We start from the raw sequence: 43598 nt of genomic DNA on the forward strand, positions 1-43598 counted from the left end.
ACGAGCGGGCCCGGGGGCACAAGGAGCTGGAACTCATCCCGGGAGCCGGGCACGTGCTCAACGAGGCCGCCGAGCCCGTCTTCACGCGCGTGAGGGACTGGCTGGTGCACGAGCTCCGGGGGTGAGTTCGCCTCGCCGGGGAAGGGCCGGGAGGCAGGCCTGGGTGAAGAGAGCCCCGGCGAACCGGGGGCCTCGCAACAGGCCCCCTGTCTGGCGGGCAGGCATCGCGTCTCCTATCGTGTGCCCCTACCTTCCCTCCTGGATGCACCCCGCGGGTGAACCCCACCTGATATGCGCCTGCTCGGTTTCCTGCTCGTGTGGCTGATGGCGACACCTCTCGCGGCCGCCGAGCGGGAGAAACGGGTGCTGCTCTTCGTCCCCGAGGACGCCACGGTGCCGGCCATCGCGGACTTCACCCGGACCTTCCGGCAGACGGTGCTGGCCAACTGGCGGGGACCCGTCACCGTCGACATCGAATACCTGGACATGGCCTGGTTCGGCGGCGCCGAGTACGAGCGCGCGCTGCGCGACTTCTATCTCGTCAAGTACCGCGAGCAACAACCCGACGCCATCGTCTCCTTCGTGGATGCCACCCCCCTGCTGGTCTACCTGCAGCAGGAACTATGGCCCCAGGTGCCATTGCTCTCCATCTTCAACGACGACGTCCTGGTGTCCATGCTGAACCAAGGCCCGTATCTGCGAGCCAATTGGGCGGATCTCGACGTGTCGGGCACCGTCCAGGTCGCCCTGCGGCTGCTGCCAGACACGCGGCATGTCGCCCTCGTCCTCGGTTCCAGCCCACGCGAGGTGGGCGCCTGGCCCCATGTCTCGCGCGAGGTCCGCGCCGCCGCGCCGGATCGCGAGTTCATCGGGCTCATGGACCTGACGTTGGAGGAACTGCGGCAGCGGGTGCGGACCCTGCCCGAGGACAGCGTGGTCATCCTGGTGGGCTTCATGCAGGACGCGACAGGTCGCAGTTGCATCACGCGCGACGTGTCGCGGCAGCTGCATGCCGAGGGCAGCCCTCCCATCTTCAGCGTTCACGAGACCATGCTGGGCAGCGGAATCGTCGGGGGGATGTTGTTGGACTACGAGTTGCTGGGCCAGGAAGCCGCGCGACGCACCCTGCGGCTGCTCGAGGGCGAACCGGCCTCGAACCTGCCGCCAGGATCCATCGAGGCCAATCTGGCCGCCTTCGACGAAAGGGAACTCAAGCGCTGGCACATTCCCACCAGCCGGTTGCCTCCCGGCGGCGTGGTGCGCTTTCACGAGCCCGGCCTCTGGGAGCGCTATCGCTGGCAGGTGGCGGCGATCCTCGTGGCGGGCCTGTTGCAGGCGGTGCTCATCACCGTGCTGCTGCTGGAGCGCGCACAACGCCGGAGGGCCCAGCGGCTGAACCTGGCGGTGCTGGACTCGCTCCCCGGCTCCGTGGCCATCCTCGACAAGCGTGGGGTGGTGCTGCGCTCCAATCCACTGACGGCGCAGGGCGAGCGACTGGGGGGACTGCCCGCGGACAAGCTCCGGGTCCCTGGCGCCTCCTATCTGGAGTCCTTCCGCGAGGCGGCGCGCACCGGCCCCCCCGAGATGGCCGGAGCGGTGACGCTGCTCCAGGAGGTGCTCTCGGAGCGCGCACCCGAAGGCGTGGTGGAGTCCCGGGGGCTCACCCCCCACACCTGGTTCGAGCTGCGCGCCCGGCAGTTGGAGTTGCCCGAGGGCGGAGCTGTCGTGACGTTGATGGACGTCACCCCCCGCCGGCGCGCCGAGCTGGAGGCGCGCCAGGCTCGCGACGAACGGGCGCACCTGGAGCGGGTGGCCGCCGTGGGCGAGCTGGGGGTCTCCATCGCCCATGAGCTGAACCAGCCCCTGGCCGCCATCCTCACCAACGCCGAGACGGCCCAGACCCTGCTGCGGCGCACCCCCGTGGATCTGCCCCTGGTGCTCGAGACGCTCCAGGACATCGTCTCCGACGACCAGCGGGCCGGAGCGGTCATCCGCCACATGCGAGCCCTGCTCAAGAAGGGCGAGGCGCAGCACGGCCCCCATGACGTCAACGCGCTGGTGCGCGAGGTGCTGCGGCTGGTGGGCGCCGATGCCCAGGCACGCGGAGCCGAGCTCACCCTGCACCTGTCCGACTCCCCCCTGACCGTCCACGGCGACGGCGTGCAGTTGCAGCAGGTGGTGCTCAACCTGGTCACCAATGCCCTGGACGCGGTGAGCCAGAGCCCCGTCGGACAGCGGCGGGTGTGGGTGCGCACCCAACAACGCGAGGGCCAGGTCGATCTGGTGGTGGAGGACACCGGGGCGGGGTTGACCGAGCAGGTGCTCGCGCACCTCTTCGAGCCCTTCTTCACCACCAAGCGCGAGGGGCTGGGCATGGGCCTGTCCATCAGCCGCTCCATCCTCGAGTCGCATCAGGGCCGGATCCAGGCCGAGCACCGCACGGGAGGGGGCGCCCTCTTCCGCTGTACCCTGCCCTCCGTCTGAACCGAGGGCCCTGTGGTAGAACCGCTCCCATGAGCCAGGGGGAGCCCACGGTGTTCGTCGTCGACGATGACCCTTCGGTGCTGCGCAGTCTCGGGCGCATGTTCCAGGTGCGGGGCTATGAAGTGGAGAGCTTCGCCCACCCGCGGCTGATGTTGGAGCGCGAGCCCTCGCGGGGACCTGGGTGCGTGGTGATGGACCTGCGCATGCCGGAGCTCAACGGGTTGGAGTTGCAGCAGGAACTGCGGCGGGTGGGGTGGACGCAGCCCATCGTCTTCATCAGCGCGCATGGGGACGTGCCGACGGCCGTGCGGGCGATGAAGGAGGGGGCGGTGGACTTCCTGCCCAAGCCCGTCACGACGGAGGACATCCTGGCGGCGGTGGAGCAAGCGCTCGAGCGCAACAAGGTGGCGAGGGCCACGGAGCAGGAGCACGAGGAGTTACGGGCCCTCTTCTCCACGCTCTCTCCCCGGGAGGCGCAGGTGTGCCGGCTGATGGCGAGGGGATTGCTCAACAAGCAGATCGCGGCCGAGCTGGGCACCGCCGAACAGACGGTGGGCCATCAGCGCCGGAGTGTCATGGCGAAGCTATCGGTGACGTCCGTGGCGGAGCTGGCGCGGCTGCTGGAGCGGCTGGACTCACGGCCCTGAGGCGTCAGGACCGCCGCGCCCCTCGGCCTGGCAAGACGCACAATCCCTCTCAGTTGTCAATTCAGCGAAACGCTCACATGTCATCGCGGGAGCGAGCCGCTATAGACATGGAACCACGAACACCGGTCCCATGAGCCGGGCGAGAGGGACCATGTCCGACACCAAAACACTCGGCGACTACGTGGCACAGAAAGAGGCGGAGGCCAGGGAAAGAGCGGCTCCCGTGGTCCCCGCGCCCTCGGGCCGTCAACGCAACAACGGCGCGTTCATCGCGCTGAACATGTCGACGGCCGACGGTGTTCTCGAGGCGGCCATGGCGCACGCCATGAGTACGGGCGATGTCAACTCGGGCTACATCCTCTCCGCGCATTCCAATACCAAGTGGCGCTATGACGTCACCTGTGTGGATTACGACGCGAACGCACTCACCGTGGCCGCGTTCCTGGGCAAGGTCTCGAGGAGTGCTCCCCTCGAGCACAACGTCAACAGTGAGTTCTCGACCCACTCCTCGATCACCGGGATGGAGTACCTCAAGAAGGGCACATGCGCGGTTCGCATCGTGTTCGACGGAACCACGAACGTGAAAGCCTCCGACAGCCCTCAATACAACGACGGCAAGGAGCGCGTCGCCGTCGCCCATACGCTCTGACATGAGCCAGAAGCGCCCCAGGGTGTTCGTCGTGGACGATGACCCTTCGGTGCTGCGCAGTCTCGGGCGCATGTTCCAGGTGTGGGGGTATGAGGTGGAGTGCTTCGCCCAGCCGCGGAAGATGCTCGAGCGTGAACCCTGGCGAGGACCTGGATGCGTGGTGATGGACCTGCGCATGCCGGACCTCAACGGGCTGGAGTTGCAACAGGAACTGCGTCGGGCGGGGTGGACGCAGCCCATCGTCTTCATCAGCGCGCATGGGGACACGCTGACGGTGACACAGGCAATGAAGGCGGGGGCGATGGACTTCCTGCCCAAGCCGTTCAGCACGGAGGAATTGCTGACGGCGGTGGAGCGAGCGCTCGCGCGCGACAGCCTGGCGGGGCCGTGAGGTACAGTGGTGGCATGGTCGACGAACTGGTGAGGACATTGGGACTCGCGCCCCATCCGGAGGGAGGCTTCTTCCGCGAGACGTGGCGCTCGGCGGTGACGGTGGAGACGCCGCGCGGCACGCGCTCGGTGGGCACGGCCATCTACTACCTGCTGCCGCGCGGCACGTTCGCCGCCTGGCACCGGGTGAGCTCGGCCGAGCTGTGGCACTTCTACGACGGGCACGCGCTGACGATGTACCTGCTCGATGAAGCCCAGGGCCGGCTGGAGACGGTGACACTGGGCCGGGATGTCGCGCGCGGGGAGAGGCCACAGGTGCTCGTCCCGGCCGGGGTGCTCCAGGCGGCCCTGCCCCGAGGGGAGTACACGCTGTGCGGCTGCACGGTGGCCCCGGGCTTCGACTTCGCGGACTGGGAGATGCCCCGCGGCGAGGAGCTGGCGGCCCGCCATCCCGAGCACGCGGAGCTGTTCCGTCAGCTCTGCCATCCGGGCGTCCCGAAATCGGGAGGTTGAATAAAGCCCCGGCGTTTTCGTCGGCGGCGAACCATGCTCTCCCTGCTCGCCCTCGTCTGGTTGGCATCCGCTCCCGTCCCCGTGGAGTCCCCGCCCACGCCGCCCGCGCCTCGGCCCCCTCCGCCCCAATGCGTGTCCTCGCAGGGGCGGACCGTGTGCGGGTATCAATGCAAGACCAATGGCTCGCACGCCGCCTGTGCCAGGACGCCCTATGGGGTGTGTCAACTGTTGGCGGGCAACATCCATTGCTGGGATCCGCCGCGGGTGGCCATCGCCCACCCGGACAATTCGGGCACGAAGCCCGAGTGCAAGGAGATCCGGGGCAAGGTGGCCTGCGGCTACAACTGCCGGGTGGCCAATGGCGAAGTGGCCTGCAACGGCACGCCCCATGGCGTGTGCACCACCCACTTCGAGCGCCTCGTCTGCTGGGATCCGCCGGAGAGCGTCATCCACGAGCACGGCGCCGACACCCCCGAGCCCCGCTGCCTCACCGCCTCCGAGGCGGTGGGATGTGGCTATGACTGCAAGTCCACGCGCACGGAGGTGCGGTGCGCCAGCACGCCCACGGGCGTGTGCCGGCTCGATCAGGATCAACTCACCTGTTTCGATCCGCCGTCACTGTTGCACTGCGACCACAGCGCGCCGCCGCCCCCGGCGAACTGATGCCTCGTCACACGTCCGTCAACTGCTGCTGACGGAGAGTTGACCCGAGCCTCCCGTGAACGCGTGTGAAGGTGCGCCCGCTCGTCACACCGGAGGCTCACATGACACTCAATCGTCGCAACTTCCTGCAGCTCTCCGCCGTCGGCGGAACGGCGCTCGCCCTGGGTCCGGCCTTCTGGCGCCAGGCCTATGCCGCCCCCGCCAGGCCCGGCACCAGTCCCTACGGCGCCCTGTCCGGTTCCGCCGATGCCAATGGCGTGCGGCTGCCCGCGGGCTTCTCCTCGCGCATCATCGCGCGCTCCGGCGCCAAGGTGGCCAACACCGGCTACACCTGGCACGGGGCGCCGGACGGTGGCGCCTGCTTCCCCGTGTCGGGCGGCGGGTGGATCTACACCTCCAACTCCGAGAAGACCCTGGGCACCGGCGGCGTCTCGGCCATCCGCTTCGATGGGGGCGGCGCCATCACCGGCGCCTACCGCATCCTCTCCAACACCACCTCCAACTGCGCCGGTGGCCGCACCCCCTGGGGCACCTGGCTGTCGTGCGAGGAGTACTCCGGCGGCCGCGTCTGGGAGTGCGATCCCACGAAGGCCTCGCAGGGCGTGGTGCGCCCCGCGCTCGGCACCTTCTCCCACGAGGCCGTCGCGGTGGACTCGGATGACTACCGGCTCTACCTCACCGAGGACAGCACCAGCGGCCGCTTCTACCGCTTCACCCCGTCCGCCTATCCCTCGCTCGATGCGGGCACGCTCGAGGCCGCTCGGGTCTCCGGGGATCCGCTGACCGGCGCCACCGTGACGTGGGAGCCCGTGTCCGCCAGCAAGCCCGCCTCGCAGCAGTCCAACGCCTCGCGCACCACCGTCTTCAACGGTGGCGAGGGCTGCTGGTACGACCGCGGCACCGTCTACTTCACCACCAAGGGCGACAACCGCGTCTGGGCCTACACCCCGGCCTCCTCGCGCCTGGAGATCATCTACGACGACAACCTCTATCCGAACTCGCCCCTCACCGGCGTGGACAACGTCACCGTGTCCTCCTCGGGCGACATCTTCGTGGCCGAGGACGGGGGGGACTTGCAGATCTGCATCATCACCCCGGAGCGCATCGTGGCGCCGCTGCTCCAGCTCGTGGGCCACAACAGCTCGGAGATCACCGGCCCCGCGTTCAGCCCGGACGGCAAGCGGCTGTATTTCAGCTCCCAGCGCGGCACCTCCGGCACCAACGGCGGCGGCATCACCTTCGAGGTGACCGGACCGTTCCGCACGTAGGCGCGCGGCGTCTCGCGGGGAGCGCTATCCGAGCCAGGAGATGAGGGCGCGGACGGCCTCCTCGCGGCGCCGGGACGTCTCCTGGACGCGCTGGAGTCCGGCCAGCAGGCCCATCCCCTTGGCGGCGCGCTCGGGGGCGGTGCGGTAGTTCTCCGCGAGCTGCTCCAGGTGCTCGCGCAGCCGCGGATGGCTCTCGCGGACGCGGGCGGGTGTCGTGTCCGGCTTCACCTGGGAGACGAGCGCCGAGGCGAGCTGCTGCCACGCCTCCAGGCTCTGTCCGGTGCGGCGCTCGAAGCCACCGCGCACCATGGGCCTGACGAAGAAGGGCATCGACGAGAAGTCGCGCACCGTGTCCTCGAGGACGTTGCGGAGCGCGGCGACGAGCGTGACGGGATCCGAGGTCATGGGGGCGGAGCCTACCGCAACCGCCCCGGGACGACGCTCCTACTTGGGCATCACACCGAAGGCCTTGAGCATCGCCACGGCGATGCCCATGAGACTCTCGCCAGCGATGAAGCCCGAGCTCACCGGGAGCACCAGGGCATCGGCCAGCTTCGCCTTCTTGCGGCGCAGCACCTCGGCGATGGCCGCGCCGATGAAGAAGCTGATGGAGCTGGCCCCGGGGATGACGATGGACAGCCCCAGCCCCGACGCCGAGGGGATGAAGGGTCTGGCCTTCTTCGGCGCCCAGCGCTCCAGCAGCACCAGCGCCACGCCCAGGCACAGCCCACACACGGCCCCGATGCGCGCGGACACCGGCAGCGCATGCACCCCGCTCATGAGCATCTTCGACACGCCCGCCCACACCAGGGACGAGGGCGCGGGGAACTCCTCGGTGCCGAGCACGGACGCGTCCGGCACGAGCAGGTTGAACGCGGGCACCACCACCGCCGCCCCCGCCACCACCCCGAAGAGCTGCGCGATGAACTGCTGACGCGGGTTGGCGCCGAGCAGCCAACCCGACTTGAGGTCCGTGAGCAGGTCCGCCGAGTGCAGCCCCACGCCGCCCGTGGCGTTGGCGCTCATCACGTTGGCGGTGAGGTTGCCAGGCAACAGGGCGCCATAGAGCAGCTGGGTCACCGGCCCGAGCGCCTTGGTGGGCGTGGTGTCCGTCTCGCCCGTGACGCGCGAGGCGATGACGCCCATCACCACCGACAGCGGCAGCGCCACCACGCCCGCCCACCAGGGAACCTGGAAGAGGTAGGCCATCAGCGCCACCACCACCGGACCGAGCACCAGGAAACCCAGGGGGAACCACGCGGGAGGACACTCGATGTCGGCGAGGGGATCCGCCTCCGCGTTCTGCTTGCGGCCGAACAGGCCCGCGAGCGCCTTGAAGGACTTGGCCACGCTGCGCCACTGGAAGGCGAAGGACAGCAGGCCCGAGGACACGAGCACCGAGGCCCCCGTCCACAGCGCCCAGCCGTTGATGGCCTTGTAGGTCACCTCGGGGATGACGCCGCGGCTGACCATCTCCGGCGCGAGGACGCCGTAGGTGAGCAGCGCCCCGAGCAGCATGGACCAGCCCGTCTTGAAGCTCACCAGCGCGCCCGCGCCGATGAGCAGCAGGCTCAGGTCGAGCGACAGCGTCCACGCCCCCGCGGGCCTGCCACCAATGGTGAAGGGCAGGCTGAGCTTGGCGGGCAGGTTCCACACGAGCCACGAGGCCTTGGCGTCGCGCCAGAAGGCGATGACGGCGCCGATGAGGCCCGCGAGGCCCAGCGAGCGCGCCTTGCCCCGCGAGCGCTCGTCATGCCCGTGCAGCGCCTGGAGCGTCTGGGCGGTGGCGGTGCCGGTGGGAAAGGGAAGCTGCTCGATGTTGATGAGCTGGCGCTTGATGGGGATGGCGGCGAAGACGCCCAGCGCGGAGATGACGGCGAACCACGCCACCAACCACCCCGTGGGCGGCAGCGCGCCGGTGAGCATCAACAGCGCGGGCACGGCCGCCATGTTGCCGCCGCCCGTCATGTACCCCGCCGCCGACGCCACCGAGCCCATGGCGTTGTTCTCCAGCGTGGTGAAGTCCTGCTTGAGCAGCCCCACGCCCCGCAGCGCGCCAAACGTCGCGAAGGCGAGGATGCACGCGGTGAGCGTGACGCCCAGGCTCCAGCCCGTCTTGAGGATGACGTAGAGGTTGGACAGGCACATCACCGCGCCAATCAGCATCCCCGCGATGACGGCTCGCACGGTGAGCTGACGCACGCCCCCCTGGTAGACATTCTCGAGCCAGTGTCGCTCGGGATCCACGGGAGTGGAGTCCCGCTCCGATGGAGGTGGGGGCTCGGGCTGGAGGCGGAGCTGCTGGGGCGAGGGCGAGACGGGAGAAGTCATGTGGAGGCGCGAGGATAGCGGAACACCTCCTACCCGACGAGTGGGACCGCGCGCCCCCGGGGGGACGGGCTCAGTGCGCGCCGCCGGGCCCGTGGGCGTGGCCGTGCTCGAGCTCCTCGGTGGTGGCCGGACGCACCTCGCGCACCGTCACGTCGAAGTGCAGCGTCTTGCCCGCCAGCGGGTGGTTGAGGTCCACCACCACCGAGTCCCCCTTCACCTCGCGCACGGTGATGGGGATGACGTCGCCCTCGGCCGTCTGGGCGGAGATGCTCAGGCCCGCCTGGAGCGGCGCATCCGGGGGGAACATGCTGCGCGGCACTTCCTGGAGTCCGCGCGGATCATGCTCGCCATAGCCCTGGGCGGGCACCACGACGACCTTCTTCGCGTCGCCGGCGGACAGTCCCTCCAGTTGCCCTTCCAGACCCGGGACGATCTGCCCCCGTCCGTGCATATAGGCCAGGGGTTGGCCGGGCTCGCTCTCATCGACGACCTTGCCATCGCCGAGGTGCAACCGGTACTCCAACGAGACCACGCAGTCCTTGGACACCTTCATGTGCGGCTGCTCCTTGAGCTGTCCTGCCAAGAGGGATGAGGGGGGTATGGGACAGTGCCCGGCCCAAGGCAACCCCACAAGCCTCCGGATGCTCAAGAAGCGGACGATTCCGGCCGGGTTGGCGCCGGGGCAGTCTGGTTTTCCGGCGCCGGCTCCCCCCGGGCCACGTAGACGGCGGCGGCCAGGTCCCCCGTCACGTTGAGCGTGGTGCGGCACATGTCGAGGAAGCGGTCCACGCCGAGGATGAGGCCGAGGCCCTCGGGGGGAATCTTGAACATGCCGAGGATCATCGCGATGACGGGGATGGAGCCGGCCGGCACGCCCGCGGTGCCGATGCCCGCCAGCACACAGATGAACATCACCGTGGCCTGGTTGGCCAGGCTCAGCTCCACGCCGAACACCTGCGCGAGGAAGAGCACCGTGACGCCCTCGAAGAGCGCGGTGCCGTTCTGGTTCATCGCCGAGCCGGCGGTGAGCACGAAGCGTGACACGTTGCGCGGCAGCTTGAGGTTCTCCTCGGCCACCTTGAGGGCGGTGGGCAGCGTGGCGCTGGAGGACGCGGTGGAGAAGGCGGTGACGATGGCCAGGCGGCAGTCGCGGAAGAAGGTGATGGGGTTGCGTCCGCCCAGGAAGCGCACGGACAGCGAGTACACGACGAACATGTGCAGCCCGAGCGCCAGCAGCACCACGCCCACGAAGGACGCCACCTGAACCAGGATGCCGAAGCCCAGGCGCGCCGTGACGCTGAAGAGCAGCGCCCCCACGCCGATGGGCGCCAACCGCAACACCCCATCGATGAGCGTCATCAGCACGTCATAGAGCCCTATGACGGTCTCCTTGAGGTGCCGGGAGCCCGGGGTGTCCGTCACCATGAGCCCCACGCCGGAGATGAGCGAGAAGACGATGAAGGCGATGATGTCCCCCTCCGCCGCGGCCTTGATGGGATTGGTGGGCACCATGGAGAGCAGGAGCGCGGGCACCGAGTCTCCGCTCGGCGCGGGGGCCGCCTTCACCACGGAGCCCTTCTGCACGAGCGCGGCGATGGCCTCCTCGCTCAGCCGGGTACCGGGCTTGAGCGTGTTGACGAGGACCAGCCCGATGAGCACGGCGATGCTGGAGATGATCACGGTGTAGCCCATGGTGCGCACGCCCAGCCGGCCAATGGACCGTAGGTCCAGCTCGCACACGCCCGTCACCAGCGCGGCGAAGAGCAGCGGCACCACCAGCATCAGCAGCAGGCGCAGGAAGAGCTGACCCACCAACGAGGTGACGTTCGTCACCACCCACTCCAACCACGGCGCTCCACCCACGAGGAGATTGGCGGCGATACCCGCCACCGTGCCAATCACGATGCCCAGGAGCATCTTCTGGTGCTGCTTCATCCGGAGTCCTCGCGTGTTGTCGCTGGGAAGAAGGACTCCCCGCGGGGGCGGGGAGCGAGAGCGGCACACTAGCGGGACGAGGGGGCCGCCGTCTCGCGTAGACGCCCGGCCACGCGCTCGGCCCACTCGGGCACCACCTCCAGGCATGCCGCCCTGCGGCCCAGCCGCAGCGCCGCCGCCGGCATCGAGCCACTGCCCGCGAAGGGATCCAACACCCAGTCCCCGGGCCGGCTCCAGGTGCGCACCAGGGGCTCCACCACGGAAAAGGGCTTGTGGTGGGGATGGCCGCCCCAGCGCTGGGCCTCGCCGTCATCGTCGTAGCCGCCCACCACCGCCCAGACGGTGGGCGCGTCCCCAGGGGCCAGCACGGGCGCCGGCGTGCGCGCGAGCACCAGCGCCACCTCGTAGACGCGCAGGAGTTGCTCGTTGGCGTTCTTGTCCGTGGTGCGCTTGCCCCAGACGAACTCGCCGCGCAGGTGGCCGTACCCCAGCGAGCGCGCCACCGCGAGGATGGGCTCCTTGCCCAACAGGTTCGTCCAGATGGCGAGCGGCGCGTCCGGGGTGAGGTGCGCCACCGCGTGCGTCATCCACGCCTCGGTGAAGGCGCGGTAGTCACGCACCGTCTCGAAGCGCACGATGGGGTCGCGGTCGATCTTCTTGTTCGCCCGCGGGTCTCTCAGGTCCCCGCCCTTGCGCCGCCGCGTGAGCAGGCAATACGGCGGATCCGTGTGCAGCAAGGACGCCCTGGCCTCGCCCAGCACGCGCCGGTAGCCCTCGGGCTCGCGCGCATCGGCCCGCACGCAGCGGAAGGACTCGCTCTCGTCGTGAGGATTCATCCGGCGCGCACCCTACCCCAGCCGGCCCGTCCCGGGGCTCACCGCTTGCGCGGACGCCGCCTGGGCGCCGTGAGCCGCGTCGCCACCTCCGCCCACCGCCCCTCCAGACGAGCCTCGGACGCGAGCGCCTCGTCCCACGAGGGCCCATCCGGCAGCAGCCGCGCGGCATGCTCCAGCATGAGCCCCTCCAGGGCCCGCTCCTCGCACAGCCGCCGGAATTCATGCGCGTCCAGGCCACACGCCGCCAGCCAGGCCGTGCGCTCCGAGGGAGCCACGCCCAGGTGGGCCCATTGCTCCGACTCGGCCCGGGCCACTTCCTCGGGAGTGGGAGACAGGCCCAGGCTCCGGGCCCACCCCGCGAGCAATGCCCGCCGCAGACCCTCGCGCGCCAGCGCCTGTGCCCCGGGCCCGGCGCGCAGCTCCTCCAGCACGTCCTCCGAGGACACCAGCCCCGCCTCCGTCTCGCACAGGCCCTCCACGAGCCGGCGGCGGCGCACGTAGGACGAGGGAGGTGGCCGGGACACGCCCTCGCGCGACGGCGGACGGGCCCCGGAGGCGACGAACGCCGCGGCGGCCTGGAGGCAGGCCCGGGCATCCTCGCGCTTGAGATCCGCGAGCCCTCCGGCCGCCCACGTCCGCCACCTGCCCTGGGTGGGGGCGGGCCACGCCTCGCCCACGGCCTGGAGAACGCGGGGCCAGGCGCGGTCCTGGTAGAAGAGCGCCGCGGCGGCGTCCACCAGGGCCCGGGACTCGGCGGCGGAGAGGACTCCCGCGTCCTGGGCGAGCCGGGCCACGTGCCGCACGTTGACGAGCGGCACCGACAGCGCCCGGTACTCGTGCTCCGCGTCGGCGTGGAGCAGCGCCACCTCGGCGTCATCCACCAGCTCGCCCCGCTGGTAGGCCTCGAAGATGGCGCCCACGCCCACCATGCCGTGAGGCGCGAGTTCCGCGGCGCGCAGGGCCCCCATGCTGGCGCCCCCGAACACCGCCACGCCCGCATCCAGCGCGGCCAGCACCTCGTGGTGCCACACGGAGGGCTGGGCCTCGAAGACCCCATCCACGAGCGCGATGGCCCGCGGCCTCAAGGAGAGGGCCCGCCAGAGGTCTCCCTGGCGCGCGGGCGGCAACACCCGGCAGGGCACCAGCGCCAGCGCCTCCGCCTCCGGCAGCGAGGGGCCCAGGAAGACGATGAGATCATCGGGACGGGAGGAGGAGGCGGGACGCCGTTTCACAACAACTCCGACACGCGCAGGCCCGGCACCACCACGCGCACCACGTGGAGTCCGGGGAGAGGGGCCTCCAGGTCGATGACGGCCGCCCGGGAGAAGCCCGCCCCCGCGAGCCGCGCCAGCACCTCGCCCACGGCCTCCTCGGGCGAGTCCACCTTCGCCGCGGGCTCGGGCATGGACTCCACGTCGCGCCGGGGGCGCGCCGCGGCACAGGCGGCGGCGAGCGCCAGGGAGGCCTCGCGATCCCCCTCGTCCACGTCCTCCCGCGCGCCGTGGATGTCGGTCAGCCGCGACTGCGCCGCCTCCAGCAGGGCGCCGAGCAGGGCCTGGTCCCGCGTGAGCGCACAGGCATACCCCGCCGCCAGCGGCACCGGGCCCTGGTCGCGATCCACGAGCAGCGCCGCGCCCACGGGCAGGCCCACCGCGCCCGGGGTGCGCGCGCCCGGGGAGAGATCGAAGAGGTGCACGTCGAAGCCCCGCTCGCCCAGGCGCTCGGCGAGCGCGGCCGTCCGGGGGGCGCTCCGGGCGAGGCCCGCGGGGCGCAGCAGCCGGGAGCCGAGCACCTCCTCCGTCCACCCCTCCGGCAGCAGGCGCGCGAGTTGATCCCGCTCCGTCGCCTCCAACAGCGCATGCAGCAGGGCCCGCGGCCGCTCGGGATGGGCGCCCGAGCCATTGCTCGTCCACTGCACGCTCACCGGGCCGAGCGCCGGCGCGCCCGTGGGGGGGCAGTACACGCCCTGGGCGGGGACGAGCACGGGCTCCCCGGAGCGCGCCTCCGTCGCCTCGAGCCAGGCACAGCGCACCCGCGGGCCCCACAGCCGGGAAACCACCACGCCGCCCCGGGTGCCGAGCGCGTCGGCGCCCCAGGCGGCGCGTCCGCGCGCTTCCCAGCCGTGGGACGTGCCCCAGAGGAGCCGTTCCGGACGCACCGTCTCCGCGGCCCACAGTTCGGCGGTCTCCAGGAGGGCGCCCGCCGAGGCGGCCGGGAAGTCCAGGCCCTTGCCGTTGCAGACCTGGAGCACATAGCCCCCGGGCCGCACCGCGGTGGCGACTTCCACGCCCGCCCGGTCCAGCCCCGTCACCCGCGCCACCCGGGTGACGCCGAGCGCCTGGGCGAGCCGCGCGAGGAAGTCAGGGGTCAGGGGGACCGCGGGAGCAAGGGGCACGAGGGGCTCGCAAGAGGGAGGGCCGCGTCAGAGCGCCCAGGAGCAGAGGTACTCGCAGCAGTCGTTACCACGGGCGCGGCACTTCGTGTGCTCGACGCGCACGTCGCTGCCCCCGCTCAACTCGATGGCCCGCTGGTACCAGCCGATGATGGTGAGGCAATCCGCCTCGGTGACGCTCTCGGCGCCCAGGGTGCGCAGCGCGCCGCTGTTCGGGCCGGTCCTCTCGTACGAGCGCAAGCCCACCGCGTAGTAGAGGCGGTAGATTTCCTGCGCGTGGCTGAGCAGGAAGTGCGGATCCCCCTGGCGGAGGAACACGTGGTGGGGTCCCTTCAGGTTCTCCTCGGCCGAGGCCCGGCCCATGTCGACGAAGGACTTGGTGCGATCCCTCGGCGAGAGCACCGCGGCGATGGCCGCGTCCAACCGGAGGTTCAGCTCCATGGGATACCAGCCGATGGGCAGGATGACGCCGTCGAGGACCTTGCGGTCCGCCGGAGACAACCTCTGGAGGACATCGAGGCGTTTCGTTCCCGGTTGTTTCGCCAGCAGGTTGAGGCGCGAAATCAAAACGCTGCCCTTGATGCGCGCGACCCCGCTATCCGTTGCCATGACGTCCTTCCCGATGAAAGGGACGCATTGTGACGTAGGGTGAAGTTCACGGCAACCAACCCGAGGGCCTCCGTACCCGCTGGACGAAAGCCCCCGATGCGGCGTTCAGCCCGCGTGGAGCTCGCTCAAGTGCGCTTCCAGCTCACCGCTGAACTCCGTTGGACCTCGTAGCACCGACGCCATGAGGACCACCGTCGTGGAGGTGACCTCCACGCGCTTCTTCAGGCGGCGATGCTCCTCCTGCATTTCCGCGCGCCACTGACGAAGGTCGCCCCGTACATCCTCGCGGAAGACGACGAACTCGGCGCCCAGCCGATCCATCCACTTCTCCTGCTTGTCCATCCGAGCGGAGAGGCCATCCATCCGCGCGGTCAACGCATCCACCCGCGTGTTCAGGTGGTTGACCTGCGCCTCCAGTCGGTCCATTCGCGCCTCCAGCCGGTCCACCCGTTCAGTCAACGCATCCACCCGCGTGCTCAGGTGGTTGACCTGCACCTCCACCCGCTCCATCCGCGTTCCCAGTTCCTGCACGGCCCGCAGAATCTGGAGTCCCAGCGCATCACCCATCGTCTCCACCATCGGTCTTCTCCTCGCAACGGGATGACCTGCATGGTACGGCCTCTTTGATTACCTTTCAAGTAGGGTTCTCCTCCCTACCTCCAGAGACTTCGGCCACCAGGAAAATGGCCGCTTTAACCTTTCGCCGGCTCCGGTGTTGATCGAGACGTGAAGGCCCTGGAGACACCCTTGCGGCTGGCGCAAGCCGCCACCGAGCCCAGTGACGAGGCGCTCTGCCGCGCCTTCCTGGCCGGTGACGAGGCGGCCTTCGGCGCCCTGGTGGATCGGCACCGGGCCCTGGTGTTCTCGCTCATGCGCCGCTACGCCTCGAGCCCCGAGGACGCGGCGGACCTGGCCCAGCAAGCCTTCCTGCGCGCCCTGGAGGCCTCGAACCGGGTATTCTCCCGCTGGCGGCTGTCGGGGCCCATGCCCTTCCGGGCGTGGCTCATCCGCATCGCGCTCAACCTGGCGAAGAACCACGCCCGCCAGGGGCGGCGCTGGCTCCGGGCCGTGGAGCTCCCCGAAACCGAGGCCCCCGAGGAGTCCGCCCAGGAGTCCCTGGAGCGGGCCGAGCGGGAGCGGGCCGTGCGCGCGGCGGTGCTCACCCTGCCCCGCCGCCAACGCGAGGTGCTGACGCTCCGGGTGGACGCGGGACTGGGCTTCCGTGACATCGCCGAGTCGCTCGGCATCACCGAAACGAACGCGAAGGTGAATTTCCATCACGCCGTGAAGCGCCTCCGGGAGCACATGGCCGAGTCGTCCGAGGAGGAGCGCCCATGAGCGCGTGCCAGGACATGGCGGAGTCGTTGACCCTGTTGGCCACGGGTGCCCTGGAGCCCCAGGAGGAGACGCGAGTGCGCGCGCACCTGGACACCTGCGCCGCCTGCCGCCGCGAGCTGACCGCACTCCAGGACACCCTGGGCCTCGCCGCGCTGCCAACCCTCTCGCCCCGGGAGCAGGCCGTCCTGGACGTCCTCCCCCAGACCACGGTGAGCCGCTGGCGCCGGGACCAGGTCCGGCGGGCGGCCCACCTGCGAACCACGGGCGTCCTGATGGCGGCGGCCGCCGTGCTCCTGCTCCTGCTGCGGCCCGGGGTGTCTCCCCGGACGCCCTCCCCCTCCACGCTGCCCTCATCCCTCGAGGCCGCCTCCACCACCGAGGAGGACGTCCTCGCGTTGGAGCAATGGGCGCTGGCGGATCCGCTGTCCGACGCGCTCGACCTGACCGACGTGGACCTGGAGGACGCCCCGGAGGCCTCCAGTTCCTGGGACGTCGAGGCCGAGGAGTTCCTGTCTTCCCCCTCCCTTGGAGAGTCGCTGTGATGAAGCCCTTTCGCCTGCTGGTCCTTCCCCTGCTGCTGCTGCCCCTCGTGACGTGGGCCGCTCCGCCCGATGCCCCGGATGCCTCGGAGCGCGTGGAGAAGCGCTCGCGGATGATGCGGATGTTGAGCCTCGCCGAGGAGCTGGAGCTCAACGAGGCCCAGACGTTGAAGATGGCGGACACGATGCGCCAGTTCGACGAGCGCCGGCGCCCCCTGCTCGAGCAGGTCCGCGCTTCCGCGCAGCTCCTGAGGAAGGCCGCCAAGGGAGATGCCGCCGCGCAGTCCCAGGTGGATCAGGCGGTGCAACGGGTGTTCGAGGCGAAGGCACAGCTCACCGCGCTGGAGCGCGACCTGTACCAGGCGCTCGCCAAGGATCTGCCCCCACAGAAGCGGGCCCAACTCGCCATCTCGCTCGCCCGGCACGGCGGACGCAAGGAGGCGAACCTGATGAAGCCGGACCGCGACGGGCGGCACTCGCGGATGCGCTGGAGGCAGTGAGCGGACGCACGCCCCTGGAGCAAGGAGGCGTCACGGTGGCACCCAGGCGACCCTGCGAAGGGCGGAAGCGCGCGCTATGTAGGAAGGCACATGAGCGCACTCTCCCTGAGATATGTGGCCCTGGGTGATTCTTCCGGCGTGGGTGTGGGCGCGCGCCAGGGTGGTTACGTGGAGCACCTCTTCCAACGGCTGCGCCGCACCCGCACCGGAGTCGGTCTGCTCAACCTGTCCGTGAGCGGCGCCACCAGCGCCACCGTGCTGTCCGGCCAACTCCCCCGGGCGCTGCGGTCTTCCCCCCATCTGGTGACGCTCGGGGTGGGCATCAATGATCTGTGGCGCGGCGTGACGCCCGAGCAGTTCGAGTCCCACTTCGACTCGCTCGCCAAGGGACTCGTGTCCACGGGCGCGGCGGTGATCGTCTCCAACCTGCCGGACATGTCCCTGGCCCCCGTGGCCCGACTGGCGGCGAACTTCCTTCCCCTGCCCCTCATCGCGCGGCGCATCGGCGACTTCAACGCGGCGGTGGAGCGCGTGGTGGCCCGTCATGGGCTCTTCGGGGTGGACCTCCACTCCCCCAGCCGCGTGGAGCTGGCCGGCAGCTCCGACTACTTCTCCGCCGACGGCTTCCACCCGTCCGACACGGGCTATCTGCGCATGGCCGAGCACTTCTGGCCCACCGTGCAGCGGGCCGCCGAGCGCATCGGCGAGACCACGCGCGCCACGGGGTGAGCGCCCCGCCTAATCGGCACAGCGCTCGCCCAACCCCAGCACGTCCACGTCGTAGTGGATGAACAGGCCCGCCGAGGCCGCCACGCGCTGGGCGAACACCGAGCCGGAGAGCTCCACGCGCCGGCTCAGATCCAGGGGGGCCCGGGGAAGATAGAAGTTGCCCGCCAGCTCGCTGGACTCGGGCAGGGTGTTCCACGGATCCCCGGCGTCGAGATCGAAGGCGCCCGCCACGTAGACGCGCAGGCGCGAGGGCGCCCCGGGCGAGCCCATCCGCACGGGCCCGCGCGCGGACACTCCGCCCGCGACGAGGAGATCCAACTCCGCCCCCTCGTCCAGCTGGACGTCGAGCCCGCCCACGTCCACGTCTCCGTCCACGAGCAGCGCCGCCCGCCCCGTCACGCGAAGAAGAAGCGCGCCCGGACCGTGAATCCGCGTCAGGTAGAAACGCCCGCACGGCAGCTCCAGGGCCGCGTCCCCGGAGAAGTCCGCCAACGCGTCCACCGCCAGCCCGATGTCGGCGTTGTGATGGGCCGCCACGTGGTTCTTCACATAGGCGCCCACGTCCTCGGGGGCGTCGCAGGAGCAGGGCGGCGCGAACGGGCCCACCGGCTCACGCCGCACTCGCGGGGGTGGCCGCGGCACGGTGAGGCGCCGCTCCGCGGGCTGCGACAGCACGCCCCCCACCGTCAGCTCCTGGAGTTCGATATCCCCCGCGACCCACGCATCCCCGCCCACCCGCACCGTGGAGGCGGCCCCCTGAAGCCGGCCCGCGTCGCGCAGTTCTCCCTGGATGGACAGGAGCGCGGCGCCCAGGGCGAGGCCCGGGTCTCCCGCCTGGAGCGAGCCACTCACCAGCAGCTCCGACGTCAACTGCACTCCACCATTGGCGCCCACGGACGCCCCGGCTCCCCCCGGGCTCCCAGGTCCCTGGGAACCCTGGAAGGCATCCAGCGCCGAGGGCGCACTGACCACCAGCTCCCCACAGGCGCACAACGCCCGCGAGAACACCCGGGACGCCAGGCGCCCGCCGCAGATCTCCCGCCCCGTCGCGCCATCCTCCACCAACCGGATCGGCCCCCCCGAGGCGCAATACCCGGCCCGATCGGTCCCGGGCAGGATCGCCACGGCGTCCTCCACGGAGCAGGCCCCCGTGACGGCGAGCAGAACGAGTCCGTGGGTCCAGCGCATGCGTCGCTCCCGAGAAGGTCTCCAGGGCGATGGAGTCACCCCACCTGTGTTTCGGGTCACCCCTCCCCTTCCCGTCCCAAGAAGAACGCACCCCAGGTATGGGGTCTATCTGGAGTTCCCCGTTTACATGTTACGGTCGGCAGCCGAGCGTGAGAGCCCCTGTCCCGTGCATGACCCGACTCCTCGTTGTGTGTGTCCTCGTGGGGTGGGGCACGGTGAGCGCCGCCCAGGAGCAGCCCTGGGCCGCGGTGCTCCGCGTCTCCTCCGCGGAAGACACGGAGCTGGCGGAGCGACTCCAAGGACAGCTGAGCGATCTGCCCGTCATGCTGCGGGTGAACCCCGGGCCCGCACCGAGCACCGAGGCCGCGGAGCAATGGCGCACCGCCGTGGCGCTGGCCGAGCAGGGACCCTCCCGCGTGGTCATCTGGTTCCACCATGAGCCCGAGGCGATCGTCGTCCACGTCGCGCAACCCGCCACCCGGCGGCTGCTCGTGCGGCGAGTCCAGGTGGAAACCCACCAGCGCAAGGGCCGCTCCGCGGCGGCCGAAGCCGCGGCCTTGATCGTCCGCTCCGCGTTGAAGGCCCTGGTGGCCGGCAGCCCCGTGGGCGACGTGGTGGAGGAAGTCCCCGAGGCCCCCGCCCTCGAGCCCGCCCCTCCACCTCCCGCGCCCGCGCCCGTTTCCAGCACGGCCCCCGCCCGGGAGGGTTGGGGCGTGAGCGTGGGATGGCAGAGCACGCTCGTGGGAGACGGTCCGCTCGGGCAGCACGGCGCTCAGCTCGGGGTGGGATGGGAAGGGGCACGGCTGCGCGCGCGGGTGCTGCTGTTGGCGAGCCTCCCCACCCCGCTGAGCGATGACTACACCCGGGTCTCCTTGTCGAGGCATGCCCTGGGCGCGGGGGTGGATGCCGCCGTGGTGTCCACGGAGCACTTCCGGCTCGGGGCCGGACTCGAAGTGGGGCTCGCGGGCCACCTGCGCGACACGGTGGCCCTGGCACCCGCCGTCCAGGCCTCCCCTGTCCGGCTCACTCCCTCTCTCTATGGGGCACCCACCCTCGCGGCCCGCTGGCGTGGAGGGCCCGTGGCGCTGGAGGCCAGCCTCGCCCTGGACGTGCTGACGACGGTGCCCACCCTTGGCTACCTGCAACAGGGGACGTTCATCGTCCGCAACTCACTCTGGCGAGCACAACCCCGGTTCGGCCTCGCCATCCTCCTGGGGGCGCATTGACCGCTCGTGACCCGAAATCTTCCCTTCCCCCCTCCATCCCGACAATGAGGGCAATGCGGTCGACAACGCGGGGACGCCAGGAGGCGCTCCCCTCCGAGGAAAGCCGCATCCAAGCGGTCATCGAGGGGCGGCGCGACGCGGCCGAGTCCTTGTTGACGGACTTGTTGCCCCGGGTGCGCAACCTCGTGCGCTACCTGATGCGCGGAGATCATGACGTGGATGACATTGCCCAGGAGGCCCTGATCGCCATCCTGCGCGGCCTGCCGACCTGGCGCCGCGAGGGCTCGTTCAAATCCTGGTCGGACCGGGTGGTTGCCCGGACCACCTTCGCCGCGATGCGGAAGGTGCGCGACTCGGGAACAGAACCGGAAGCCGAGCCCATGGAACTCACGGTGCTCTCGGAGGAGTCCCTTCCGGACGATTACGTGTTCCGCCGGGACATGGTACGGCTGATGGATGAACTCTCCGACGAGCAGCGCCACGCCCTGGTGCTGCATTACGTCCTGGAGATGAGCGTGCCGGAGATGACCGAGGAGTTGGGCATTCCCTTCGAGACGGTGCGCAGCCGCCTGCGTCTGGGACGGGCCAATCTCCGGGCACTCTACGCACGGGAGTCGGGAACGAACGGGGGTGCGGAATGAGTCAGGGGATTCACGACATGGAGGAGCGCTTCGAGCTGCTCGGTCCTCTGGACGAGAGCGTCGGGCCGGCCAGGCGGATTTCCCGCCAACGCTCCGCCGACCTCATCCAAGGAGCCCTGGCGGCCGCGCTCTCCACCGCCCCCGCGCCCACGCCGCCGAGGAAACTCCCCTGGAAGGGCGTGCTGCTCACGAGCACCTGTCTGGGGGTGATGAGCGCGGCGGCCGCCACGGGCTACGCGTGGTGGTCGCATCGCGCCCCCAAGGCGGAGGCTCCCCAGGAGCTGGCCCCGGTGCGGGTGGTCCCCCCTCCCGCCGCGCCGATCGCCGCCGAGCCGGTCCCCGAAGCCGCTCCTTCCGAGGAGGTGGCGGCGCGGCCCCCGGCGCCTCCGGTGGCGCGCACCGGGCCCGCGCCCGTCGCCGTGGAGCCAGAGGATCTGCTGCGCCGGGCCAATGAACGCCGGGCCGCGGGACAGTGGCGGGAGGCGGAGGCGCTCTACCTGCGCGTCATCCAGTCCTCGCCGGGGACGACGTCGGCGTACGTGGCCCAGGTGGCCTCCGGCGGGCTGCGGCTGGAGCACCTCGGAGACGCGAAAGGCGCCCTGCGCCAGTACCAGCAGGCGCTGCGCGCGAAGCCCCGCGGCATGCTGAGCGAGGAGGCCCTGCAGGGCGTGGCCGAGTCCTGGCGAGCCCTCGGGGACACCCAGCGCGAAGCCCGGGCCCTGGAGGAGTTGCTCACCGCGCATCCGGACTCCCTGCTCGCCGGAAGCGCGCGGCGCCGGCTGGACGAGCTGCGCGCGGTTCCCCAGTAGCCGCGAGCAGCGCCTCCCCGGTGTCCCCTACCGGCCTCGAGCGGCCTTGCGCGAGGGCTCGTCCGCGGAGAACACCGAGCGCAGCACCTTGCCGGTGGCCGTCTTCAGCCGGGACACCTCGCGCGGCGTCCCCTCCGCCACCCGCGTTCCTCCCTCCTCGCCTCCCTCTGGCCCCAGCTCCACCACGTAGTCCGCCGACGCGATGACGCTCGGGTGGTGCTCGATGACCACCAGCGTGTCCCCCCGGTCCACCAGCCGGTGCAGGAAGGCGATGAGCTTCGACACGTCCCCCAGGTGCAGGCCCGTGGTGGGCTCGTCCAGCACGTACAGCGTGGGCTCGTGCCGCGTGCTCGCCGTGAGCTCCGCCGCCAGCTTCAACCGCTGCGCCTCACCGCCCGACAGCGTGTTGGAGCCCTGGCCCAGTTGCAGGTAGCCCACCCCCAGGTCCGACAGGCACGTGAGCGGCGCCGCCACCTTGGGCAGGGCATGGAAGACGTCCTTCGCCTCGTCCGCGGACAGGCGCAGCGCGTCTCCAATGGTCAACCCGTGGTAGCGCACCTCCAGCGTCGCCGCGTCGAAACGCGCGCCGCCGCACACCTCGCATGGGGTGACGACGTCCGGCAGGAAGGACATCTCGTGGGAGATGGCCCCCTGCCCCTCGCACGCCGTGCACCGCCCACCGGAAGTCGAGTTGAACGAGAAGCGCGTGGGTCCGAAGCCGCGCACCTTCGCCTCCGGCGTGGCGGCGAAGGCCCGGCGCAGCTCGTCCCACAGCCCCAGGAAGGTGGCCGGCACCGAGCGCGGCGTGCGCCCGATGGGCGACTGGTCCACCGCCATCACCCGGCGGATGGCCTCCACGCCCGTCAGGGACTTGAAGGCCCCCGGACGCGCCGTCACCAGCCCGAGCTTCTCGCGCAGCGCCGGGTACAACACCTGACGCACCAGCGTGCTCTTGCCCGAGCCCGACACGCCCGACACCACGGTGAGCCGCCCCACCGGGATGCGCAGGTCCACGCCCTTGAGGTTGTGGGCCGTCGCTCCCTTGAGTTCGATCCACCGCTCGGGCTCGCCCCGAGGCACCGCCGCCAGCACCGCGGGCTCGCGCAGCGCCCGGGCCGTGGGGGCCTCCTCGTTCTGCAACACCTGATCGGGCGGGCCCTCCGCGAGGATGCGCCCACCGCCCCGGCCTCCCGTGGGGCCCAGCTCGATGAGATGGTCCGCCGCGCGGATGGTGTCCGTGTCGTGCTCCACCACCAGCACCGTGGAACCGGTCTGCACGAGCGAGCGCAGGTTGCTCAACAACCGGTGCGTGTCGCGCGGGTGCAGGCCGATGGTCGGCTCGTCCAGCACGTACATCGCCCCGGTGAGGCCCGCACCCAGCTGCGCCGACAGCCGCAGCCGCTGCATCTCCCCACCCGAGAGCGTGGCCGCGTTGCGATCCAACGACAGGTAGCCCAGGCCCACACGCTCCAGGAAGTCCAGGCGCCGCAACAACTCCTGGCGCGAGGGCTCGCCCAACAGCGCCTGATCCCCACGGAACTTCCACTCCCGCACCTGCCCCAGCGCGGCGGTGACGGACTGTTGCACCACCTCGTGGTAGCGCGACCCCACCAACCGCACCGCGCGCGGCACCGGCTCCAGCCGCGAGCCCTCGCACGTGCGGCACGGCTCCGTCTTGCCCTCGGCCTGCGCCTCAGGCCCGCCCTGCACGCCCGTGCCCTCGCACGCCTCGCACCGGCCCTGCTTCGTGTTGAAGGAGAACCAGCGCGGATCCATCTCCGGCACGGAGAAGCCACACACGGGGCAGGTGCGCTCGCTGGACAGCAGCGTCTCGCGCGCTCCGGCGGTGCGCACCTTCAGCGCCCCCTTGCCCCAGGTGAGCGCCTTGTCGAACACCTCGCGCGGCAGCTTCGCCAGGCGCCCCTGGTACATCACCAGATCGATGTCGTGCTCGCGCGTCTTGACGAGCTGGGGCGGCTGGTCGGTGGAGACTTCCTTCCCGTCCGCGAAGGCCTTCTCGATGCCCGCGCGGGCCGCGGCGGTGAAGACGTCCAGGTAGGTGCCCTTGCGCGCGCGCACGGCGGGGGCGAGCACCGTGCCGTCCCCCTTCATGGCGAGCACCTGCGCGTAGAGCGCCTCGGCGGTGGTGGCGGCGATGGGCTCGCCGTCGTTCGGGCAGTGCGGCAGGCCCAGCTTGGCGAACAGCAGGCGCAGGTAGTGCGCCACCTCGGTGACGGTGGCCACGGTGCTCGTGGAGCCCGCGCGCGAGGTGCGCTGCTCGAGCGCCACGGAGGGCGGAATGCCGCCGATGCGCTCCACGTCCGGGCGCGGCATGCTGGGCAAGAACTGGCGCGCGTAGGGCGTGAGCGTCTCCATGAAGCGCCGCTGCCCCTCGGCGAACACCACGTCGAACACGAGCGAGCTCTTGCCCGAGCCGCTCGGCCCCGTCACCACCGTCATCTTCCCCAGCGGGATGCGGCAGGACACGTCCTGGAGGTTGTGCTCGCGCGCGTGCTCCACCTCGATGGCCGCGGGAGCCTTCGCCGCGTCCTTGCCCCGCTTGACCGGCGTCGCCGCCGCGCCCAGCTCCCCGCGCAGCGCCGCCGCGGTGAGTCCCTGGCCCCGGGCCACCTGCTCCGGCGTGCCCTCGGCCACCAGCAGTCCGCCGTGACGGCCTCCGCCCGGCCCCAGGTCGATGATCCAATCCGCGCCCCGCATGACCACGAGATCATGGTCCACCACGAGGACGCTCGCGCCCTCGTCCACCAGCTCGTGCAGCGCGGCGAGCACCTGACGCACGTCGGCGTCGTGCAGGCCCGCGCTCGGCTCGTCGATGAGGAAGAGTGAGCCCTTGGCCTCGCTGGAGAGGGCGCGCGCGAGCTTCAAGCGCTGCGCCTCGCCACCGGACAGGGTGGACAGGGGCTGGCCGAGCTTCAGGTAGCCGAGCCCCAGCCGGGACACGGGCCCGAGCGTGCGCGCGAGCACCTTGTCGCCCTCGAAGCGCTGGAGCACCTCGTCCACGGTCGCCTCCAGCACGTCCGCCACGGACCACCCCTGGTGGCGGATGGCCAGCACCTCTTCCTTGAAGCGACGGCCCCGGCACACCGGGCACAGGAGCGACACGTCGGCGAGGAACTGCATCTCCACCGTCTCGTAGCCCTCGCCCGCGCACGCCTCGCAGCGGCCCTTGTCCACGTTGAAGGAAAAGTGCGCCGGAGTGAGGCCCCGGGCCTCGGCCTCGGGCTCCGAGGCGAAGCGATCGCGCAGCCGATCCCACGCCTTGGTGTACGTGGCGGCGTTGCCGCGCGAGGTGCGTCCGAGCGGCGACTGGTCCACGAAGGTGATGCGCTCGACGGCCTCCAGCCCGTCCACGGCGTCCGCCTCACCGGGCACCTCGGCGTCCTTCTCGCCCAGGGCGCGCGCCAGGTGCCGGTAGAGCACCTCGTCCATCAGCGTGCTCTTGCCCGAGCCGCTGGGGCCGGTGATGGCGCACAACACGCCGAGCGGCACGCTCACCGAGACGCCCTGGAGGTTGTGGGCCCGGGCGTTGCGCACCCGCAGCTCGCCGGTGCGCGCGCGGGGCTCGCGCTTCACGTCCTCGGTGCCCGCCAGCAGCCGACCCGTGGGCAGGTCCTCGCGCCCGGCCAGCGCCTGGGGCGTGCCATCGAAACACAGCCGCCCCCCGTGCTTGCCCGCTCCCGGCCCCAGCTCCAGCACCCGGTGCGCGGAGCGGATGACGAGCGGATCATGCTCGATGACCAGGGCGATGTTGCCCCGGGTGGCCAGTTCGGCCATGGCGCCCGTGAGCGGCCCCACGTCCGCGGGGTGCAAGCCCACCGTGGGCTCGTCCAGCACGAAGAGCGCGCCGGTGAGCGAGGTGCCCAGCGCCGCCGTGAGGGACACGCGCTGCGCCTCGCCACCAGACAGCGTGCGCGCCGGTCTATCCAGGGTCAGGTAGCCCAACCCCACCCGCGCGAGGTAGCCCAGGCGGCCCGCCAGCTCGCGGCGCACCAGCTCGCCCTGGCCCGTCTGGGTGCGCAGCGACTCCAGGCGCGTGCGCGCGTCGGCCAGCTCCAGCCCATGCCACGCCGCCAGATCCAACCCGCCCACGCGCCATGCCAGGGCGGCCTCGTTGAGGCGCGCGCCCTTGCAGCTCTCGCACAGCGTATAGGCGCGGTAGCGCGAGAGCAGCACGCGCACATGCATCTTGTACGTGCGGCTCTCCATCCACCGGAACCACGCGCGCACGCCCGGGTACACGCGCCCGCCGTCGTAGTCGCCCTCGCCCTGCAACACCCGCTCGCGCTGCTCTGGCGTGAGCTGTCCCCAGGACACGTCCATGGGGATGCGGTGCTGGCGCGCGTAGGCGCCCAGCATCTTGCGCTCCCACTCGGACGTCTTGCCCGACCAGGGGCGGATGGCGCCCTTGGCGAGGCTCAGGTTCGGGTTGGGGATGACCTTGTCCCAGTCGATGCCGATGGTCCTGCCGAAGCCCCGGCACGTGGGGCACGCACCCGTGGGCGACTGGTAGCTGAAGAGGCCGGGCCGGGCCGGCTCGAACTCGCGCGCGCACTTGGGACACACGAGGCCCCGGCGGATGCGCCTCGGCCCCGCCGGCGTGAAGGCCACCGCCTCGCCATGGGACTGGGCCCACGCGGACTCCAGCGCCGCCGTCACCCGCCCGAGCTGCCCCGACGCGAGCTTCACCCGGTCCACCACCACGTACGCCACGCCCGCCGAGTCCGTGGCCTCGCCCGGCTTGAGTGACTCCAGCTCCTTCACCTCGCCGCGCACCATCAGCCGGTGGAAGCCGTCCTTGAGCAGCCGGGCCCGCGCGCCGATGAAGTCCGCGGTGTCCGCGATGCGCACCGGGAAGGTCAGCACCGCCGGGGCGTCGGGCTCGGCGGCGAGCGCGGCCTGGGCGGCCACGCGCGCATCGGTGCGCACCGCCTCCACCCCACACTCGGAGCACACCGGCATCGCTTCCCGGGTGAAGAGCGCCGACAGGTAGGCCTCCACGTCGGCGAGCGTGGCCACGGTGGAGCGCGAGCTCTTCACTGGCGCGCGCCGGTCCACCGCCACTCCGGCGGCCACCGGCTCCAGGGTGTCCATCGGGGGCCGCTCCAGCCGCTCGAGGAACTGACGGGCATAGGGGCTGAAGCTCTCGACGAAGCGGCGCTGCCCCTCGGCGTACAGGGTGTCGAGCGCCAGGCTGGATTTCCCGGAACCCGACACTCCCGTGAGACACACCAGCTCGCCTTCCGCGAGATCCACCGAGAGCGATTGAAGGTTGTGCGTGCGGGCGCCGACGAGGTGTGTCTTGTGCATGGGCGAGCGGTGTTTAACGGCGGAAGTCGGGTCCGCCAAAAGAATCTCTGACATGGGGCTGGGCCTGGTCGCTCGCCCACCACCCCCCCGCGAAAGCCGATAGCATGCCGCCTCCATCCACCTCTCCCGTGAGGCTCCCATGAGTGGACGCATCAACCTGCTGGCCCCCGAGATCCGCGCCAATCCGTACCCCTCCTACGCGGAGCTGCGCCGCCACGCCCCCGTGAGCCAGGTGGATCCCGGTGGAATCTGGGCCGTCTCGCGGCAGGAGGACGTGATGCACATCTTCAAGAACCCCCAGCTCTTCTCCTCCCAGGGCTTCCGCCAGGCCTACCGCCCACCGTGGATCTCCAACTACCCGCTGGCCGACTCGGCGCTCGTGATGGATCCTCCGCGCCACACGCAACTGCGCGCGCTCATCAACCGGGCATTCGGCACCCAGGTCGTCACCCGCATCGAGCCGCGCGTGCGGGAGTTCGCCCAGCGCATCGTCCAGGGGCTGCCCGACGGGCGGGAGGTGAACTTCGTGGAGCACTTCTCGGTGCTCATGCCCATGTACGTGATTGGTGAGCTGCTCGGGCTGTCTCCCGACGTGCAGCCGCGCCTGCTCAGCTGGGTGGAATGGCTCGGCCAGTTCACCGGCGTCGGCCCCGCGGACACCGCGCGCCAGGAGGCCGTGCGCGCCACGGTGAACGAGGCCCGGGGCCACTTCGAGCAGGTGCTGGCCGAGCGCCGGCGCAACCCCGGGGATGATCTCATCAGCGACCTCATCCGCGCGCGCGTCGAGGGCGAGAGCCTGTCGGACACGGACCTGCTCGGCTTCATGTTCCTGCTGCTCGTGGGCGGCATGGAGACGACGATCCACCTGCTGAGCCACTCGGCCCTGAGGATGCAACTGCAGCCGGAGCTGATGACGCAGTTGCGCGCGCAGCCCTCGCTGCTGCCGCGCTTCATCGACGAGGTGCTGCGCCACGAGTCGCCCGCGCATGGCGTGATGCGGCTGACGAGCGAGGAGACGGAGCTGGGCGGGGTGCGGCTGCCCAAGGGCACGCGGCTGCTGATGCTGATGGGCTCGGCCAACCGCGACGAGGCCCAGCATCCGGATCCGGACCGCTTCGACATGAACCGCCCCTCGAGCAACCTGCCCTTCGGGCATGGCATCCACTTCTGCGTCGGCTCCCAACTCGCACGGCTGGAGGCACGGCTGGCCCTGGAGGCGCTGCTCTCCCGCTTCACCCACCTGAGCGCGGGCACCCAGCCCATCCAGTGGAACAGCTCGCTCGTCGTGCGCGGCCCCACGCGGCTGTGCCTCATTCCCCACGAGGGCTGACGCGCACGGACGCCCTCCGGACGCTCGGCAGGCCGGCCCTCGTCAAGCCACCCGACAGCCGCGCTCTGCCCCATCCCGGAAGCGTGGCCATGGTGTAGCCAGGAGGATGCCCCATGCCCGCCGTCGACACCGGCCTGTCCGCCGTCCGGGACGCCGCCACTTCCGCGCTCATCACCCTGGACATGCCGAACCGGCGGGGAGTCGGTTTCGTGGCCACCCCGGGAGGTCAACTCGTCACCAACCTCCACATGGTGGCCGGCTACGAGGAGATCTCTGCGCTGCTCGCCGACGGGCGCCTGCTCCAGGTGGAGCAGGTCATCGCCTTCGACGAGAAGCATGACCTGGCCGTACTCCAGCTCCCCGTGAGCAACCTGCCCGCCCTGCGGCTCGAGTCGGGGGGGATGCTCCCCGTGGAGGGCGATCCCGTCTTCATCCTCCACCCCGCCCCGGGCACTCCGCCCTTCCTCCTGGAGACCCGGGTGCGCTCGGAGCAGGTCCTCGACGAAAGTTTCACCTTCCTCGAACTGGAGGCCATCCTGCCCGAGGACGTCTCGGGCAGCCCGGTGCTGGACGGCACGGGCGCGTGGATTGGCGTGGCCACCTGTGCCTTCGCGGATGGGCGGCCCGTCACCATCGTCATCCCCTCGCGCTACGTCCTGCCGCTGCTGGAGCGCACGGACGTCCTGCCCCTGTCCACCCTCGGTCTCGCCCGGCCCGCGGCCTCGCGCCAGCGGCAGATTCCCACCCACTCCCTGTCCATGCTGGAGGGGTGCGCCCCGGACGTGTTGGAGGAGGTGGCCTACACCCTCCTGCGGGCCATCCAGCTCGGCGCGCCCCTCTACAACCGCGGGGACGCGGCCGCCTGCTACCGCCTGTACGCCCACACCGCCGAGCGCCTCATCCGCGAGCGCCCCGACTGTCCCGGCATCCAGGATGCCCTGCGCCACGGGTTGGAGCGGTGCGCGCGGTCGCAGGGCGCGGACGCGTGCGCCTGGGCCCTGCGGGACACGCTCGACGGCCTGCTGGGCGTCATCGGCCGCTGGCTCCAGGCCCAGTCCGCGCTCGCCTACCGGGCGGCGCCCAAGGCCTATCTGCAATGACTTCCCCCGCGGGGGCGACGCGCCGCGGCAACTTCCGGGCGCGAGTACGCTCGACCCCTCTCCAGGCGAATTCCCTCTCGTGATAGGAACGGAAGGAGCGCGAAGCCAACGCGCCGTCCCCGAGGACGTCACCCCCCCTCGAGAAGGATCGCATGAGGGCCCTGCTGGTTCCATCCGCGAGCATCGATCTGTCGTCCGTGGAGTTGCTGGTGCGCCAGCTCGGGATGACGCCCACCCGGCGCAGTGACGACGAAGCCGCCATCACCGCCTTCCGCCAGTCCCCCTTCCCCCTGGTGCTCATGGGGATGGATGACGAGGGAGACCGCATCGTGCTGGTGCGCGCGCTCCGGGCCTCTCCCAACGGGGCCCAGGCCGCCATCGTGCTGGTGGCCCGCCCCGAGCAGCTCGAGGGGCTCGCGTCGATGATCGACGCCGGGGTGGACGACTTCCTGATGCTGCCCCTGGACGAGACGGCGGCGATGCTCCGGCTGCAACTGGCCGAGCGCCGCCTGGCCGAGCGGCCCGCGCCCCTGCCGGAGAACTTCGAGTTGGATGGGCTGTGCGCGGTGCTGCTGCGCGAGAGCCCCCTGGCCACCTGCATCACCACGCGCGAGGGCAATGCCTTCGTCGAGGTGAACGAGGCCTTCACGCGGCTGTTCGGCTACTCGCGCGAGGAGATGCTCTGGCGCACGGCGCGCGACCTGGACTTGTGGGAGTCACCCATCGAGCAGGAGCGGCTGGCGGCGCGCATGCGCGAGCAGGGCATGGTGCGCGGAGTGGAGTCGCGCGTGCGCACCAAGAGCGGCGAGCTGCGCGACGTGCTCGTCTACGTGGGCATCGCCGAGTACGCGGGCACGCCGCACATCGTGACGCTGTTCCCGGACGTCACCGAGCGCAAGCTGATGCAGGCGCGGCTGCAGCTCGCCGACCGCATGGCGTCGGTGGGCACGCTGGCGGCCGGCGTGGCGCACGAAATCAACAACCCGCTGGCGTACGTGCTGGCCAACCTCGGCTATGCCCATGGCGAGCTGTCGCGGCAGCTCTCGCGGGGAGCACCCGGGGTGCTCCAGCCCGTGAGCACCGCGCTCGGCGAGGCGCTGCATGGAGCCGAGCGGGTACAGACCATCGTCGGCGATCTCAAGACGTTCTCGCGTGAGTCGACCGCCGAGCAGTTCCACGCGGTGAACGTGCGCAAGGTGCTGGACTCCACGCTCAACCTGGCGGCCGCGGAGATCCGCCACCGGGCGAAGCTGGTGAAGAACTACGGGGAGGACGTGCCCCCGATCCACGGCAACGAGTCACGCCTGGGCCAGGTGTTCCTCAACCTGCTGGTCAACGCCGTGCAGTCACTGCCCTCGGATGGGGACGCGGAGCAGCACGAGATCCGCGTCACCACGCGCCTGGACGCGAGCGGCCAGGTGGCGGTGGAGATCGCCGACACCGGAGCGGGCATCGCCCCGGAGCTGATGGGCCGCATCTTCGATCCCTTCTTCACCACCAAGCCACCCGGCGTGGGCACGGGCCTGGGCCTGTCCATCTGCCACAACCTCATCACCGCGATGGGCGGGGAGCTGCACGTGTTCAGCGACCTGGGCCGGGGCACCACCTTCCAGGTGCTGATGCCCTCCTCGCGCGAGCCCATCGTGCCCGCGCTGCTCGAGCCCGTGCCGGAGTACAGCGGAGGGCCGCGGGGCCGCGTGCTGGTCATCGACGACGAGCCCCTGTTGTGCTCGGCGCTCGAGCGGATTCTGCGGCCGCACCACGACGTGGTGTTCACCACGCTGGCGGCCGAGGTGCTGCCCCGGCTGGAGGCCGGCGAGCGCTTCGATCTCATCCTGTGTGACTTGATGATGCCGAGGATGAACGGGATGGACTTCCACGCGGCGCTGCACCGGCTGCGGCCGGAGCTCACCGGCCGGGTCATCTTCCTCACCGGAGGCGCCTTCACCCCGCAGGCCAAGGCCTTCCTGGAGCGGGTGCCCAACCGCCGGGTGGAGAAGCCCTTCAACGCGCGCACGCTGCTGGAGATCACCCGCGAGGTGCTCACCTCCGTGGGGTGAAGCCCCTCAGGACCACTCGGGCGGCGGGACGTTCCACTCCACCCGGTAGAGCGTGAGGGGCTCCTGCTTGCCCTTCACGGGGGTGGGCGGCAGGGGGGTGACGTTCCAGTCGCGCTCGAGCCAGCGCTCGAAGGTCGCCTGGCTCATGACGACTTGTCCCTCGACCGCCACGGAGCACACCCGGCTGGCGACGTTGGTGGCGTCGCCGATGGTGGCGTACTGCAAATACTGCTCGGAGCCGATGTTGCCCGCCGCCACCCGGCCCGTGTTCAACCCCACGTGGATGCTCAACTCGGGCCAGCCCCGCTCGCGCCAGCGCGCGTTCAGTCCCGCCAGGGCCCGCTGCATCTCCACGGCCGCGCGCACCGCCCGCGTCGCGTCATCCGGATGCGCGAAGGGCGCGCCCCACACCGCCATCAGCGCGTCTCCGATGTACTTCTCCAGCGTCCCCTCGTGCCGGAAGACGATCTCCGCCATCACCGGGAAGTAGTCGTTGAGCAGATCCACCACCTGCCGGGGCTCGAGCTCGGAGGAGAGCTTGGTGAAGCCGCTGATGTCCGAGAAGAGCACCGTCACCTCGGTCTCGATCGTCTCCAGCGGGCCGCCCCGGGCCATGCTCAGCTTCTTGAGCGTGGCGGGGGGAAAGAAGCGCGCGTAGGCGTTGCGCATCACGGCCTCTTCCGCCAGCTTCTGCGCCAGGAGCGAGTTGTCCAGCGCGATGGCGGCCTGGTTGGCGAAGGCGGTGAGGAACTCGAGATCCTCCTGGCTGAAGCCGTCGGCGCGCGACAGGTTGTCCACGTACAACACGCCCAGCACCTCGTCGCGGGGCTTGAGCGGGGCGCACATGGACGCGCGGATGGACTGCAACACCACAGAAGCGGCGTCGTTGAGCCGGGGATCCATCCACGCGTCCGAGAAGAGCGCCGCCACGCTGTGGGTGCGCACATAGTCGACGATGCGCTGGCTGTAGAACGCCCCCTCGGGGGCCTCGCCCGTGGACACCCGCGCCACCCGCGGACGCAGCGCTCCGGTGGAGGGATCCACCAGCAGGATGGCCACCCGGTCCACCTCCATGATCTGGAAGACCAGGTCCAGGATGCGCTCGAGCAGCGTCTCGATCTGCCCGGGCGAGGACAGCAACTGGCTCACCTTGAGCAACACCTGGAGCTTCTCGTTGGCCCGATTCTCGTGCGACGCGCGCTTCACCCGGAGCGCCGAGCCCGACGAGGACTCGGGGACACGCTCGAGCAGCTCGTCCATGGCCGCGGGGGAGAAGCGGGTGTTGAGCGGCTGCACCTGCGTGGGCGCCAGCGGCTCGCTCGCCACCGGGGACACCAGCGTGAACCGCACCTCGCCACACCGGAAGGACTCCCCCGCCTTCAACTCCCGGGGCGTGAACTTCTCCAGACGCACCTCGTCCACCAACGTCCCGTTCTTGCTGTCCAGGTCCGTCAGCAGCACGCGCTCCGCCTCGCGCACGAGCAACGCGTGCCGCCGCGACAGGCTCATGTGCAGCACACACAGGCTGCTCTCCTGCGTGCGGCCAATGGTCGTGGTGCCCTCGGGCAGGTCGACGACCCGCTCGTCCAACAGTCCTGGGTTCACGATGAGCTGCATGATGGGTGCGACAGCTTAACACCGGGGTGCTCCCCACCCGACAAGTGCGCGCGCCCCCCCTGGTCTGGTCCACCCGCTCCAGGCAAGATGAATGCCCCAGGTGGACGAATCCGTCCCACGCCCACGTCCCGGACCGCGCACCGCCATGTCCTACACGGAACTCCTCTCGAAGGTTCCCCTCTTTTCCTCCCTGGAGCCGGGTGACCTGGAGCAGCTCTCCGCCCGGCTCCGACCCCGACGGCTGGGCGCCGGGGAGGTCCTCTTCCACCGGGGGGACATGGGCACGGACCTGTACGTCATCCTCGAGGGCGAGGTGACCATCCGCCTGAGCGCGGCGGACGGCAAGGAGGTCTCCCTGGCGCTGTTGGGCCGGGGGGATGCCTTCGGGGAGCTGGCCCTGCTCGACGACGCCCCCCGCTCCACGGACGCCGTGGCGCGCAAGGACACGGAGTTGTTGAGCCTCCAACGAGAGGCCTTCCGGCAGTTCCTCCAGGAGCGGCCCCAGGTGATGCCCAAGCTGCTGGCCGAGCTGAGCCAGTTGGTGCGGCGGGTCACCCGGGCGGTGCACGACGCGAACTTCCTGGATGCGCGGGCCCGGCTGGCGCGCGTGCTGTTGGACCTGGCCCAGAGCCGGGGCAGGCCCGGCGCCCAGGGGGTGGCCATCTCCTCCCGGCTGACCCAGAGCGAGCTGGCCAACCTGTGCGGCCTCACGCGCGAGAGCACCAACCGATGGTTGCGCTTCTACGCGCGCGAGGGGCTGCTCACCTACGAGGACGGCGTCATCACCCTGTTGGATCCCGAGGACCTGAGCCTCAACGCCGACTGAGCCCGGGGCCCTGGGCTCAGCGCGAGTAGTGCTGGCGCAGCACGGAGATCATCGCCGCCACGTCCGCCGCGGCGGCCATCTCACGGATGGAGTGCATGGAGAGCATGGGGCTGCCCACGTCCACGGTGCGGATGCCCAGCTCGCCCGCGGAGATGGGGCCGATGGTGCTGCCACAGCCCAGGTCCGTGCGCGTGACGAAGTTCTGCGGCACCACCCCCGCCTCCCGGCAGCACAGCGCGAACCAGGCCCACGTCTCGCCGTCGGTGGCGTAGGACTGGTTGACGTTGGACTTGATGACGGGCCCCCCGCCCAGCAGTGGCTGGTGCTTGGGCTCGTGCATGGACGCGTAGTTGGGGTGCACCGCGTGCGCCATGTCCGCCGATACCAGGAAGGAGTGGCGCATGGCGCGGTGGAACGCGTCCCGCCGTCCATCCGAGTGCGCGTGGGTCATCCGCTCGAGCAGATCCTTCAAGAAGGGGGACGCGGCGCCCTGGGCGCTCACGCTGCCGCACTCCTCGTGATCATAGAGGACGACGCCCCGGGTGGCCGCCCCCGGTGACTCCAGGGCGAGCAGCGCGGACAGGCCCGCGTGGCTGCTGGCCAGGTTGTCCAGGCGCGGCGCATGGAGGAACTCGCCGAACGCGCCCGAGCGGGTGGAGGGCTGCGTGTCGTAGAGGCACAGGTCATAGCCGAGGAGGTCCCCCGCGCTGGCCTGGACGGAGTGGCGCGCCAGCTCCTCGACGAGCAGCGCCTTCAAGTCCACCGCCCCCGAGCGCTCCAGGGCGAGCACCGGCACCAGGTGCTCCTGGGCGTTGAGCTTGAGGCCGTCGGTGTTGACGGTGCGGTTGAGGTGGATGGCGAGGTTGGGGATGCGCAGGAGCGGACGGCGGAAGTCCACCAGGTGGTGCGCGAGCTTGCCGTCCCTGGCCGTCACCACGCGGCCGGCGAGCGACAAGTCCCGATCCATCCACGTGCTGAAGAGCACGCCGCCATACACCTCCACGCCGAGCTGGTGGTAGCCGGCGCGTCCCGCCTGGGGCTGGGGCTTGACGCGCAGGTTGGGCGAGTCGGTGTGGGCCCCCACGAGGCGGAAGCCCGCGCGATCCACGGGCGTGTGGCCCAGGTGGAAGGCGGCGATGCTGGTATCGCCCCGGGTGACGAAGAACTTGTCACCGGGCTTCAAGTCCCAGGGCTCGCGCTCGTCCAGGGCCCGGTAGCCCTGGGCGGTGAGGCGGCGGCTCGCCTCGGCCACGGCGTGGTAGGGCGTGGGCGAGGCATCGATGAAGGCCAGCAGATCCTGGGCGGCGGCGTCGGAAGCGGAAGCGGAAGCGGTCATCCCCTCCAGGCTAGCGCCCCGGCTGGCCCCCGCCAGGGGAAACGCGGGGCCCGCGCCCGGGAGTGGTTACCTGCCCGACGAGGTGGCGCGCGCGTCCCCCGCTGGCTCCGTTCCCCGGAACACGGCCGGAGTCGAGGCGGAGACCTCGCCCACATAGAAGATGCCGTGGTAGCCCTGGGCATTGAGGCCACCGAAGAGCTGGACGAAGTAGCGGTCTCCATTGTCCTGGCCGCGGGCGGGCTTCACGCCGCAGTCCAGCTTCTGCTCCGGCCCCACGGCGCAGATCCACGCCGTGCCGCTCTTGTAGGCCACGTCCAGCGAGTACACGTCACGCCGCTCCCGCGCCACGCGCAGCCCCATGGGCTGGTAGTCCCGGTTCCAGGGCAGACCCTGGATCTGGCGGGGGTGCAGGTTGCCACTCACCACCAGCAGCGCCCGCCCGGGTGACACGGCGGCCACCTCCAGCACCGTCCGGGCCATGGCCTCCTCGCGCGCCTCACCCTGCGAGGGTGGGTGGTCATACGCGAAGAGACGCACGTCCAGCCCCTGGGCGCGCAGCTTGCGCAGGGCCTCGAGGAGGTAGGCCACGGCCTCGCTGTTGCGGCCATCCGGGTAGGGGCTGCGCCAGAAGGGGCTCTCCATCAGCCTGCTCCAGTCCTCCTCCCCTCCCTCGCTGGCGAGGAACGTCTCCAGCCGCGCCTGGTTGCCGGCGGGCACCTCCACCCCCACCGTCACGGGGATGCCCTGGGTGGCCACCTGGCACGCGCTCTGGGCGACGAAGTGGGGCACCTCCTTCGTGCCATGCACCTCGCCCAGCAGCACCACGTGGCCGGCCCGTGCCAGCCGGCCCAGTCCGAGGATGGGGACGCCACACTCCACCATCGCGTCCTTCATCACCTCCACGTCGGGGCTGGCACTGGACGTCTTCTTCTCGCGAGCGATCACCGGGGAGATCTTCCGGAAGACCTTCCACTCCAGGACCAGGTCGCGCGCGCTCTGCTGGGACTCGCCCACGAGCACGACGGCTTCATCCGACTGCTGCTGCGCCAGCATGGCGGCCATGGGGCTGCCAATGCCCGAGGGGTTGTCATTGGTCCGCCCGTCCACGACCCAGAGCAGCTCGCTGCCCGGCGCCTTCAGGGCCTTGTTGACGCTGCGCGATTCGCGGGTGATGACGAGCTTGCAACGGTGGGGCCCCTCGGGCCGCGCGGTGACCAGATAACGGTGCCAGTAGGCCGACACCCGCGAGCCCGCGAACTCCTCGCGCCACTCCGTCTCCAGCGAGGCCCCGCCCGGCACCTCCCGGAAGGCGAACCCGTTGGCCCGGAAGTACGCACGCACCTGGGGCCACACCTCGTCGATGGGCTGCGCGTAGATGGCCTCCTCGTCGGGGGCGAAGTCCACGAAGCGCGACGTACACCCCGACACCACCACGAGCAGCAACCACCAGCCCCAAGCGCTTCGTCTCATGTCAGGACGTCCTCCCGGCATGCCGGAAGGCCCGGCACACGTCCCCGCCAGTATGCCCTGGTGGAGACGAGGCCGGTATGGCCCCCCGGGAGGAGGACTAGCGCTGGTGCTTGAGACGCGAGCGCTCCCGGTTGCGCAGCCAGAAGCCCGACTGGACGGGCCAGTCCGTGAAGTCGAGCGGATCCGCCCCCAACGAGCGCCGGGCCCGCTGGGCCCACTGGGAGTCGGCGAGCGCCTCGCGGGCCAGCGCCACGAGGTCCGCCCTGCCCTCCGCCACGATCGCCTCCGCCTGCGCCGGCTCGGTGATGGCCCCCACCGCCATGGAGGCCAGACCCGTCTCCTGACGCACACGCTCGGCGTAGGCCACCTGGTAGCCCGGGCCCACCGGGCCGTTGTAGCGGTTGGCGATCCCCGCCGACGAACAGTCGAGCACGTCGACGCCCCGGGCCTCGAGCTCCCGGGCGAAGACCACCGTGTCATCGAGCGTCCAGCCCCCCTCCACGCCGTCGATCGCGGACACCCGGACGAAGACGGGCTTGTCCTGGGGCCACACCGCGCGGACGATCTCCACGAGCTCGAGCGGGAAGCGCATCCGGTTCTCCCGGCTGCCGCCGTAGCGGTCCGTGCGCTGGTTGGAGATGGGCGAGAGGAACTCGTTGAGCAGGTAGCCATGCGCGAAGTGCAGCTCGACGATGTCGAAGCCCGCCCGCAGGGCGCGCTGCGCGGCGGAGCGCCAGGCTCCACGCAAGCGTTCGAGCCCCTGCTCCGTCAGCGCCTCGGGCACGTGCCAGCCCTCGGCGTGGGGCAGGGCACTGGGGGCCACCGTCCGCCAGGGTCCTTCCTTCTCCCCGCGCGCCGCCACGTCGGCCTGGGTCAGGGGACCATCCCCCTGCCAGGGGCGCTGCGCCGAGGCCTTGCGCCCCGCGTGGGCGAGCTGGATCGCGGGCACCGCGCCCTGGGCCTTGAGCAGGGCCGCGACGCGGGTGAGCGCCGCCTCCTGCTCGTCGTTCCACAGGCCCACGTCGCCGTGGGTGATGCGGCCCTCGGGCGAGACACCCGTGGCCTCCACGAACACGATGCCAAACCCGCCCAGCGCGAAGCGGCCCAGGTGGCTGAGGTGGTAGTCGCTCGCGACTCCGTCCACCGCCGAGTACTGGCACATGGGCGAGACCACGGTGCGGTTGCGGGCCTGGACTCCGCGCAAGGTGATGGGCTCGAAGAGTTTCGACATGGAAGAAGCGCTCCCCACGGCACGCCAGGGGCGGCCGGGTCTCGAGAAGGTAGGACCCGTGACGGATGCGCGAGGCGAGCAGGGGTTTCGAGCCACGCGCCCCCGCCCCCATCCCGGAGACGAGCCACTCGCGCGAAGACGAGACGGCGGCCGGCTTCCCCTCCGATGGAGCGGCCTTCGGCACGCGCGTTGCTCAACGCCCGGCACGCGGAGGGAGGGCGGGATGGAACGGCGGGCGGTGTTGGCGGCGGTGGGGCGGGAGGGCTCCGTGGGGGAGGGGTCGGTGAGGGACAGGCCCGGGGAGGCGGATGATACCCGGGAGCGTCTCTTCCGGTTGGGGGCGTCGGCCCTCACCGACCCGGAACTCCTGGGCGTGTTGTTGGGAGGGGGAGCGCGCATGCGAGCGCTGGCCGAGACACTGCTCGCCACGAAGGGGGGACTCAAGGCGCTGGTGCAGCAGGAGCCGCGGGAGCTGAGCGCGCGGCCCGGAATGGGCGCGACGCGCACGGCCCAGGTGCTGGCGGCACTGGAGTGGGGACGCCGGGCACAACGTGCCTCCGAGCGCCGGCCGCGCCTGCGCACCCCGAGGGAGATCTCCACGTACCTGGCGCCGCACCTGAGCGCGCTGCGGCGCGAGGTCTTCCACGTGCTGTGCTTCAACGCGCGCAACGTGCTGCTGCTGGACGCCCGGGTGGCCGAGGGCACCATCAACGCGTGCATGGTGGACCCGCGCGAGGTGTTCGCCGCGGCCATCACCTCGCGCGCCACGGCCATCGTGCTGGCGCACAACCATCCCTCGGGTGACCCGGAACCCTCCGGGCAGGACCTGAGCCTCACCGCCCAGCTCATCGAGGCGGGCCGGGTGCTGGGCATCAAGGTGTTGGACCACGTGGTGATTGGGGATGGGAGCTACAGCTCGCTGGTGGAGCGGGGGGAGCTGCCACGGATGTGCGGGGAGAAGACGTCATGGGGCATGGCGGGAGAGCGTGGATGAGGCTCATGGGAGTGATGAGTGGGGTGGCGTGTGGCACGCCGGAAGGGGCGGTCCAGGTGGAGGTGTTGGAGGACGAGGTGGCGCAGGTCGTCCCGGTGGGGGGCGGCGAGGCGCGGGTGGTGCCGCGCGCCACGCTGCCCCGGGACGTGCGGGAAGGAGACGTGGTGCGCGAGGGCCACGTGGACAGGGAAGTGGGAGCCCGGCTCGCGCGGGAGGTAGCCGAGTGGCGGGCCCGTCTGGCCGTCAGCGTACCTGACGGGCTGGACCTGGACTCAGGAGCCCCTGAGTCGTTGACGGGGCGGAAGGAATATTGAAGATGCGACGGATGCCGGTGGACCTGCCCCATTTCGAGCAAGCCCAGGAGGGATTGGTCCGCCATTTCGGGCTGGCCGAGTTCCGCCCGGGGCAGGCGCAGGTCATCAGCTCCGTGCTCAGCGGGCGCAACACGGTGGTGGTGATGCCCACGGGGGCGGGCAAGAGCCTGTGCTACCAGCTCCCGGCGATGCTGCTGCCCGGGGTGACGCTCGTCATCTCCCCGCTCATCGCGCTGATGAAGGATCAGGTGGAGCAGCTCACCGCGCGAGGCATCCCCGCCACGTTCATCAACTCGTCGCTGTCGGACATGGACCGGGCCGACCGCATCCGGCGCCTGCGCGCGGGCGAGTACAAGCTCGTCTACGTGGCGCCCGAGCGCTTTCGCAGCCCGAGCTTCCTGGACGCGCTGGCCCAGGTGGGCGTGGACTTGCTCGCGGTGGACGAGGCGCACTGCATCTCGCAGTGGGGCCATGACTTCCGGCCGGACTATGCGCAGTTGGGCCAGGTGCGCAAGCGCCTGCGGCCGCCGCGCACGGTGGCGCTCACGGCCACGGCCACGCCGGAGGTGCGCGACGACATCGTGCGCTCGTTGTTGATGAAGGACCCCCAGGTGTTCGCCGAGGGCTTCGACCGGCCCAACCTCTTCCTGGAGGTGTTCGACGTCGGCGGGGACGAGGACAAGCGCCGGGCGTGCGCGGGGCTGGCGAAGCTGGGGGGCAGCGGCATCATCTACTGCTCCACGCGCAAGTCGGCGGAGAACACGCACTCGGCGCTGTGCGAGCGGGGAGTGAACGCCATCCTCTACCACGCGGGCATGGACGACGACGCGCGGCGCCGGGCGCAGGACGAGTTCATGTCCGGCAAGGACGCGGTGGCGGTGGCCACCAACGCCTTCGGCATGGGCATCGACAAGCCGGACATCCGCTTCGTGGCGCACGCGAACATCCCCAAGGCGGTGGAGGCGTACTACCAGGAGATCGGCCGCGCGGGCCGGGACCGGGGCCCCGCCTTCGCCGCGCTGCTCTTCAACCACGCGGACGTGTACACGCAGGAGCGGCTCATCCAGGGCAACCACCCCTCGGAGGCCGTCATCTCCGATTTGTGGAACGTGCTGCGCGAGGTGCCCGAGTACGACAAGGGCCAGCACGTGCTGGCGGCGCAGACGGGGGCGAGCGAGTTCGAGATCTCCGCCGCGCTGCGCATCCTGGAGCGCGAGGGCAAGGTGGAGCGCGGCAGCCGGGGCGAGGGCGAGTACGGGATTACGCTCACGGACAAGGCGCCCACGACCCAACCGCATGCGCCAGACGCGCGGCGGCTGCTCGCCTCGTTCCTGGAGACGTTTCCCGTGGGGCGCTCGGCCACCACGCAACTGCCCATCCTCGCGCGGCGCACGGGCCTGTCCTCGGAGGACATCCAGCACGCGCTCAAGCTGCTGGAGCGCGCGGGGGCGGTGAAGGTGCGCCGGCCCTTCTCCGGGCGGACCATCCGCGCGCTGGAGCAGGTGCCGTTTCGCGAGCTGGGGGTGGACCTGAGCAAGGTGCGCGAGCAGGAGCGGCGCTCGCTCATGCACCTCAAGCAGATGACGGACTACGCGTACACCAAGCGGTGCCGCCGTGCCTTCATCCTCAACTACTTCGGGCAGCAGGACGTGGACGCCACGTGCGGCAACTGTGATCGGTGCGCGGGCAGCCGGCTGCAGCGGCTGGAGGGGATGGCGCGTTCGTCCACCGCGCCCCGGGCCACGCCGACGCTCGCGCCGGGCCGGCCCGAGGGCTACAGCGAGCTGGCCGCCACGGAGCTGAGGCGCTGGCGCAAGGAGCTCGCGAAAGACTTGCAGGTGCCCCCCTTCATCATCTTCAACGACGAGACGCTGCGCGGACTCGCCGCGGCGCTGCCCATCGAGCGCGAGGCGTTCCTCGCGGTGAAGGGCACGGGGGAGAGCCGCTGGGAGCGCTTCGGCGTCAAGGTGGTGGAGATCTGCCTGATGGCGCGGGCCGCGGGCCACGAGCCCATCGCCGTGGCCCCTACCCCGCCCCGCGTCCGCAAGGGCTCGCGGAGTTCGCGCTCCTGACAAAGGTGGCGTTCTGAGCCCGAACGTGGAGGCGGCGGGAAGTGAACCCGCCGCTCGGAGCATCCGGAAAGAGCGCTCCTATTCGGTTGCACGCGGTTGCCATGGGGGGGTGCTGACGCACGGGTTTGCACGGGTGCGCTGCGAGCGTTGCAAGCATTGGTCAGCTCTGGAGCGCCTCCGCCACCGGCCGGATGACGTCAGTGGCATCGTCCACTGCCGCAAGCGCCTCGTAGAGCGCCTCGTGGAGCTGTCCGGAGTCCTCGGAGAGGGCGAACCCGAGAGCGGAAGCTGCGCGAGCCTTAGAGAAGAGCCGGAGTACCTCCGGCCTCTTTGCTTCATCGTCTTCCTCATCCAGGCGGAGGTACTCGTCATCGAGCCGGGCAGCGAGGCTCTCGATCTTCCGGAGCAGATCGCGCTCCACCTCCCCCCCCTGGCGGAGGTGCTCGAGTGCGGCGACAACCTCTTCACCTTCAAGACCCACCCGCGAGGCTACAAGCGTACAGGCAACCCGCGTGGCCTTGCGTCGGTGCTCGGGTGTCGCGTGCCTGAAGCTCTCGGCCAGGTCGGGAGAGATCGAATCCAAGCGGAACATGATCACGGCACCTTCAACGGCGTCACGGGGACCGCTCCGGCGCCCTCGATGGCAGCCGCGCAGGAGGGACAGATGGGACGAGTCGCGCCGACCTCGAGGAGGCGCAATCCGTTCTGCTGAGTGAAGTTCACGATGTCGGCCTCCGCGTGACCAAGGCCCGGAGCAAGCGTCTCTCCTGGCTTCAGGAGCACACCCGGCCGCAGGTAGCCACGCGGCTCGCTCGTGCCGATCAGCATACGCTGTGCTCCGCTGGCGTCCTCAGCCAATCCCACGCCCATCGTGATACGCCCCTGCTGAGCGGAAGGGAGCGCGGCCCGCAGCTCTGCCACTCTGGCGGTCGTTCCTCCTGCATCTGTGGCCCCCGCGCGTACCTCGGCTCCGGCTGCGCTGGCTTCTGCCCGCTCCAGCACACTGCCCATCATCAGGATGCTCAAGACCGAGGCGAGAACGGCGTTCTGCACCCCTTTGAGTCTGGCGGCGCGCTCGAAGCTTTGTGCGAGCACGTGGCGCAGCCTCATGCCGCCCGCTTCGCGGGAGGGAATCAACTCATCGAGGAAGCTCCAGCGCACGGTGCAGGAGGGCAGAGAGGTACACACCAGGCCCAGGGCCTGGTCCGCCAGGGGCCCACCCGTGGCGGCCACCTGAGTCTCCAGTTGGCCGAAGAGAGTCCGGGCACGCGAGTCCCCCCGTTGAGCGTCCGCGTACACCTGCTCGAGGTGAGCGGAACGGTGCACCAGCAGCACGTCGGAGCCCTTGGCCCGCAGCCGCCCCCGCTCGTCACAGTACAGGGAGTAGTCGAAGGGAGGAGCCACATCCTGGCGCAGTTGCTCGAGTGTTACCGCCTCGTCCTCATCGCAACTGCTGCCTGCGAGCACCAGGCTGAGTCCCGCCAGCACCAGGAGTCGTAGCCATGAATGCATGGCGTATTCTTGCACTTGCCCGCGCGAAGCCTCAATGCCGCTGTGGCAGCGAAGGTGTCCAGCGAAGGTGTCAAAGGACTCGTTCCGACCTCTCGTCTCCTACGAATCGTCCGACACCTTCTCCGGGCCTTCTCCGGCCGCTTCGCGTCTCACTCCTTCGTTGACGGGTTTGTCCGGAGACGGCAGGTTGCCCACGAAACGACGTCGCGGCGTGGAGACCTTACTTGCCGGACGCGGGCGCGGCCTCCGCCGGTGCTTGTTGGGCGGCCGGATTGCTCGGACGGAAGATGCAGGCGACGGCGCCGTCGGTCAAAACGACCTGGTAACGCAGGTCACAGTTGAGGCCCGCGAACAGCACGGGGAGCTGCTGGTTTCCCCAGCTGTTGGGCAAGAAGACGATTTTCTGGCCCGGTTTGCAGTTGTCCACCTGTCGCAAGTTCTTGGTTTCGCAGATGACGTCCTGCGCGATGTCGGTCGCGGCCACGCCTGGTGCCGCGGGCGTCTGCGCATTGGCGCCAGCCTGCTGGCAGCCCGCCAGCGCAGCGGTGGCGACCACTGCCGAAATGACCTTCATGCGGATGTTCGAGTTCATGTTTTCCCCTTGAGGAAGCCGACTCCATCACAGAAACCGGCTCCATCGGCTCCCAGTCCCAAGGTGTCTCCTGGGAAGGTGTCAAAGGACTCGTTCCAACATCTCGTCTCCTGTCGGGTAGACCGGGGC

General features: G+C 70.7%; 40 protein-coding genes (1 of these 40 only partly in view). 22 read left to right on the plus strand and 18 right to left on the minus strand.

Features of this window, described 5'->3' with window-relative positions:
• From D187_RS32575 to D187_RS32610, 8 genes are all read left to right on the plus strand, one after another.
• A protein-coding gene (locus D187_RS32575; RefSeq protein ID WP_043432525.1) for an alpha/beta hydrolase crosses the window boundary here: on the plus strand, nt 1–125 show its 3' end. The gene continues 514 nt to the left of window position 1, outside the view; the window shows 125 of its 639 coding nt (coding positions 515–639); its start codon lies off the left edge, out of view; the stop codon is at nt 123–125.
• Nucleotides 126–291: 166 nt separating this feature from the next.
• Nucleotides 292–2484, plus strand: coding sequence for a sensor histidine kinase (locus D187_RS50690; protein ID WP_002627992.1), 2193 nt, complete (start codon nt 292–294; stop codon nt 2482–2484).
• A 29-nt stretch (nt 2485–2513) separates the two neighbouring features.
• Nucleotides 2514–3131 (plus strand): response regulator transcription factor, encoded by a 618-nt coding sequence (locus D187_RS32585; RefSeq protein WP_002627994.1) that lies wholly within the window; start codon nt 2514–2516, stop codon nt 3129–3131.
• Between the two features lie 151 nt (nt 3132–3282).
• Nucleotides 3283–3780: a hypothetical protein gene (locus D187_RS32590; protein WP_043432529.1), complete on the plus strand. Its 498-nt coding sequence runs from the start codon at nt 3283–3285 to the stop codon at nt 3778–3780.
• A gap of 1 nt (nt 3781) precedes the next feature.
• A complete protein-coding gene (locus D187_RS32595; protein WP_081713949.1) occupies nt 3782–4171 on the plus strand; it encodes a response regulator transcription factor in 390 nt (129 codons plus the stop codon).
• Nucleotides 4172–4185: 14 nt separating this feature from the next.
• A complete protein-coding gene (locus D187_RS32600) occupies nt 4186–4683 on the plus strand; it encodes a cupin domain-containing protein (RefSeq protein ID WP_002628001.1) in 498 nt (165 codons plus the stop codon).
• Nucleotides 4684–4716: 33 nt separating this feature from the next.
• Nucleotides 4717–5346: a hypothetical protein gene (locus tag D187_RS32605; protein WP_002628003.1), complete on the plus strand. Its 630-nt coding sequence runs from the start codon at nt 4717–4719 to the stop codon at nt 5344–5346.
• A gap of 101 nt (nt 5347–5447) precedes the next feature.
• Nucleotides 5448–6614 carry an alkaline phosphatase PhoX gene (locus D187_RS32610; protein WP_020918426.1) on the plus strand — a complete coding sequence of 389 codons (1167 nt, stop codon included), beginning with the start codon at nt 5448–5450 and terminating at the stop codon, nt 6612–6614.
• Nucleotides 6615–6638: 24 nt separating this feature from the next.
• Here the strand turns inward: D187_RS32610 and D187_RS32615 are convergent, their stop codons facing one another.
• From D187_RS32615 to D187_RS50695, 9 genes are all read right to left on the minus strand, one after another.
• Nucleotides 6639–7019 (minus strand): hypothetical protein, encoded by a 381-nt coding sequence (locus D187_RS32615; RefSeq protein WP_002628007.1) that lies wholly within the window; start codon nt 7017–7019, stop codon nt 6639–6641.
• A gap of 39 nt (nt 7020–7058) precedes the next feature.
• Complete coding sequence (locus D187_RS32620; protein ID WP_002628009.1) at nt 7059–8945, minus strand: OPT family oligopeptide transporter; 1887 nt, start codon at nt 8943–8945, stop codon at nt 7059–7061.
• Between the two features lie 70 nt (nt 8946–9015).
• Nucleotides 9016–9498 (minus strand): FKBP-type peptidyl-prolyl cis-trans isomerase, encoded by a 483-nt coding sequence (locus D187_RS32625; RefSeq protein ID WP_002628011.1) that lies wholly within the window; start codon nt 9496–9498, stop codon nt 9016–9018.
• Between the two features lie 92 nt (nt 9499–9590).
• Nucleotides 9591–10880 carry a dicarboxylate/amino acid:cation symporter gene (locus D187_RS32630; protein ID WP_002628013.1) on the minus strand — a complete coding sequence of 430 codons (1290 nt, stop codon included), beginning with the start codon at nt 10878–10880 and terminating at the stop codon, nt 9591–9593.
• Nucleotides 10881–10948: 68 nt separating this feature from the next.
• Complete coding sequence (locus tag D187_RS32635; protein WP_002628014.1) at nt 10949–11716, minus strand: DNA-methyltransferase; 768 nt, start codon at nt 11714–11716, stop codon at nt 10949–10951.
• 38 nt (nt 11717–11754) lie between these two features.
• Nucleotides 11755–12948, minus strand: coding sequence for a TfuA-like protein (locus D187_RS32640; protein WP_002628015.1), 1194 nt, complete (start codon nt 12946–12948; stop codon nt 11755–11757).
• On the minus strand, nt 12945–14111 hold the full coding sequence (locus D187_RS32645) for a YcaO-like family protein (RefSeq protein ID WP_002628016.1): 1167 nt from the start codon (nt 14109–14111) through the stop codon (nt 12945–12947). Before D187_RS32645 ends, D187_RS32640 begins: the two co-directional genes overlap by 4 nt.
• Before the next feature lie 27 nt (nt 14112–14138).
• Entirely contained in the window at nt 14139–14717 is a 579-nt protein-coding gene (locus tag D187_RS32650; RefSeq protein ID WP_002628017.1) for a TIGR02265 family protein, read from the minus strand.
• A gap of 105 nt (nt 14718–14822) precedes the next feature.
• Nucleotides 14823–15296, minus strand: coding sequence for a hypothetical protein (locus tag D187_RS50695; protein WP_002628018.1), 474 nt, complete (start codon nt 15294–15296; stop codon nt 14823–14825).
• A gap of 168 nt (nt 15297–15464) precedes the next feature.
• Between D187_RS50695 and D187_RS32660 the strand changes: the two genes are divergently transcribed.
• The 4 genes from D187_RS32660 to D187_RS32675 all read left to right on the plus strand — a co-directional run bounded on the left by D187_RS32660 (nt 15465) and on the right by D187_RS32675 (nt 17823).
• A complete protein-coding gene (locus D187_RS32660; protein ID WP_002628020.1) occupies nt 15465–16055 on the plus strand; it encodes an RNA polymerase sigma factor in 591 nt (196 codons plus the stop codon).
• Nucleotides 16052–16597: an anti-sigma factor family protein gene (locus D187_RS32665; RefSeq protein ID WP_002628021.1), complete on the plus strand. Its 546-nt coding sequence runs from the start codon at nt 16052–16054 to the stop codon at nt 16595–16597. Before D187_RS32660 ends, D187_RS32665 begins: the two co-directional genes overlap by 4 nt.
• Nucleotides 16597–17094 carry a hypothetical protein gene (locus D187_RS32670; protein WP_002628022.1) on the plus strand — a complete coding sequence of 166 codons (498 nt, stop codon included), beginning with the start codon at nt 16597–16599 and terminating at the stop codon, nt 17092–17094. Before D187_RS32665 ends, D187_RS32670 begins: the two co-directional genes overlap by 1 nt.
• A 90-nt stretch (nt 17095–17184) precedes the next feature.
• On the plus strand, nt 17185–17823 hold the full coding sequence (locus tag D187_RS32675) for an SGNH/GDSL hydrolase family protein (RefSeq protein WP_002628023.1): 639 nt from the start codon (nt 17185–17187) through the stop codon (nt 17821–17823).
• Nucleotides 17824–17832: 9 nt separating this feature from the next.
• Here the strand turns inward: D187_RS32675 and D187_RS32680 are convergent, their stop codons facing one another.
• Complete coding sequence (locus D187_RS32680; RefSeq protein WP_002628024.1) at nt 17833–19011, minus strand: DUF7305 domain-containing protein; 1179 nt, start codon at nt 19009–19011, stop codon at nt 17833–17835.
• Between the two features lie 170 nt (nt 19012–19181).
• Between D187_RS32680 and D187_RS32685 the strand changes: the two genes are divergently transcribed.
• From D187_RS32685 to D187_RS32695, 3 genes are read left to right on the plus strand one after another with little or no spacing between them, the layout of a single operon-like run.
• A complete protein-coding gene (locus tag D187_RS32685) occupies nt 19182–20237 on the plus strand; it encodes a hypothetical protein (RefSeq protein WP_155893749.1) in 1056 nt (351 codons plus the stop codon).
• A 53-nt stretch (nt 20238–20290) separates the two neighbouring features.
• Nucleotides 20291–20878 carry an RNA polymerase sigma factor gene (locus tag D187_RS32690; RefSeq protein WP_002628026.1) on the plus strand — a complete coding sequence of 196 codons (588 nt, stop codon included), beginning with the start codon at nt 20291–20293 and terminating at the stop codon, nt 20876–20878.
• Nucleotides 20875–21687, plus strand: a complete 813-nt coding sequence (locus tag D187_RS32695; RefSeq protein WP_043432537.1) for a tetratricopeptide repeat protein — start codon at nt 20875–20877, stop codon at nt 21685–21687. The genes D187_RS32690 and D187_RS32695 overlap by 4 nt, the downstream gene beginning before the upstream one ends.
• Nucleotides 21688–21714: 27 nt before the next feature.
• Here D187_RS32695 and uvrA read toward each other — a convergent pair whose 3' ends face one another.
• Nucleotides 21715–27015 (minus strand): excinuclease ABC subunit UvrA, encoded by a 5301-nt coding sequence (gene uvrA, locus D187_RS32700; protein WP_002628028.1) that lies wholly within the window; start codon nt 27013–27015, stop codon nt 21715–21717.
• Between the two features lie 139 nt (nt 27016–27154).
• Between uvrA and D187_RS32705 the strand changes: the two genes are divergently transcribed.
• The 3 genes from D187_RS32705 (at nt 27155) to D187_RS32715 (ending at nt 31505) form a co-directional block, all read left to right on the plus strand.
• Nucleotides 27155–28345 (plus strand): cytochrome P450, encoded by a 1191-nt coding sequence (locus tag D187_RS32705; protein WP_002628029.1) that lies wholly within the window; start codon nt 27155–27157, stop codon nt 28343–28345.
• 113 nt (nt 28346–28458) lie between these two features.
• The gene (locus D187_RS32710; protein WP_002628030.1) at nt 28459–29445 is read left to right on the plus strand and encodes a S1 family peptidase; all 987 of its coding nucleotides are present in this window, start codon (nt 28459–28461) and stop codon (nt 29443–29445) included.
• 152 nt (nt 29446–29597) lie between these two features.
• Nucleotides 29598–31505: an ATP-binding protein gene (locus D187_RS32715; protein ID WP_002628031.1), complete on the plus strand. Its 1908-nt coding sequence runs from the start codon at nt 29598–29600 to the stop codon at nt 31503–31505.
• Nucleotides 31506–31511: 6 nt separating this feature from the next.
• On the opposite strand, the gene D187_RS32720 is transcribed toward D187_RS32715, so the two are convergent.
• Nucleotides 31512–33122, minus strand: coding sequence for an adenylate/guanylate cyclase domain-containing protein (locus tag D187_RS32720; protein ID WP_002628032.1), 1611 nt, complete (start codon nt 33120–33122; stop codon nt 31512–31514).
• A gap of 145 nt (nt 33123–33267) precedes the next feature.
• Between D187_RS32720 and D187_RS32725 the strand changes: the two genes are divergently transcribed.
• On the plus strand, nt 33268–33948 hold the full coding sequence (locus tag D187_RS32725; RefSeq protein ID WP_002628033.1) for a Crp/Fnr family transcriptional regulator: 681 nt from the start codon (nt 33268–33270) through the stop codon (nt 33946–33948).
• 16 nt (nt 33949–33964) lie between these two features.
• Here the strand turns inward: D187_RS32725 and D187_RS32730 are convergent, their stop codons facing one another.
• The 3 genes from D187_RS32730 to D187_RS32740 all read right to left on the minus strand — a co-directional run bounded on the left by D187_RS32730 (nt 33965) and on the right by D187_RS32740 (nt 37985).
• Nucleotides 33965–35284, minus strand: a complete 1320-nt coding sequence (locus D187_RS32730) for a M18 family aminopeptidase (RefSeq protein ID WP_002628034.1) — start codon at nt 35282–35284, stop codon at nt 33965–33967.
• Nucleotides 35285–35350: 66 nt separating this feature from the next.
• Nucleotides 35351–36754: a hypothetical protein gene (locus D187_RS32735; protein WP_002628035.1), complete on the minus strand. Its 1404-nt coding sequence runs from the start codon at nt 36752–36754 to the stop codon at nt 35351–35353.
• Between the two features lie 97 nt (nt 36755–36851).
• Nucleotides 36852–37985: an NADH:flavin oxidoreductase/NADH oxidase gene (locus D187_RS32740; protein WP_002628036.1), complete on the minus strand. Its 1134-nt coding sequence runs from the start codon at nt 37983–37985 to the stop codon at nt 36852–36854.
• A 223-nt stretch (nt 37986–38208) separates the two neighbouring features.
• Here D187_RS32740 and radC point away from each other — a divergent pair, with 223 nt between their 5' ends.
• The 3 genes from radC to D187_RS32755 are packed head-to-tail and all read left to right on the plus strand — an operon-like array spanning nt 38209 to nt 41365.
• Nucleotides 38209–38979: a RadC family protein gene (radC, locus tag D187_RS32745; RefSeq protein ID WP_043432542.1), complete on the plus strand. Its 771-nt coding sequence runs from the start codon at nt 38209–38211 to the stop codon at nt 38977–38979.
• Nucleotides 38976–39293, plus strand: coding sequence for a hypothetical protein (locus tag D187_RS32750; RefSeq protein ID WP_051256646.1), 318 nt, complete (start codon nt 38976–38978; stop codon nt 39291–39293). The genes radC and D187_RS32750 overlap by 4 nt, the downstream gene beginning before the upstream one ends.
• A gap of 2 nt (nt 39294–39295) precedes the next feature.
• Entirely contained in the window at nt 39296–41365 is a 2070-nt protein-coding gene (locus tag D187_RS32755; protein WP_002628039.1) for a RecQ family ATP-dependent DNA helicase, read from the plus strand.
• Nucleotides 41366–41525: 160 nt separating this feature from the next.
• Here D187_RS32755 and D187_RS32760 read toward each other — a convergent pair whose 3' ends face one another.
• The 3 genes from D187_RS32760 to D187_RS32770 form a co-directional block, all read right to left on the minus strand.
• A complete protein-coding gene (locus D187_RS32760; protein ID WP_155893752.1) occupies nt 41526–41957 on the minus strand; it encodes a hypothetical protein in 432 nt (143 codons plus the stop codon).
• 2 nt (nt 41958–41959) lie between these two features.
• Nucleotides 41960–42892 (minus strand): hypothetical protein, encoded by a 933-nt coding sequence (locus tag D187_RS32765; protein WP_162159725.1) that lies wholly within the window; start codon nt 42890–42892, stop codon nt 41960–41962.
• A 205-nt stretch (nt 42893–43097) separates the two neighbouring features.
• On the minus strand, nt 43098–43469 hold the full coding sequence (locus tag D187_RS32770) for a hypothetical protein (protein ID WP_002628041.1): 372 nt from the start codon (nt 43467–43469) through the stop codon (nt 43098–43100).
• Nucleotides 43470–43598: the final 129 nt, after the last annotated feature.

The sequence above is a fragment of the Cystobacter fuscus DSM 2262 genome (assembly GCF_000335475.2).
Lineage (GTDB): Bacteria > Myxococcota > Myxococcia > Myxococcales > Myxococcaceae > Cystobacter > Cystobacter fuscus.

Bases quoted from the DNA above. Each gene is read 5' to 3' on its own strand.
- D187_RS32590 (WP_043432529.1), top strand. From the start codon at position 3,283: ATGTCCGACACCAAAACACTCGGCGACTACGTGGCACAGAAAGAGGCG.
- D187_RS32695 (WP_043432537.1), top strand. From the start codon at position 20,875: ATGAGTCAGGGGATTCACGACATGGAGGAGCGCTTCGAGCTGCTCGGT.
- D187_RS32710 (WP_002628030.1), top strand. From the start codon at position 28,459: ATGCCCGCCGTCGACACCGGCCTGTCCGCCGTCCGGGACGCCGCCACT.
- D187_RS50695 (WP_002628018.1), bottom strand. From the start codon at position 15,296: ATGGTGGAGACGATGGGTGATGCGCTGGGACTCCAGATTCTGCGGGCC.
- D187_RS32675 (WP_002628023.1), top strand. From the start codon at position 17,185: ATGAGCGCACTCTCCCTGAGATATGTGGCCCTGGGTGATTCTTCCGGC.
- D187_RS32730 (WP_002628034.1), bottom strand. From the start codon at position 35,284: ATGACCGCTTCCGCTTCCGCTTCCGACGCCGCCGCCCAGGATCTGCTG.
- D187_RS32635 (WP_002628014.1), bottom strand. From the start codon at position 11,716: ATGAATCCTCACGACGAGAGCGAGTCCTTCCGCTGCGTGCGGGCCGAT.
- D187_RS32770 (WP_002628041.1), bottom strand. From the start codon at position 43,469: ATGAACTCGAACATCCGCATGAAGGTCATTTCGGCAGTGGTCGCCACC.
- D187_RS32725 (WP_002628033.1), top strand. From the start codon at position 33,268: ATGTCCTACACGGAACTCCTCTCGAAGGTTCCCCTCTTTTCCTCCCTG.
- radC (WP_043432542.1), top strand. From the start codon at position 38,209: ATGGAACGGCGGGCGGTGTTGGCGGCGGTGGGGCGGGAGGGCTCCGTG.
- D187_RS32620 (WP_002628009.1), bottom strand. From the start codon at position 8,945: ATGACTTCTCCCGTCTCGCCCTCGCCCCAGCAGCTCCGCCTCCAGCCC.
- D187_RS32615 (WP_002628007.1), bottom strand. From the start codon at position 7,019: ATGACCTCGGATCCCGTCACGCTCGTCGCCGCGCTCCGCAACGTCCTC.
- D187_RS32720 (WP_002628032.1), bottom strand. From the start codon at position 33,122: ATGCAGCTCATCGTGAACCCAGGACTGTTGGACGAGCGGGTCGTCGAC.
- D187_RS50690 (WP_002627992.1), top strand. From the start codon at position 292: ATGCGCCTGCTCGGTTTCCTGCTCGTGTGGCTGATGGCGACACCTCTC.
- D187_RS32670 (WP_002628022.1), top strand. From the start codon at position 16,597: ATGAAGCCCTTTCGCCTGCTGGTCCTTCCCCTGCTGCTGCTGCCCCTC.
- D187_RS32755 (WP_002628039.1), top strand. From the start codon at position 39,296: ATGCGACGGATGCCGGTGGACCTGCCCCATTTCGAGCAAGCCCAGGAG.
- D187_RS32630 (WP_002628013.1), bottom strand. From the start codon at position 10,880: ATGAAGCAGCACCAGAAGATGCTCCTGGGCATCGTGATTGGCACGGTG.
- D187_RS32705 (WP_002628029.1), top strand. From the start codon at position 27,155: ATGAGTGGACGCATCAACCTGCTGGCCCCCGAGATCCGCGCCAATCCG.
- D187_RS32760 (WP_155893752.1), bottom strand. From the start codon at position 41,957: ATGTTCCGCTTGGATTCGATCTCTCCCGACCTGGCCGAGAGCTTCAGG.
- D187_RS32750 (WP_051256646.1), top strand. From the start codon at position 38,976: ATGAGGCTCATGGGAGTGATGAGTGGGGTGGCGTGTGGCACGCCGGAA.
- D187_RS32595 (WP_081713949.1), top strand. From the start codon at position 3,782: ATGAGCCAGAAGCGCCCCAGGGTGTTCGTCGTGGACGATGACCCTTCG.
- D187_RS32685 (WP_155893749.1), top strand. From the start codon at position 19,182: ATGACCCGACTCCTCGTTGTGTGTGTCCTCGTGGGGTGGGGCACGGTG.
- D187_RS32625 (WP_002628011.1), bottom strand. From the start codon at position 9,498: ATGAAGGTGTCCAAGGACTGCGTGGTCTCGTTGGAGTACCGGTTGCAC.
- D187_RS32610 (WP_020918426.1), top strand. From the start codon at position 5,448: ATGACACTCAATCGTCGCAACTTCCTGCAGCTCTCCGCCGTCGGCGGA.
- D187_RS32680 (WP_002628024.1), bottom strand. From the start codon at position 19,011: ATGCGCTGGACCCACGGACTCGTTCTGCTCGCCGTCACGGGGGCCTGC.
- D187_RS32735 (WP_002628035.1), bottom strand. From the start codon at position 36,754: ATGAGACGAAGCGCTTGGGGCTGGTGGTTGCTGCTCGTGGTGGTGTCG.
- D187_RS32715 (WP_002628031.1), top strand. From the start codon at position 29,598: ATGAGGGCCCTGCTGGTTCCATCCGCGAGCATCGATCTGTCGTCCGTG.
- D187_RS32585 (WP_002627994.1), top strand. From the start codon at position 2,514: ATGAGCCAGGGGGAGCCCACGGTGTTCGTCGTCGACGATGACCCTTCG.
- D187_RS32600 (WP_002628001.1), top strand. From the start codon at position 4,186: ATGGTCGACGAACTGGTGAGGACATTGGGACTCGCGCCCCATCCGGAG.
- uvrA (WP_002628028.1), bottom strand. From the start codon at position 27,015: ATGCACAAGACACACCTCGTCGGCGCCCGCACGCACAACCTTCAATCG.
- D187_RS32740 (WP_002628036.1), bottom strand. From the start codon at position 37,985: ATGTCGAAACTCTTCGAGCCCATCACCTTGCGCGGAGTCCAGGCCCGC.
- D187_RS32605 (WP_002628003.1), top strand. From the start codon at position 4,717: ATGCTCTCCCTGCTCGCCCTCGTCTGGTTGGCATCCGCTCCCGTCCCC.
- D187_RS32665 (WP_002628021.1), top strand. From the start codon at position 16,052: ATGAGCGCGTGCCAGGACATGGCGGAGTCGTTGACCCTGTTGGCCACG.
- D187_RS32690 (WP_002628026.1), top strand. From the start codon at position 20,291: ATGCGGTCGACAACGCGGGGACGCCAGGAGGCGCTCCCCTCCGAGGAA.
- D187_RS32650 (WP_002628017.1), bottom strand. From the start codon at position 14,717: ATGGCAACGGATAGCGGGGTCGCGCGCATCAAGGGCAGCGTTTTGATT.